General features: G+C 73.5%; 51 protein-coding genes, 1 tRNA gene and 1 other RNA gene (1 of these 53 only partly in view). 24 read left to right on the forward strand and 29 right to left on the reverse strand.

Translation table 11 applies throughout. The features are described from left to right. Positions 1 to 367, forward strand: a 367-nt coding sequence (locus tag ACFFJG_RS15590; RefSeq protein ID WP_378519704.1) for a nicotinate-nucleotide--dimethylbenzimidazole phosphoribosyltransferase, incomplete at its 5' end; no start/stop codon positions are given. Further along, the gene (locus tag ACFFJG_RS15595) at positions 364 to 1,143 is read left to right on the forward strand and encodes an adenosylcobinamide-GDP ribazoletransferase (protein ID WP_378519705.1); all 780 of its coding nucleotides are present in this window, start codon (positions 364 to 366) and stop codon (positions 1,141 to 1,143) included. The genes ACFFJG_RS15590 and ACFFJG_RS15595, both read left to right, overlap by 4 nt. Here the strand turns inward: ACFFJG_RS15595 and ACFFJG_RS15600 are convergent. Beyond that, positions 1,140 to 1,994 (reverse strand): SDR family NAD(P)-dependent oxidoreductase, encoded by an 855-nt coding sequence (locus ACFFJG_RS15600; RefSeq protein WP_378519706.1) that lies wholly within the window; start codon positions 1,992 to 1,994, stop codon positions 1,140 to 1,142. The genes ACFFJG_RS15595 and ACFFJG_RS15600 overlap by 4 nt on opposite strands. 58 nt (positions 1,995 to 2,052) lie before the next feature. Here ACFFJG_RS15600 and ACFFJG_RS15605 point away from each other — a divergent pair, with 58 nt between their 5' ends. Beyond that, a complete protein-coding gene (locus ACFFJG_RS15605; protein ID WP_378519707.1) occupies positions 2,053 to 2,580 on the forward strand; it encodes a bifunctional adenosylcobinamide kinase/adenosylcobinamide-phosphate guanylyltransferase in 528 nt (175 codons plus the stop codon). Positions 2,581 to 2,747: 167 nt separating this feature from the next. On the opposite strand, the gene ACFFJG_RS15610 is transcribed toward ACFFJG_RS15605, so the two are convergent. Further along, positions 2,748 to 3,251 (reverse strand): P-loop nucleotide/nucleoside kinase family protein, encoded by a 504-nt coding sequence (locus ACFFJG_RS15610; protein WP_378519708.1) that lies wholly within the window; start codon positions 3,249 to 3,251, stop codon positions 2,748 to 2,750. Positions 3,252 to 3,497: 246 nt separating this feature from the next. Between ACFFJG_RS15610 and ACFFJG_RS15615 the strand changes: the two genes are divergently transcribed. Beyond that, positions 3,498 to 4,226 (forward strand): maleylpyruvate isomerase family mycothiol-dependent enzyme, encoded by a 729-nt coding sequence (locus ACFFJG_RS15615; RefSeq protein WP_378519709.1) that lies wholly within the window; start codon positions 3,498 to 3,500, stop codon positions 4,224 to 4,226. Positions 4,227 to 4,275: 49 nt separating this feature from the next. Next, entirely contained in the window at positions 4,276 to 5,187 is a 912-nt protein-coding gene (locus ACFFJG_RS15620) for a glutaminase (protein ID WP_378519710.1), read from the forward strand. On the opposite strand, the gene hrpB is transcribed toward ACFFJG_RS15620, so the two are convergent. Both hrpB and budC read right to left on the reverse strand, forming a co-directional pair. Then, positions 5,184 to 7,694: an ATP-dependent helicase HrpB gene (gene hrpB / locus ACFFJG_RS15625; protein ID WP_378519711.1), complete on the reverse strand. Its 2,511-nt coding sequence runs from the start codon at positions 7,692 to 7,694 to the stop codon at positions 5,184 to 5,186. The genes ACFFJG_RS15620 and hrpB overlap by 4 nt on opposite strands. Before the next feature lie 29 nt (positions 7,695 to 7,723). Continuing rightward, complete coding sequence (budC, locus tag ACFFJG_RS15630; protein WP_378519712.1) at positions 7,724 to 8,494, reverse strand: meso-2,3-butanediol dehydrogenase; 771 nt, start codon at positions 8,492 to 8,494, stop codon at positions 7,724 to 7,726. A gap of 269 nt (positions 8,495 to 8,763) precedes the next feature. On the opposite strand from budC, the gene ACFFJG_RS15635 reads away from it, so the two are divergent. From ACFFJG_RS15635 to ACFFJG_RS15645, 3 genes are all read left to right on the forward strand, one after another. Beyond that, positions 8,764 to 12,858, forward strand: coding sequence for a hypothetical protein (locus tag ACFFJG_RS15635; RefSeq protein WP_378519713.1), 4,095 nt, complete (start codon positions 8,764 to 8,766; stop codon positions 12,856 to 12,858). A 67-nt stretch (positions 12,859 to 12,925) separates the two neighbouring features. Continuing rightward, a complete protein-coding gene (locus tag ACFFJG_RS15640) occupies positions 12,926 to 14,419 on the forward strand; it encodes an ABC transporter substrate-binding protein/permease (protein ID WP_378519714.1) in 1,494 nt (497 codons plus the stop codon). After that, the gene (locus ACFFJG_RS15645) at positions 14,416 to 15,183 is read left to right on the forward strand and encodes an amino acid ABC transporter ATP-binding protein (protein ID WP_378519715.1); all 768 of its coding nucleotides are present in this window, start codon (positions 14,416 to 14,418) and stop codon (positions 15,181 to 15,183) included. The genes ACFFJG_RS15640 and ACFFJG_RS15645 overlap by 4 nt, the downstream gene beginning before the upstream one ends. 124 nt (positions 15,184 to 15,307) lie before the next feature. Here ACFFJG_RS15645 and ACFFJG_RS15650 read toward each other — a convergent pair whose 3' ends face one another. Genes ACFFJG_RS15650 through ACFFJG_RS15675 form a run of 6 tightly spaced genes read right to left on the reverse strand, consistent with a single transcriptional unit; the run spans position 15,308 to position 22,720 of the window. Continuing rightward, on the reverse strand, positions 15,308 to 16,036 hold the full coding sequence (locus ACFFJG_RS15650; protein WP_378519716.1) for a hypothetical protein: 729 nt from the start codon (positions 16,034 to 16,036) through the stop codon (positions 15,308 to 15,310). A gap of 38 nt (positions 16,037 to 16,074) precedes the next feature. Next, positions 16,075 to 16,722: a SatD family protein gene (locus ACFFJG_RS15655; protein ID WP_378519717.1), complete on the reverse strand. Its 648-nt coding sequence runs from the start codon at positions 16,720 to 16,722 to the stop codon at positions 16,075 to 16,077. 43 nt (positions 16,723 to 16,765) lie between these two features. Continuing rightward, on the reverse strand, positions 16,766 to 19,744 hold the full coding sequence (locus ACFFJG_RS15660; protein ID WP_378519718.1) for a bifunctional [glutamine synthetase] adenylyltransferase/[glutamine synthetase]-adenylyl-L-tyrosine phosphorylase: 2,979 nt from the start codon (positions 19,742 to 19,744) through the stop codon (positions 16,766 to 16,768). Next, a complete protein-coding gene (locus ACFFJG_RS15665; RefSeq protein ID WP_378519719.1) occupies positions 19,741 to 20,493 on the reverse strand; it encodes a type 1 glutamine amidotransferase in 753 nt (250 codons plus the stop codon). Before ACFFJG_RS15665 ends, ACFFJG_RS15660 begins: the two co-directional genes overlap by 4 nt. Further along, the gene (locus ACFFJG_RS15670) at positions 20,490 to 21,356 is read right to left on the reverse strand and encodes a hypothetical protein (protein WP_378519720.1); all 867 of its coding nucleotides are present in this window, start codon (positions 21,354 to 21,356) and stop codon (positions 20,490 to 20,492) included. The genes ACFFJG_RS15665 and ACFFJG_RS15670 overlap by 4 nt, the downstream gene beginning before the upstream one ends. 17 nt (positions 21,357 to 21,373) lie before the next feature. Next, the gene (locus ACFFJG_RS15675; RefSeq protein ID WP_378519721.1) at positions 21,374 to 22,720 is read right to left on the reverse strand and encodes a glutamine synthetase family protein; all 1,347 of its coding nucleotides are present in this window, start codon (positions 22,718 to 22,720) and stop codon (positions 21,374 to 21,376) included. Between the two features lie 158 nt (positions 22,721 to 22,878). Between ACFFJG_RS15675 and ACFFJG_RS15680 the strand changes: the two genes are divergently transcribed. Both ACFFJG_RS15680 and ACFFJG_RS15685 read left to right on the forward strand, forming a co-directional pair. Beyond that, a complete protein-coding gene (locus ACFFJG_RS15680) occupies positions 22,879 to 24,237 on the forward strand; it encodes a M20 family metallopeptidase (protein ID WP_378519722.1) in 1,359 nt (452 codons plus the stop codon). Beyond that, a complete protein-coding gene (locus tag ACFFJG_RS15685; protein WP_378519723.1) occupies positions 24,234 to 25,850 on the forward strand; it encodes an AbgT family transporter in 1,617 nt (538 codons plus the stop codon). Before ACFFJG_RS15680 ends, ACFFJG_RS15685 begins: the two co-directional genes overlap by 4 nt. Positions 25,851 to 25,913: 63 nt before the next feature. Here ACFFJG_RS15685 and ACFFJG_RS15690 read toward each other — a convergent pair whose 3' ends face one another. The 3 genes from ACFFJG_RS15690 to ACFFJG_RS15700 all read right to left on the reverse strand — a co-directional run bounded on the left by ACFFJG_RS15690 (position 25,914) and on the right by ACFFJG_RS15700 (position 27,740). Beyond that, positions 25,914 to 26,525: a hypothetical protein gene (locus ACFFJG_RS15690; RefSeq protein WP_378519724.1), complete on the reverse strand. Its 612-nt coding sequence runs from the start codon at positions 26,523 to 26,525 to the stop codon at positions 25,914 to 25,916. 83 nt (positions 26,526 to 26,608) lie between these two features. Further along, on the reverse strand, positions 26,609 to 27,226 hold the full coding sequence (locus ACFFJG_RS15695) for a hypothetical protein (RefSeq protein ID WP_378519725.1): 618 nt from the start codon (positions 27,224 to 27,226) through the stop codon (positions 26,609 to 26,611). An 82-nt stretch (positions 27,227 to 27,308) separates the two neighbouring features. Then, a complete protein-coding gene (locus ACFFJG_RS15700; RefSeq protein ID WP_378519726.1) occupies positions 27,309 to 27,740 on the reverse strand; it encodes a hypothetical protein in 432 nt (143 codons plus the stop codon). Positions 27,741 to 27,841: 101 nt separating this feature from the next. Between ACFFJG_RS15700 and ACFFJG_RS15705 the strand changes: the two genes are divergently transcribed. Together ACFFJG_RS15705 and ACFFJG_RS15710 are read left to right on the forward strand one after the other, a co-directional pair. Then, the gene (locus ACFFJG_RS15705) at positions 27,842 to 28,558 is read left to right on the forward strand and encodes a response regulator transcription factor (RefSeq protein WP_378519727.1); all 717 of its coding nucleotides are present in this window, start codon (positions 27,842 to 27,844) and stop codon (positions 28,556 to 28,558) included. Position 28,559: 1 nt separating this feature from the next. Next, complete coding sequence (locus ACFFJG_RS15710) at positions 28,560 to 29,861, forward strand: sensor histidine kinase (RefSeq protein ID WP_378519728.1); 1,302 nt, start codon at positions 28,560 to 28,562, stop codon at positions 29,859 to 29,861. Positions 29,862 to 29,889: 28 nt separating this feature from the next. Here ACFFJG_RS15710 and ACFFJG_RS15715 read toward each other — a convergent pair whose 3' ends face one another. The 3 genes from ACFFJG_RS15715 to ACFFJG_RS15725 all read right to left on the reverse strand — a co-directional run bounded on the left by ACFFJG_RS15715 (position 29,890) and on the right by ACFFJG_RS15725 (position 32,998). After that, positions 29,890 to 30,267 carry a hypothetical protein gene (locus tag ACFFJG_RS15715; protein WP_378519729.1) on the reverse strand — a complete coding sequence of 126 codons (378 nt, stop codon included), beginning with the start codon at positions 30,265 to 30,267 and terminating at the stop codon, positions 29,890 to 29,892. Between the two features lie 52 nt (positions 30,268 to 30,319). Then, the gene (locus tag ACFFJG_RS15720) at positions 30,320 to 30,703 is read right to left on the reverse strand and encodes a hypothetical protein (protein WP_378519730.1); all 384 of its coding nucleotides are present in this window, start codon (positions 30,701 to 30,703) and stop codon (positions 30,320 to 30,322) included. Positions 30,704 to 30,955: 252 nt separating this feature from the next. Beyond that, positions 30,956 to 32,998, reverse strand: coding sequence for an NAD(+) synthase (locus ACFFJG_RS15725; RefSeq protein ID WP_378519731.1), 2,043 nt, complete (start codon positions 32,996 to 32,998; stop codon positions 30,956 to 30,958). 135 nt (positions 32,999 to 33,133) lie between these two features. Here ACFFJG_RS15725 and ACFFJG_RS15730 point away from each other — a divergent pair, with 135 nt between their 5' ends. From ACFFJG_RS15730 to panB, 3 genes are all read left to right on the forward strand, one after another. Further along, positions 33,134 to 34,024 carry a GNAT family N-acetyltransferase gene (locus ACFFJG_RS15730; protein WP_378519733.1) on the forward strand — a complete coding sequence of 297 codons (891 nt, stop codon included), beginning with the start codon at positions 33,134 to 33,136 and terminating at the stop codon, positions 34,022 to 34,024. 10 nt (positions 34,025 to 34,034) lie between these two features. After that, positions 34,035 to 35,213, forward strand: a complete 1,179-nt coding sequence (locus ACFFJG_RS15735; protein ID WP_378519734.1) for a PQQ-dependent sugar dehydrogenase — start codon at positions 34,035 to 34,037, stop codon at positions 35,211 to 35,213. A 112-nt stretch (positions 35,214 to 35,325) separates the two neighbouring features. Continuing rightward, positions 35,326 to 36,201: a 3-methyl-2-oxobutanoate hydroxymethyltransferase gene (panB, locus tag ACFFJG_RS15740; RefSeq protein ID WP_378519735.1), complete on the forward strand. Its 876-nt coding sequence runs from the start codon at positions 35,326 to 35,328 to the stop codon at positions 36,199 to 36,201. Between the two features lie 44 nt (positions 36,202 to 36,245). On the opposite strand, the gene ACFFJG_RS15745 is transcribed toward panB, so the two are convergent. After that, positions 36,246 to 36,470, reverse strand: a complete 225-nt coding sequence (locus ACFFJG_RS15745) for a hypothetical protein (RefSeq protein WP_378519736.1) — start codon at positions 36,468 to 36,470, stop codon at positions 36,246 to 36,248. Here ACFFJG_RS15745 and map point away from each other — a divergent pair. From map to ACFFJG_RS15775, 6 genes are all read left to right on the forward strand, one after another. After that, positions 36,469 to 37,341: a type I methionyl aminopeptidase gene (map, locus tag ACFFJG_RS15750; RefSeq protein WP_378519737.1), complete on the forward strand. Its 873-nt coding sequence runs from the start codon at positions 36,469 to 36,471 to the stop codon at positions 37,339 to 37,341. The genes ACFFJG_RS15745 and map overlap by 2 nt on opposite strands. Before the next feature lie 22 nt (positions 37,342 to 37,363). After that, an RNA gene (gene rnpB, locus ACFFJG_RS15755) (RNase P RNA component class A) lies at positions 37,364 to 37,731 on the forward strand. A 166-nt stretch (positions 37,732 to 37,897) separates the two neighbouring features. Beyond that, positions 37,898 to 38,959, forward strand: a complete 1,062-nt coding sequence (locus tag ACFFJG_RS15760) for a hypothetical protein (protein WP_378519738.1) — start codon at positions 37,898 to 37,900, stop codon at positions 38,957 to 38,959. Positions 38,960 to 39,575: 616 nt separating this feature from the next. Beyond that, positions 39,576 to 40,679: a glycosyltransferase family 2 protein gene (locus ACFFJG_RS15765; protein ID WP_378519739.1), complete on the forward strand. Its 1,104-nt coding sequence runs from the start codon at positions 39,576 to 39,578 to the stop codon at positions 40,677 to 40,679. After that, a complete protein-coding gene (locus ACFFJG_RS15770) occupies positions 40,680 to 40,823 on the forward strand; it encodes a hypothetical protein (RefSeq protein WP_378519740.1) in 144 nt (47 codons plus the stop codon). A gap of 3 nt (positions 40,824 to 40,826) precedes the next feature. Next, the gene (locus tag ACFFJG_RS15775) at positions 40,827 to 41,489 is read left to right on the forward strand and encodes a sortase (protein ID WP_378519741.1); all 663 of its coding nucleotides are present in this window, start codon (positions 40,827 to 40,829) and stop codon (positions 41,487 to 41,489) included. On the opposite strand, the gene ACFFJG_RS15780 is transcribed toward ACFFJG_RS15775, so the two are convergent. Further along, positions 41,463 to 42,482 carry a glycoside hydrolase family 26 protein gene (locus ACFFJG_RS15780; RefSeq protein ID WP_378519742.1) on the reverse strand — a complete coding sequence of 340 codons (1,020 nt, stop codon included), beginning with the start codon at positions 42,480 to 42,482 and terminating at the stop codon, positions 41,463 to 41,465. The two genes, ACFFJG_RS15775 and ACFFJG_RS15780, sit on opposite strands and share 27 nt — an antisense overlap. Positions 42,483 to 42,614: 132 nt before the next feature. Between ACFFJG_RS15780 and ACFFJG_RS15785 the strand changes: the two genes are divergently transcribed. Both ACFFJG_RS15785 and ACFFJG_RS15790 read left to right on the forward strand, forming a co-directional pair. Then, complete coding sequence (locus ACFFJG_RS15785) at positions 42,615 to 43,826, forward strand: FAD-dependent oxidoreductase (RefSeq protein ID WP_378519743.1); 1,212 nt, start codon at positions 42,615 to 42,617, stop codon at positions 43,824 to 43,826. A gap of 158 nt (positions 43,827 to 43,984) precedes the next feature. Continuing rightward, on the forward strand, positions 43,985 to 44,362 hold the full coding sequence (locus tag ACFFJG_RS15790; RefSeq protein ID WP_378519744.1) for a sigma factor: 378 nt from the start codon (positions 43,985 to 43,987) through the stop codon (positions 44,360 to 44,362). Between the two features lie 4 nt (positions 44,363 to 44,366). Here the strand turns inward: ACFFJG_RS15790 and ACFFJG_RS15795 are convergent, their stop codons facing one another. The 4 genes from ACFFJG_RS15795 to ACFFJG_RS15810 form a co-directional block, all read right to left on the reverse strand. After that, positions 44,367 to 45,218: a serine/threonine-protein kinase gene (locus tag ACFFJG_RS15795; RefSeq protein WP_378519745.1), complete on the reverse strand. Its 852-nt coding sequence runs from the start codon at positions 45,216 to 45,218 to the stop codon at positions 44,367 to 44,369. Beyond that, positions 45,215 to 47,032, reverse strand: coding sequence for an ABC transporter ATP-binding protein (locus ACFFJG_RS15800; RefSeq protein WP_378519746.1), 1,818 nt, complete (start codon positions 47,030 to 47,032; stop codon positions 45,215 to 45,217). The genes ACFFJG_RS15795 and ACFFJG_RS15800 overlap by 4 nt, the downstream gene beginning before the upstream one ends. An 81-nt stretch (positions 47,033 to 47,113) precedes the next feature. Beyond that, a complete protein-coding gene (locus tag ACFFJG_RS15805) occupies positions 47,114 to 47,248 on the reverse strand; it encodes a hypothetical protein (protein WP_378519747.1) in 135 nt (44 codons plus the stop codon). A 146-nt stretch (positions 47,249 to 47,394) separates the two neighbouring features. Beyond that, entirely contained in the window at positions 47,395 to 48,852 is a 1,458-nt protein-coding gene (locus ACFFJG_RS15810) for an RNB domain-containing ribonuclease (protein ID WP_378519748.1), read from the reverse strand. A 51-nt stretch (positions 48,853 to 48,903) separates the two neighbouring features. Between ACFFJG_RS15810 and yaaA the strand changes: the two genes are divergently transcribed. Then, positions 48,904 to 49,683, forward strand: a complete 780-nt coding sequence (gene yaaA / locus ACFFJG_RS15815) for a peroxide stress protein YaaA (protein ID WP_378519749.1) — start codon at positions 48,904 to 48,906, stop codon at positions 49,681 to 49,683. 247 nt (positions 49,684 to 49,930) lie between these two features. On the opposite strand, the gene ACFFJG_RS15820 is transcribed toward yaaA, so the two are convergent. From ACFFJG_RS15820 to ACFFJG_RS15850, 7 genes are all read right to left on the reverse strand, one after another. Further along, entirely contained in the window at positions 49,931 to 51,022 is a 1,092-nt protein-coding gene (locus ACFFJG_RS15820; protein WP_378519750.1) for an FUSC family protein, read from the reverse strand. Positions 51,023 to 51,033: 11 nt separating this feature from the next. After that, positions 51,034 to 51,774 carry a zinc ribbon domain-containing protein gene (locus tag ACFFJG_RS15825; protein WP_378519751.1) on the reverse strand — a complete coding sequence of 247 codons (741 nt, stop codon included), beginning with the start codon at positions 51,772 to 51,774 and terminating at the stop codon, positions 51,034 to 51,036. 16 nt (positions 51,775 to 51,790) lie between these two features. After that, positions 51,791 to 52,597 (reverse strand): Nif3-like dinuclear metal center hexameric protein, encoded by an 807-nt coding sequence (locus ACFFJG_RS15830; protein WP_378519752.1) that lies wholly within the window; start codon positions 52,595 to 52,597, stop codon positions 51,791 to 51,793. A gap of 10 nt (positions 52,598 to 52,607) precedes the next feature. Next, positions 52,608 to 54,140, reverse strand: coding sequence for an AMP-binding protein (locus ACFFJG_RS15835; protein WP_378519753.1), 1,533 nt, complete (start codon positions 54,138 to 54,140; stop codon positions 52,608 to 52,610). A gap of 97 nt (positions 54,141 to 54,237) precedes the next feature. After that, positions 54,238 to 54,309 (reverse strand) — tRNA-Val (locus tag ACFFJG_RS15840). Positions 54,310 to 54,541: 232 nt separating this feature from the next. Continuing rightward, positions 54,542 to 55,015 carry a peroxiredoxin gene (locus ACFFJG_RS15845; RefSeq protein WP_378519754.1) on the reverse strand — a complete coding sequence of 158 codons (474 nt, stop codon included), beginning with the start codon at positions 55,013 to 55,015 and terminating at the stop codon, positions 54,542 to 54,544. Further along, positions 55,012 to 56,346, reverse strand: the 3' portion of a protein-coding gene (locus ACFFJG_RS15850; RefSeq protein WP_378519755.1) for an AMP-binding protein. Its footprint extends 339 nt past the window's final position; the window shows 1,335 of its 1,674 coding nt (coding positions 340-1,674); its start codon lies off the right edge, out of view — the gene reads right to left on this strand; the stop codon is at positions 55,012 to 55,014. The genes ACFFJG_RS15845 and ACFFJG_RS15850 overlap by 4 nt, the downstream gene beginning before the upstream one ends.

Here is a 56,346-nt window from a genome sequence, read left to right on the forward strand (position 1 = left end):
CCGGGCGCCCGACCCCGTCGAGGCGCTCGCCGCGCTCGGCAGCGCCGACCTCGCCGTCGCCGTCGGCCTCCTCGCGGAGTCCGCACGCCTCGGGGTGCCGGTGCTGCTCGACGGCCTGATGTCCGTCTCGTGTGCGCTGGTCGCCGAGGCGCTCGCCCCGGGCGCGAGCGCGTGGTGGGTGGCCGGGCACCGGTCCACCGAACCGGCCCAGGCCCACGCGCTGAAGTCGCTCGGCCTCGAGCCGCTGCTCGACCTCGGGATGCGGCTCGGCGAGGGCTCGGGCGCGGTCGCCGCGCTCCCCGTCCTCCGCTCCGGCGTCGCGGTCCTGCGTGACGTCGCGCTGCTCTCGGAGATCCTCCCCCAGTGAGCTCCCCCGGCTCGACGCTGCGCGACGCGTGGCTGCTCGCCACCGGCACGCTCACCGCCGTGCGGGTGCCGCCCCCGGGCCGCGTGGACCGGTCGGTCGCCGGCCTGGCGATGCTGCTCGCCCCGCTGGCCGTCGTCCCGCTCGCCGCGGCGACCGCCCTCGTGGTGGTGCTCGGCGACCTGGTCGACCTGCCGCCGCTCGCTACGGCGTACGTCGTCCTGCTCGCCCTCGCCCTCGGCACCCGCGCCTTCCACTGGGACGGCCTCGCCGACACCGCCGACGGCCTGACCGCGTCGTACTCGCGGGAGCGCTCGCTCGAGGTGATGCGCACCGGGCCCGTCGGGCCCGCCGGCGTCGTCGCCGTGGTGCTCGTGGCGGGGCTGCAGGCAGCCGGGCTGACCGCGGTCGTGCGCCACGAGCACGGCTGGTGGGCAGTCGCGCTGCTCGTCTGCGTCTCCCGGGTCGGCCTCCCGCTCGCCTGCGTCCGGGGCGTGCCGGCCGCACGGTCCGACGGTCTGGGGGCCACCCACATCGGCGCGGTGCCGGTGGTCGGTGCCGTCGCGGTCCTGCTCGTCGCGCTGGTCCTGGCGGGCCTCGCGGGTCACGCCCTCGGCTCGGTCGTGGCGGGCGTTGTCGGCCTCGTGCTCGCCGTCGCGGCGGTCGTCGCCCTGCTCGTCCGCTGCTCGCGCCGTCTCGGCGGGATCACCGGCGACGTCCTCGGCGCGACCGTCGAGGTCGGGCTCGCCGTCCTGCTGCTCGCCGCCGCGACCGCCTAGCCCGCCGAGCCCGGCTCCGCCACCTGCCGGTGCACCGCGGCCTTCAGGCGGTCGGGCATGACCTTGGCGGCCGCCTCCTGCACCTTGGTGGTGAGCCCGCCGCCGACGACGCGGGCCCTGCCGGCCATCAGCGCGTCGAAACCCTGGCGGGCGACCTGGGCGGGGTCGTCCTTCTTCGAGGTCCCCACCTTGGTGTCCTCCGCCATGTCGGCACGCTCGAAGAAATCGGTGTCGGTGGGCCCGGGCATCAGGGACGTGAGCGTCACGCCGGTGTCCTTCAGCTCGTCCTGGAGCGCCTCGGTGAAGGATTGCAGGAACGACTTGGACGCGTTGTAGACCGCCTGGAACGAGCCGGGCATCGTCGAGGCGATCGACGACGTGACCAGCACGCGGCCCTCGTCGCGGGCCACCATGTCGCGCAGGACGAGCTTGGCCAGGCGCACGGTCGAGGTGACGTTGAGGGCGATGATCGAGAGCTCGTCGGCGAGGTCCGTGTCGACGAACGCGCCGCCCTGCCCGTGGCCCGCGTTGAGCGCGATGGCCGCGATCGGCCGACCGTCCGCGCTGATGGCGGAGTAGAGGTCGTCGACGCCCTCGGCCGTGCGGAGGTCGACCTGCACCGGTGTCACGTCGGTCCCGCCCTCGGCCCGGAGGACCGCGGCGGCGACGGCGATCTCGGCGTCCTCGGCGGCGACGACGACGTCGAAGTCGTGCTGGACGAACTGCCGCGCCAGCTCCAGGCCGATGCCGCTGGAGGCGCCCGTGACGACGGCGAGGGGGCGGCCCTCCCGTGCGGAGCCGGGCGACGGCACGGCGGTGGGCTCGGACGTGGACGCAGGCTGCTCGGTCATGCCGACCCGTACCCCTGCCCCCGCGTCCGATTCCCCGGGCTCTGCGAGGATGCGCGCCATGCGGATCCTGGTGACCGGCGGCGTACGGTCCGGCAAGTCCACCCACGCCGAGGGTCTCGTGGGCACCGCGCCGGCGACCTACGTCGCGGCCGGCCCCTCGCCGGACGCCGAGGCCGACCCCGACTGGACCGCCCGCGTCGCCGCCCACCGCGCCCGCCGGCCGGAGGCCTGGGCGACCGTCGAGACGCAGGACCTCGGCCCGGTCCTGCGCGACGCCGAGTCGCCCGTGCTCGTCGACTGCCTCGGCACCTGGCTCACCGCGGTCGTCGACGCCGCCGACGCCTGGGAGCGCGACTCCGACGAGGTGCTCGCCCTCGTGCTGGCCCGCACCGACGAGGTGGTCGAGGCACTCGCCGCCACCACCTCCGACGTCGTGCTGGTGACCAACGAGGTCGGCCTCGGCGTGGTGCCCGAGCACCGCTCGGGCCGGCTCTTTCGCGACCTCCTCGGCACGGTCAACCAGCGCGTCGCCGCCGCCTGCGACGAGGTGCACCTCGTCGTCGCCGGACGCGTGCTGCGGCTATGAAGACCTGGCATGCCCCGTGCCGCCACCCAGCGCCGGCCGACGTCCGTCCCGACACACGCTGTGCCGCAACACAGCACCGGCCGGCGTCCGTCCCGACACACGCTGTGCCGCAACACAGCACCGGCCGGCGTCCGTCCTGACACGTCCCGTGACGTGACACAGCCCCGTCACTCGACCAGCATTGCCCGGATCGCCGCGGCCACGGCGGGCACGTCGACGGGACCGCTCGTGTCCACCTCCAGCAGCGGCCCGAGGCCGAGAGGCGCCACCTCGCTCCCCCAGAGCTCGTCGTCCTCGCGCAGCAGGTCGAGGTGCCGGGGGTCGCGGACCCGCCCGCGGTAGCGCTCACGCGCCACCTCAAGAGTGACGCGGCACCGCACCTCGACGACAGGACCCGGCAGCACTGCGACCAGCGGCCGCGCGTACTCGAACCAGGTGCTGTCGACGACCGCGCCCGGGCACTGCGCGGCCGCGGCCAGGAGCGCGTGGACCGCGGCCCGCCCCAGCCGCCTCGACGACTCGACGTCACCGGGCGGACCCAGCGCGTCCATCAACGCCTCCTTGACCAGGTCCTTGGCCAGGTGCGGCACTCCGAGCTCGACCGCGAGGGCGCGCGACAGCGTGGTCTTGCCCGACCCCGGCCAGCCGCCCACGAGCACGTGTCCCCGCACGCGGCCAGCGTGCCACGGCGGGAGCGACGGCCCCTCACGCGCAGGCCGAGGGCGATGCGCTGCGGCTCGTCACCGCGGCCCCTGTGGACGGCTCGTGGCCCACGTCGAGCCGCTCACCTAGGGTCGTCGCGTGATCGTCGAGGGCGTGGATCCACGCGACACCCGGTGGGAGGTCGACCGACCGGTCTGCAGCGTCTGCTTATGGCACCAGCCGCACGCCGCCGCGAGCCGAGACGAGGTGTCCGCGTGACGGGCGCGCACGACTGGGTCGACCTGCTCCGCACCCACACCCGGCGCTTCACCGAGCTGCTCGCCGACGCCGACCCGGACGCACCGGTCGAGCACTGCCCCGGCTGGACCGTGCGCGACCTCGCCGTGCACCTCGGCGGCGTGCACCAATGGGTGGTGCACGCGGTGGTCGCGGGCGACCCGAGCCTGACGCCCGAGCCGCCGAGGGAAAACGACGACGTCGCCGGCTGGTACGCCCGTCAGGCGAGGGCGCTGGTGGGGCTGCTGGCCGCCACCCCGCCCGACGCGTTCGCCTGGACCCTCGACCGCGACGACCGCACGGCCGGCTTCTGGCGGCGGCGGCAGGTGCACGAGGTCGTCGTCCACACCTGGGATCTCGAGCACGCCACCGGCACCACCTCGTCGATCGATCCCGCGCTCGCGTGGGACGGCGTCCGGGAGGTCACCGACGTGCTGCTGCCGCGCCAGGTCCGGCTCGGGCGTGCCCGTCCCCCGCGCCGCACGCTGCACCTCGTCGCGACCGACGTCGCCAACGGCGGCCCCGTCGTCCTCGAGGACCGCGCCCGCCCGGCGACCGAGGCGGCCGACCCCGAGCTCGACGCCCCGGTCGAGGTGCGCGGCCGCGCCGAGGACGTCCTGCTCCTGCTCTGGCACCGCACCGACCCCGACACGCTGGGGGTCGACCCGCGCGCCGTCGAGGTGCTGGCGCAGGCGCTGGTGCCCTGACCCGGACTCCCGCCGCGGCACCGGGTCCGCGCTGCGCGAGGATGGCGGGATGAGGATCGAGGACGCGCTGCTGCGCGCGCAGCAGGCCGCCGAGCCGGAGGTCGGCCGCGGCCAGCTGGCGACGTACATCCCGAGCCTGGCCTCGGTCGACCCCGGCCAGTTCGGGATGGCGATCGCGTCGTGCGACGGCAGCGTGCACGTCGTCGGCGACGCCGACGTGCGGTTCTCCGTGCAGAGCATCACCAAGGTCTTCACGCTCGCGCAGGTCGTCGCCGCCGAGGGCGAGCAGATCTGGACGCGCGTGGGCCGCGAGCCGTCGGGCAACCCGTTCAACTCCTTCCTCCAGCTCGACCAGGAGGCCGGGCGTCCGCGCAACCCGTTCATCAACGCCGGCGCCCTCGTCGTCACCGACCGGCTCCAGTCCCTCACCGGCGACGCCAGCGGCGCGCTGCGCGACCTGATGAGGCGCGAGAGCGGGAGCGACGACGTCGACATCGACGCAGCCGTGGCGCGCTCCGAGCTCGAGGCCGGGCACCGCACGTTCGCCATGGCGCACCTGCTCGCCAGCTACGGCAACCTCGAGCATCCCGTCGACGAGGTGATCGGGCAGTACGTCGCGCAGTGCTCGCTGGCGATGAGCTGTCGCGAGCTCGCGCTGGCCGGGCTCTTCCTCGCCCGCGACGGCGTGCTGTCCGACGGCACCCAGCTGCTCAGCCCGCGCGAGACCAAGCGCATCAACGCGGTGATGCTCACCTGCGGCACGTACGACTCGGCCGGCGAGTTCGCCTACCGCGTCGGCCTGCCCGCCAAGAGCGGGGTCGGCGGGGGCATCCTGGCCGTCATCCCCGACCGGGGCGTGGCCTGCGTGTGGAGCCCGGCGCTCGGGTCGTCGGGGTCGTCGGCGGCCGGCCTCGCCGCGCTCGACGCGTTCACGACGTACTCCGACTGGACGGTCTTCTAGCCTCTGCGCGGCCGGTTCGTCCGGGCCGTCGGCTCGGCGGTGCGCGGGTCCTCCGGCCACGCGTGCTTGGGGTAGCGGCCCCGGAGGTCGGCCCGCACGCCCGGGTAGCCGTTGTCCCAGAAGGACTCCAGGTCAGCGGTGACGGCGGCCGGGCGCCGGGCGGGCGAGAGCAGGTGCAGCAGGAGCGGGACCCGGCCGCCGGCCAGCGCCGGCGCCGTGGTCCAGCCGAAGACCTCCTGCAGCCGCACGGCGAGCACGGGCTGGTCCTGGGCGTAGTCGATCCGCACGACCGACCCGCTGGGCACCTGCACCCGCTCGGGGGCCAGCTCGTCGAGCCGCGCCGCCTCCTGCCACGGCACCATCGCCCGCAGAGCGGCCGTCACGTCGATGCGGCGGAGGTCGTGCGCTGAGCGGACCCGCGCCAGCTGCGGGCCAAGCCACACGTCGAGGTCCTGCGTCAGTGCCTCGTCGCTCACGTCGGGCCACGGATCCCCGAGCGCGCGGTGCAGGAACTCGAGGCGGGCCCGCAGCGCCGTGGCGGCCTCCGTCCAGGAGAGGAGCGCGATCCCCTCCCGCGCGACCGCCTCGGCGATCGCGTCGGCCACCGCCTGCGCCGGCGGGTCGCCGATCGGGACCGAGCCGAGCTCGATCGCGCCCAGCGACGTACGCCGGCGCGCGACCACCCGACCGTCGGTCCAGGTGACCTCGTCGACCTCCGTCCACCTCGACCCAGCCGCCTCCAGCGCGAGCTCCTCGGTGAGCGGGGCCGCCGCGCGGATCCGGGCTTCGCGCTGCCCGGGGCGTCGCTCCGCGTCGCCGACCGCGAGCCACTCCAGCCCCGCCAGCGGTCCCGGGTCGCGGGGGTCGAGCGCGGCGCCGGTCCCCGACGCCATCAGGTAGCTCGACGTGCCGCCGCGCTTGCGGGCGATCCGGTCCGGGTGCGCGAGAGCGACCACCAGACCGACCGCGACGTCGTCGGTGAGGTCGTTGGGGCCGGCCGCGCTCCCCTGCTTCGCGACGACCTCCTCCAGCCGGTCGACCTGCCTGCGCCACCCGGCGGCCCGCTGGTCGTGCCGCAGCGACCGGAGGGCGGCGACGAGGTCACCGCCGGGAGCGCGTACGTCCTCGCTCAGCATCGCGACGACCTCCGCGGCGCGCCTCGCCCCGACGAGGCCGGCCCCGTCGAGGAGGGCGCGCGCCAGCCGGGGGTCGACCGGGGCGTCGGCGATCTGCCGGCCCCGCGCGGTCGCCGTCCCGTCCTCGGTCGTCGCGCCGAGCCCCACCAGCACCTCCGTGGCCGCCGACAGCGCGTGCGCCGGCGGCTGGTCGAGCAGCGCCAGGTCGCGGACCTCGCTGCCCCAGCAGGCCGCCTCCAGGGCGAAGGCCGTCAGGTCGGCGGTGGCGATCTCGGGCTCCGGGTGGGCGGCCAGGTGGGCGTGCTCCGCCTCCGACCAGCACCGCAGCACGGTCCCAGGACCCAGCCGCCCAGCCCGTCCGGCCCGCTGCTCGGCTGCTGCTCGGCTCACCGCGACCGTGACCAGCGACGCGAGACCGCGGCGGTGGTCGGTGCGCGGCTCGCGGGAGAACCCGGCGTCCACCACCACCCGCACCCCCGGCACGGTCAGCGAAGACTCGGCGACCGCGGTCGAGACGATCACCCGACGGCGCCGCCCCTCGGTGAGCGCCCGGTCCTGCTCGGCGGCGGACAGGCGCCCGTGCAGGGCGTGCACGGCGGCGTCCACGCCGGCCAGGCGGCGTACGGTCGCCTCGACCTCCGCGACACCGGGCACGAAGACCAGGACGTCCCCCTCGTGGGCGGTCAGGGCCCGACGCACCGTCGCCGAGAGGTGGTCGTGGAACGCCGGGGTAATCCCCCGCTCGTCCGTGCGGCGCGCGCCCGCCGGCAGCGGGCACCACACCGTCTCGACCGGGTGGAGCGCACCCGGGATCGTGACCACCGGAGCGCCTGCCGGATCGAGCAGCGCGGCCGTCCGCCCGGCCTCGATGGTGGCCGACATCGCCACCAGGGACAGGTCGTCGCGCAGGGTGGCCCGGACGTCGACGAGCAGCGCGAGGGTCAGGTCGGCGTCGAGGTGGCGCTCGTGCACCTCGTCGAGCACGACGGCCCCGACCCCGGCCAGCTCCGGGTCGTGCTGGACCCGCCGCAGCAGCAGGCCGGTCGTGACGAACTCGACGCGCGTACGCCGCCCGCTGCGCCGCTCGCCGCGCACGGAGTACCCGACCGTCTCGCCGACCGGTTCGCCCAGCAGCTGCGCGAGCCGACGGGCGGCGGCGCGTACGGCGATCCGGCTGGGCTGCGTGACCACGACCCGCCCGTCGACGATCCCCGCGACCGCCGGCGGGACCAGGGTCGTCTTGCCGGTGCCCGGTGGCGCCTGGACCACCGCGACCTGGTGCTGTCGGACGGCTTCGACGACCTCGCCCAGCCCCGCCGTGACCGGGAGGTCCGGTGGCGCGGCGAGCAGGTCGATCAGCGGGTCGGGCACCGGTGCAGTGTGCCCGACATCAGACAGGGTCAGTGCGCCTGACCCGTGCTCGCCGACGTGCCGCCGTCGACGGCCAGCCAGGCGCCCGTGATGTAGGCGGCGTCCGGGCTCGCCAGGAACAGCACCGCCGGCGCGATGTCGTCGGGCCGCCCGGGACGGCCCAGGGCGATCCTGTTGGTGGCCGCGGCCAGGGCCTCGTCGTCCTCCTCCACGGCTCGGGTCAGGTCGGTGATCGTGAGGGCAGGAGCCACGGCGTTGATCCGGACTCCGCGCGGGCCGTAGTCGAGGGCGAGCGACTGCACGAAGTTCATGATCGCGGCCTTCGTGGCGTTGTAGGCCGCCTGCGACCAGTCACCGCGCATCCCCGATACCGAGCCGACGACCACGAGGTTGCCGCCCGAGCGCTCCAGCTCCGGCAGCGCATGGCGGGCGACGTGGACGAATCCGTCGATGTTGGTCGCACGGATCGCCTGCCAGTCCTCGAGAGCGAGCTCGTCGAAGGCGCCGTTCGTGTACGCCGCGGCGTTGTTGACGACGACGTCCAGCGACCCGAAGCGCTCCACCGCGGCTCGCACCATGGCGGCCGCCGAGGCGTCGTCGGCCACGTCGGCCTCGACGGCGAGCGTGCGGTCGGCGGGGTGCCCGGCCAGGACCTCGTCGAGCTTCTCCCGGCGGCGGCCGCTGACGACGACGTTCGCCCCGTTGGCGAGGAAGGCCTCGGCGATCGCGCGGCCGATGCCGGTGCCGCCGCCGGTGACGAGGACGGTGCGACCCTGGAAGTCGTAGGTGTTGGAGGTCATGTCGTGCTCAACCCCGTCGGTGCCTCGGGACTTCCCGCTCACGAGGACTACGACGTTCGGCTGCGGAGGGTGGCACCCACGCCCTAGCGTTGCCTCCCGGACGAGCACCGTCCTTCCTGCGTCGTGACGCGGCCATGCGGCCCGGTCGAGCGCCCGGTCGAGCGTGACTGGGTCGTGTGCGCAGGTGCGATGTGTAGAGGACATGGGGTGTCGTCGTGGGTGTGATCACGAGTCGAGTGGGGCGCAAGCCTGTCCTGCGACGTGGCGGGATGACCGGCCGCGCGCGACTGGTCGCGCGCGTCGTGCTGACGGCATCGCTGCTGGCGGGTCTTGTCGCCGTGATGACGCCGACCTCCGCGTCGGCTGTCCAGCAGGGCGCCCAAGTCCTGCTCGCCGATGCCGGGCAGGCCACGGTGTGGGGGTCGAACGACCGCGGACAGGCGACGCCGCCGGCCGAGCTGACCGGGAAGAGCGTGATCGCTGTCGCGGGTGGGACCTACCACTCCCTCGCGCTGACCTCCGACGGCCGCGTCACCGCGTGGGGGAACAGTGGGCAGGGCCAGGACGTCGTACCGGCCAGCCTGGACGACACGACCGTCACCGCGGTCGCCGCCGGGTTCGCCCACTCCCTCGCGCTGACCTCCGATGGCCGCGTCGTCGCCTGGGGCGACAACAGCGTCGGTCAGACCACGGTGCCGGCCAGCCTGAGCGGCAAGACGGTCACGTCCGTCTCCGCCGGGTACTACCACTCCCTGGCCCTCACCTCCGACGGGCAGGTCACCGCCTGGGGCGACAACGGCGTAGGGCAGACCACGGTGCCGGCCAGCCTGAGCGGCAAGACGGTCACGGCCATCGCCGCCGGGCCCTTCGACGCGCTGGCCCTGACCTCCGACGGACAGGTCACCGCCTGGGGCTACAACGACGGCGGTCAGACCACGGTGCCGGCGAGCCTGAGCGGCAAGACGGTCACGGCCATCGCCGCCGGCGTCGACCACTCCCTGGCCCTCACCTCCGACGGACAGGTCACCGCCTGGGGCGACAACACCTTCGATCAGACCACGGTGCCGGCGAGCCTGAGCGGCACGACGGTCACGGCCATCGCCGCCGGCGACTTCCACTCCCTGGCCCTCACCTCCGACGGGCAGGTCACCGCGTGGGGCGACAACAACGACGCCCAGAGCACCGTGCCGGCCAGCCTTGCGGGCACGAGGGTCACCGCCATCGCTGCCGGCGGCTATCACTCGCTCGCGATCACCGCGGCGCTCACCGCCGAGCAGGTGCCGGTCGTGTCCGGAGTGGCCCAGGCCGGGGGGACTCTGACCGCCATCGCCGGCAGCTACAACGCCGCCCCGGACAGCCTCAGCTACCAGTGGCGCACCGGGTCGACGGTGGTCGGCGCGAACAGCCCGATCTACCGGCCCACGCCCGCCGACCTCGGCAAGACCCTCACCGTGACGGTCACCGCCAGGAAGGCCGGGTTCGCCGACTCCGTGACCACCTCGGCCACGACCGGCGCAGTGACTGCCGGAGGCCGTGTGACGGCCTGGGGCAGCAACTTCACCGGTGAGAGCACGGTGCCGACGACGTTGGTGCGCAAGACCGTGAGCGCGATCGCTGCCGGGTTCAACCACACCCTGGTCCTCGCCCGGGACGGCAAGGTCACCGCCTGGGGCGCCGGCATCCAGGGGACGGTCCCGACCGGCGTGGCCGCCGCGCAGGTCAGTGCCATCGCCGCCGGGACCAACCACAACCTCGCCTTGACCGCGACCGGGCGGGTCCTGGCCTGGGGCAACAACAGCAACGGGCAGACCGCCGTACCTGCCAGCCTCGACGGTCGGTCCGTGATCGCGATCGCCGCCGGCAACGCCCACTCCCTCGCCCTCACCAGCGACGGGCAGGTCACCGCCTGGGGCAGCAACAGCGATGGCCAGTCGACCGTCCCGGTCGCCCTGAGCGGGAAGCTCGTGATCGCGATCGCGGCCGGCTCCAACCACAGCCTCGCGCTCACCTCGGACGGGCAGGTCGTGGCCTGGGGCAGCAACACCCGGGGCCAGAGCACCGTGCCTGCCACGCTGAGCGGGAAGACCGTCATCGCGATCGCCGGCGGGACCAGCCACTCGGTCGCCCTGACCGCCGACGGCAAGGTCACTGCCTGGGGCGGTGACACCACGTTCAACCAGGCCGTCGTCGCGGCCAGCCTGGCCACGAAGACCGTCGTCGCCATCGCCACGGGCGCAGGGTCCGACCACACCCTGGCCCTGACCAGCGACCGGCAGGTCGTCGGGTGGGGCAGCAACGCCAACGGTGCCCGCACGATCCCGACCGCACTCAACGGTCAGCCCACCACCGCCATCGCCGCCGGCGGCAGCCACTCCCTCGCCCTCACCGCCGCCGTGATCGCCGACCAGGCGCCCTCGATCAGCGGCACTCCTGCGGTGGGATCCACGCTCTCGGCCGTCATCGGCGACTACAACGTCGACCCCGACTCCGTCGACCTGCAGTGGTACGCCGACGACGTCGCGATCGCGAACGCCGTCCACCTCGACTTCACCCCCACCAACGCGGAGCGCGGCACGACCATCACCCTCCGCGTGACCGCGACCAGGAGCGGCCACGCCGACTCCGCCGAGACCTCCCAGGGCGTCGGACCCGTCACGCCGGGCTCGTTCGCCACCGGCCCGGATGCTCGGATCACCGGCACCCCGGTCGTGGACGGCACCCTGACCGCCTCCCCCGGACCGACCCAACTGGGGAGCACCACCCCGGCCGCGGAGTCGTTCACCTACACCTGGGCCGCCGACGGCGACACCATCGCCGGCGCCACCAACCGCACCCTCACCCTGACCCCCGCGATGGTCGGTTCGACGATCACGGTCACCGTCACCGCGGTCCGCGACGGGTACACCGACGCCACCAGCACCTCCCCCGCGACCGGCGCGGTCGCCACGACGACGTTCACCACCGGCCCGGACGCCCAGATCACCGGCACCCCCGTCGTCGGTGGCACCCTGACCGCCTCCCCCGGACCGGCGCAGCTGGGGTCCACGACCCCGGCCGCCGACTCCTTCACCTACGCGTGGAGCGCCGACGGCACCGCGATCACCGGCGCCACGGACCGCACCCTCGACCTCGCCCCCGCCCTCGTCGGCACGACGATCACGGTCACCGTGACCGCGGTCCGCGACGGCTACGCCGACGCCTCCAGCACCTCCGCACCCACCGGCGCGGTGGCCGGGGCGACGTTCACGACGGCGCCGACGGTGTCCCTCACCGGCACCGCGGTGGTGGACGGCGTGCTGACGGCAGCGGTCTCCCCGTCGACGCCGGCCGCGAGCACCTACTCCTACGCCTGGTTCGCCGACGGCAGCCCGATCAGCGGTGCTGCTGCGGACGAGCTGGCCCTGACCCCGGACCTGGCCGGCACGCAGATCACCGTCGAGGTGACGGCGTCCCGCGAGGGCTACCTCGACGCCACGGGCGTGTCCCCGGCCAGTGCACCCGTCGTCCGGGGGTCGTTCGCCACGCCTCCTGCGGTGGCGATCAGCGGCACGGCCCAGGTCGGTCAGGTGCTCACCGCGACGACCGGACCCACCACCCCGGCCGCCGCGACGTACCGGTTCGCCTGGTTCGCGGACGACGCCCCGGTCGCCGCCGCCGACGGGGCGACGTTGCTGCTCACCCCCGCGCTCCGCGGGCACCGCATCAGCGTGGTGGTGACCGCCACGAGGCCCGGCTACGTCGACGCGGCGACCCGCTCGGCCAGCACGGCGGCCGTGGTCACCGACCAGGCCCCCTCGGTGCAGCTGACGATCACTGTGCCGGCCGGCGCTCGCGAGGCGGCCGTGACCCCTGAGGGCCTGCCCGCCATCAGGCGCGGCCGGACGGCCACGGTCAGCTGGAGCAGCCAGGGAGGTGCGTCCCTCAGCGCCACCGGCGCGCTGCAGGAGCTCCTGGACGACACCTACGGCACCTCTCCCGTCCCGGCGAGCGGGTCTGTCCGGGTCAAGCTCGACCGCACCGGGCTGCACACCTTCCGGATGATCGCGGCCAACGAGCTCGGCTCCACCAGCGCGAGCGCCTCGGTTGTCGCCGTGAGGCCGCCCGCACGCCTGACGCTCCAGGCGCCGACGCGCGCGAAGGCGGGTACGACGATCACCCTCCGGGTGAGCGGGCTCGCGTTCGGCGAGCGCTACGTGATCACCCTCGACGGACAGCGTGTGGCCCGCACCAACGCTCGCACCGACGCCAGCACCCTCGTGCGTCGGATCACTCTGCCGAGGTCGCTCGAGCCGGGCAAGGTCCGCATCACGGTCACGGGACGCTCCACCCAGCGCACCGGCACGGCGACCGTCCGCATCCGGTAGGGGGCGGACCCGCCCACCAACGGTGGACGGCCGACTGATCGACCGCGGCACCGACTAGCGTGCCTCCATGCAGCAGTTGCGGCGCGCACTCGCCCTCGTGGTCCTCGGCTGGCTCGTCGCGACCGTGGCCCTCACCGGGAGCGCGGCGTCGGCCGAGTCCGCGGCCAGCCCGGCGGAGGCGCGCACGGTCCGCGTCGGCACGGAGGGGACGTACCCGCCCTTCACGTTCCACGACCCCGACACGGGCGACCTCACCGGCTTCGACATCGAGGTGATCCGTGCGGTGGCCGACGAGGCCGGGTGGGACCTGGAGTTCGTCGAGGCACCCTTCGACTCGATCTTCCCGGCGCTCGACGCCGGCCGGGTCGACGTGATCGCCAACCAGATCACCATCAATCCCGACCGCGAGGCGCGCTACCTCTTCTCGACGCCCTACACCTACTCCCGCGGCGTGATCGTCACCGCCGCCGGCAACGAGGACGTGAAGACGCTCGACGACATCGACGGCCTGGTCGCCGCCGAGTCGGAGACGAGCAACTGGGCGCAGGTCGCCCGCGACGCCGGCGCCGAGATCCGCGTGGTCGACCAGTTCGCCCAGGCGGCCGAGCTGCTCGTGCAGGGGCGCGTCGACGTCGTCGTCAACGACAACATCGCGGTCCTCGACTACCTCGCGTCCAGCGGGTCGGACGAGATCGAGATCGTCGGCGAGGCCGGCGACGAGGTCAGCAAGCAGGCCCTGACCTTCCGCCAGGACAGCCCGGCGCTGCAGCAGGAGGCGGACGACGCGCTCGCCACGCTCACCGAGGACGGCACGCTCGCGAAGATCTCGGAGAAGTACTTCGGCGCGGACGTGACGGTCGAGGACGCCGCGAAGGTCACCGACGTGAAGGGCTCCGACACGCGCTCCACGACCGAGATCGTCCAGGACTCCGCGTGGCCGATGCTCAGGGCGCTGCTGATCTACACGATCCCGCTGACCGCGGCCAGCTTCGCGATCGGACTCGTCCTCGCGCTGGTGACGGCGCTCGCCCGGATGTCGTCGAACCGGCTGGTGCAGCTTCCCGCCCGCATCTACATCTCCGCCATCCGCGGCACCCCTCTGCTCGTGCAGCTGTTCATCACCTTCTACGGCCTCGGGCAGGTCGGGCTCAAGCTCTCGCCGGTCTCGGCGGCGATCCTCGCGCTCAGCCTCAACGTCGGCGGCTACGCCGCGGAGATCATCCGCGGCTCTATCCTGTCCGTCCCCCGCGGGCAGTACGAGGCGGCCACCACGATCGGCATGCGCTACCCGCAGCTGATGCGTCGCATCGTGCTGCCGCAGGCCGCGCGGATCGCCGTGCCTCCGCTGTCCAACACGCTGCTGTCCCTCATCAAGGACACGGCGCTGACGTCGATCATCCTCGTGCCCGAGCTGCTCAGGCAGGCGACGAACGCCGCCTCGTCGAGCAGTCAGTTCATGCCGCTCTACCTCTTCGCGGCGCTCTACTACTGGGTCGTCTGCTTCCTCGTCTCGCAAGCACAAGGACCGCTGGAGAAGCGGCTCGGGAGGTATGCCGCATGAGCACCACGCCACTGATCGAGGTCCGCGGCCTGCGCAAGGCCTTCGGTGACACCGAGGTGCTCCGCGGCGTCGACCTCACCGCCGACAACGGGACCGCCACCGCGATCATCGGTCCGTCGGGGTCGGGCAAGACGACCGTCCTGCGCTCGCTGAACGTCCTCGAGGTGCCGGATGCCGGGGTCGTACGCATCGCCGACGCCAGCGTCGACTTCGGCGCCTCCGTCGATCGATCCACCCGGCGCCGTGAGGTCGAGGCGCTGCGCTCGCACAGCGGCATGGTCTTCCAGTCCCACAACCTCTTCCCGCACAAGACCGTCCTGCAGAACCTCCTCGAGGGGCCGGTCCAGGTGCAGGGCCGCGACGTCGAGGAGGCCACCGTCGACGCCCGCCGCCTGCTCGAGCAGGTCGGCCTCGCCGGCCGTGAGGACCAGTACCCCTCGCAGCTCTCCGGCGGCCAGCAGCAGCGCGTCGGCATCGCCCGCGCGCTCGCCCTCAACCCGGAGGTGGTCCTGCTCGATGAACCCACCTCAGCGCTCGACCCCGAGCTGGTCGGTGAGGTCCTGGCCGTCATCCGTGACCTCGCGACCTCAGGCTGGACGCTCGTGATCGTCACCCACGAGATCCGCTTCGCCCGCGACGTCGCCGACCAGGTCCTCTTCCTCGACGGCGGCGTCATCGCCGAGCAGGGTGGGTCCGAGGTGCTCTCCGACCCGCAGCAGGAGCGTACGAAGCAGTTCTTGCGGCGGGTGCTCGAGCCGGGGTGAGCGACCAGGCCCTCAGGTTCCGTGACGCGGTTGGCGTGCACATGCCGTTCGTGCGGAGCCGGCAGAGGGACCGTTGGCTCAGCGTCTTCGGCCTAGCCCTCTAGCGGCGGACTGGCCCCACTCCTCAAGCCAGCAGCACGTACGACCCCAGCGCCACGAGCCAGGACACGAACGAGCCGAGCAGGAAGTACTCGGTCATCTGGTGGATCCGCTGCTGGTCCCGGCGGGAGGACAGCTCAGGGAAGCGCAGCAACCCCTTGGCCGCCACCACGATCGACGCCGCCGTCACCTGACCCCCGAGCGCCAGAGCCAGGATGAAGACCCGCTCCAGCGGGCCGAGGAGGCGCCCGCCCTTGAGCCGGGTCCGGGGCATTGCACCGTCGGCGGCGGGGTTGATCGTGCCGGTCGACTTCAGCACGAGCCGGACCAGCACGTTGCCGGTGGAGAGCTGGATGCCGAAGGCGCCGAGGACCAGGAGGAAGCGGTCGGGCGTCACCCCGGACAGCGCCGGCAGCGACACCGAGTCGAGCCACCGGCCGAGCGGCCCGGCGGAGACAGGGGCAAGCCCCGAGCACGCCACGGCCAGGCCCAGCGCCAGCACGAACAGCGTCAGCGGCAGCCACGCCGGCCCGGGGTGGCCGAAGCCCCACGTGACGGTGAGGTCCCAGAGCACCACGACGCCCGAGATGAGAAGGAGCGCGACGACGTCACGCCCCGACCCGAGCCCGGCGAGCAGCCCGACGCTCAGCGCCACCACTCCCCCGACGCAGCCCGGCAGCACCGGCGTACGGCGCACCGAGTGGGTCAGGTCGGTCACCGCAAAGCCGATCAGCAGGATCGCCAGCCAGCTCATCGCACCTTCTCCTCAGTCGTCATCCCGCTCACGAACTCTCACAGCCCGCGCAGCAGCTCGTCGGCCGCGAGCAGGACGCCCATGCCGTCCCCCCGCACCCGTTGCGAGACCGCCGAAGGGCTGATGCCCAGCTCGTCAGCGATCTCCTGCTGCTGCCTCCCCCTCAGCAGACCATCCAGCACCGACATCGAGCGCGGCGACAGGCCGGAGACGACCTGGTCGCGCATCATCAGCGCCGCGTTGACCAGCTCCGGGGCGGGGCCGGTCTCCCCCTCGGCGGCGGCGTACGCCGTGCGCACCGCCCGCAGCGCCGCCCTGCGCTCGTAGTCCTTCGCCGCCTCCACCGCGGTGCGTGCCGCCCACCACCCGGGGCCGTCCTCGACCCTGGGCTCCTCCTCGAGCACGGTCACCTGCCCCCATCCGATGCCTTGGCGGACGTCGACCTCGGGCAGCAGCGCCAGCCGGATCCGGAGCGTGGCAGCGACGGCGTCGCCGAGGGAGGCGAAGATGCCCTGGAACTCGTCGCCCACGCCGATGCGCAGCGGCACAGGAGGCGCGTACGCCTCGTTGATCGCGTCGACCGCGCGGGCGAACCGGGCGTGTACCGCGGCGCGGTCGGAGCTGCGTCGGGAGCCGACCAGGTCGCCGATGACGGTGACTGAAGGAGAAGGCTTCATCTCGCTCATCTGAAGATCATACCTTCTTTCGAGCCAGATGAACCTCTGGGCTTCACTCCCAGAAGACGCGCTCGACAACCGCGTGCGCGCGCCGCGTGGTGCGGAGGTAGTCGTTGACCATCTGGTCGGAGGCCCCCTGGGGGTAGCCCAGGATCTGCGCGACCGCGGCGCGCTCGCGTGCGTCGCGCGGCAGCTGGTCGGCGGGCTTGCCACGCACCAGCGTGACGGCGTTGCGGATCCGCGAGACGAGCCGCCACGCCTCGGCGAGGGTGCGGGCGTCGTCGTCGCCCACCAGCCCGGCCTGAGCGGCGGCCTCCAAGGCAGGGAGGGTCTGCGGCGTCCGGAGGCCCTCGACCCTCCCGGCGTGCCGCATCTGGAGCAGCTGGACGGTCCACTCGACGTCGGCCAGTCCCCCGCGCCCGAGCTTGAGGTGGGTCTGCCGGTCGGCGCCGCGCGGCAGCCGCTCGTCGTCGACGCGGGCCTTGATCCGCCGCACCTCCACCACGTCTGCCTCGCTGATCCCGTCGGCCGGGAAGCGCAGCGGGTCGATGAGCTCGGTGAACCGCCGCCGCAGCTCGGCGTCGCCGGCGACCGGGTCGGCGCGCAGCAGCGCCTGGAACTCCCACACGTGCGACCACTTCTCGTAGTACGCCGCGTAGGAGGAGACCGTGCGCACCATCGGGCCGTTCTTGCCCTCGGGTCGGAGGTCGGGGTCGACCTCGAGCGGCGGGTCGCTCGCGGGCAGCGACAGGAGGCGCCGCAGCTCGGCGACCACGGCGGTGGCGTACGACGACGCGACCTGCGCGTCGGCGCCCTCGACCGGGTCGTGCACGAACATCACGTCGGCATCCGAGCCGTAGGACAGCTCGAAGCCGCCGTAGCGACCCATCGCGATGACCGCGATCGTGCTCGGCGCGGCCACCAGCCCGCGCTGGCGGCGGACGGCCTCCGACGCGATGTCGAGGGTGGCCTGGAGCGTGGCGTCGGTGAGCCGGCTCAGGCCCTGCCCGACGAGTGCGACGTCGGTGCCGGCGACGAGCTCGCCGGTGGCGATGCGCAGCAGCTCGCGGCGGCGTACGGCCCGCACCGCACCCACCGCGGCCTCGGCGGAGTCGGCCCGCTCGACCAGCGCGCGCATCTCCTCCAGCGCCGCCTCGGCGCTGAGCGGCACCAGCGACTCGCCGAGCATCCGCACGCCCTGCGGCTCCCGCTCGAGCAGGTCGGTGGCGTAGCGCGAGGTGCCGAGGACGTGCGCCAGCCGCTGGGCCACCTCGCCCTCGTCGCGCAGCATCGTGAGGTACCACGGCGAGCGACCCAGGCTCTCGCTGATCCTGCGGAAGCCGAACAGCCCGGCGTCGGGGTCGGGTGCGTCGGCGAACCACTCCAGCAGCACCGGCAGCAGGGTCCGCTGGATGTCGGAGGTGCGCGAGACCCCGCTGGTCAGCGCCTCGAGGTGGCGCAGGGCCGCCTTCGGGTCCGCGTACCCCAGCGCGGCCAGGCGCGCCTCGGCCGCCTCCAGCGACAGCCGCGCCTCCGAGCCGGCCAGCCGGGCGACCGCGCCGAGGAGCGGGCGGTAGAACAGCTTCTCGTGGAGCCGGCGCACCTCGCGCCGGTGGTGGCGCCACAGCCGGTCGAGCTGCGCCACCGGCTCCGACATCAGCCCGAGCGAGCGGCCGAGGCGACGCAGCGACGGCTCGTCCTCCGGCAGCACGTGCGTGCGGCGCAGCTGGTGGAGCTGGACGCGGTGCTCGAGGGTGCGCAGGAACGTGTAGGCCTCGTGGAGCTTCTCGCCGTCGTCGCGACCGACGTAGCCGCCGTCGGTGAGCCGGGCGAGCGCGCTCAGCGTCGCGCCCTCACGCAGGGAGGCGTCGGCGCGGCCGTGGACGAGCTGCAGCAGCTGGACGGCGAACTCGACGTCGCGCAGCCCGCCCGAGCCCAGCTTGATCTGCCGCTCCGCCTCCTGCGCCGGGATGTGGTCGACGACCCGGCGTCGCATGGCCTGCACGTCGGCGACGAAGCCGTCGCGCTCGGCGGCCGCCCACACCATCGGCTCGATCATCTCGACGTAGGCCTGGCCCAGCGCGGCGTCGCCCGCCACCGGGCGGGCCTTGAGCAGCGCCTGGAACTCCCAGGTCTTGGCCCACTTCTCGTAGTAGCCGCGGTGGCTGGCCAGGGTGCGCACCAGCGGGCCCTGGCTGCCCTCGGGACGAAGGTTCGCGTCCACCGGCCAGATCGAGCCCTCGCGGGTCGGGTCGGAGCAGACCCGCATCAGGTGCGAGGCCAGCTGGGTGGCCACGCGCAGCGCCACCGCCTCCTCGGCGCCCCCGGCCGCCTCGTGGACGAACACCACGTCGACGTCGGAGACGTAGTTGAGCTCGTGGCCGCCGCACTTGCCCATGGCGATCACCGCGAGCCGCGCGGCCTGCGCCTGCTCGCCGACGCGCGCGCGGGCGACCGCCAGCGCCGCCTCGAGCGTGGCACCGGCGAGGTCGGAGAGCTCGGCGGCCGCGTCGTCGACCCCGACGTGGTGCGCCAGGTCGCGCGCGGCCAGGCGCAGCAGCACCCGGCGGTACTCCACGCGGAGCGCGTCGACGGCCTCCGCGTCGGGGACGCCGGCGACCGGCTCGGCCTCGGCGGGGTCCGCCCCGACGGACCGCAGCATCGCCTCGCGCACGGCGTACGCCGCGGGGCGGGTGCTGCCGAGGGTGGGGTCGGTGAGCTCGCGCCAGTGGCCGGGGTGGCGCACCAGGTGCTGGGCGAGCGCCGCGCTGGCGCCGAGCACGCAGCACAGCCGCATGGCGGTGCCCTCGTCGTCGGCGACCTCCGCCAGCATCGACCGACCGGCGCCCTCCTCATCGGCGTCGAGCGCCTCGACCAGCCGCAGCAGCGCCGCCAGCGCGGCGTCCGGGTCCGCGGTCGCGGCCAGGACGTCGGTGAGGGGAAGACCCGCATCACCCAGCTGTTCGATGCCGCGGGCGGCTGCCGCACCGTCCACGAAGCCCTTGCGCACGAAGGCGCCGCTCGACGTCATCGCGCCACCCCCGGCATTCCGCCGACCCGTGCACCGACCCGCGCCCCGGCCAGCGCGGCGAAGCGGCGGACCAGCGGGCGCCACTGCGACGCGAGGTCCTCCGACGCGTCCCTGACCCTGGCCAGCACGGTCTCCTCGTCGAGCCCGAGGGCGACGAGGTCGTCACGGTCGTCGGCGGCCCACCCCGCGACGACGTCGGCGTCGACCTCGGGGTGCGCCTGGACGCCCCACGCCGACGGGGCGAGACGGGCGACCTGCACCTCCCCGCCCGGCGTGCGGGCCAGCACCACGCCGCCGTCCGGGACGGCGGTCACGACGTCGTTGTTCCAGTGGATCGCGTGCTCCTCGCCGGTGTGCGCACCGAAGAGCGGGTCGCCGGCGGCGTCCGCGCTCCAGCCCACGGGCTGCACGCCGACGGTCTGGCCGCGCGGGTTGCGCGCCACCTCGCCGCCGAGCGCCACGGCCATCACCTGGTGGCCGAGGCAGATCCCCAGGGCCGGCACCGACGCCGCGACCGCGTCGACGACGAGCTCCTTGAGCGCGGGCAGCCACGGCGCCCGGTCGTGGTCGTGGGCACCCATGTCGCCGCCCAGCACCAGCAGGGCGTCGTACGCCGTCGTGGCGGGCAGGGCGTCACCGGCGTAGGGCCGGCACATCACGAGCGTGCAGCCGGCCTCCTCCAGCCACCGGCCCACGAGGTGGGGCGGGCAGGACGCCTGGTGCTCGACGACGAGGACGCGCGGGCTCACCGCATCACGCTCCCCCACGTCGAGTCCTGCCACAGCGCCGTCAGCCCGAACCCGGTGCCCGCGGCCAGGGACCAGGCTGCGAGGTCGCCCCGGCGCCGCCACGCGGCCACGCCGGTCGCGACGAGCCCGGCACCGAGCAGGAGCCACGGCGTCCCCCACTCCCACGGGCTCTCGTCCTCCTCCCAGCGGTAGAGCGCACCACCGTCGAGCAGTGCCGACGCGCCGGCGAGGAGGTACGGCAGGCCCAGCACGCCGACGACGACGAGCACCCAGCGGAGCACCCCGCGTAGGGACGCCCACCGGCCGGCGGTCGCGCCGAGCGCGACCAGCAGGACGGCGACGGCGAACCCGAGCAGGTAGCCGAGCGCGGAGTCGACGCGCCAGTCCCAGTAGGACGCGCCGTGCCAGCAGGTCCAGGCGAGGAACACCCCGGCCGCGACGAGCGCAAGGCCGGGAAGCCCCACCGGACGTGCGGTGTCCGACGGCCCGGAGGGCGTCACCGCGACGAGCAGCGCGGCCACCGCGGCCGCGGCGGTCAGCCCGACGTACCACCCCCCGACCACCCCGTCGGGGAACCCGCTGAAGGCGACCGCGCCCACCGCGAGCCCGGCGGCGCCGACGAGCATCCCGGCCCGGTGGAGGGCGGTCGCGCGCAGGCCGGCTACGACCAGCAGGAGGCCGAGCGGCACCGCGACCCCGGCGGCGTACGCTAGCGGCACCACCCAGCCGGGCACCGCCATCGGCTCGAGCGTCGGCTCCGTACGCTCCTGCCAGGCGTCGGCGGCGACGGCGAGCCAGACCGGCGTCTCGACGACGAGCACCCACGCCACGGCCCACGAGAACCAGTCGCGCAGCACCGTCATCGCCGGGTCGTGGTCTCTCAGAGCACCGGCAGCATGCGGTCGCGCTCGAAGGAGGAGACCTGGGCGCGGTACTCCTCCCACTCGGCGCGCTTGTTGCGCAGGAAGTAGTCGAAGACGTGCTCGCCGAGCGTCTCGGCGAGCAGCTCGGAGTCCTCGGCGATCCCGATCGCGTCCGAGAGGCTGCGCGGCAGCGGGGTGATGCCGAGGGCGCGGCGCTCCCGCTCGGTCAGCGACCACACGTCGTCCTCGGCCTCGCGGGGCAGCTCGTAGCCCTCCTCGATGCCCTTCATGCCGGCCGCGAGGACGACCGCGAAGGCGAGGTAGGGGTTGCAGGCCGGGTCGATGGTGCGCAGCTCGACGCGGGTGGACTGGCCCTTGTTGGGCTTGTACATCGGCACGCGCACCATGGCCGAGCGGTTGTTGTGGCCCCAGCACACGCCCGACGGGGCCTCGCCGCCGCCGAGCAGCCGCTTGTAGGAGTTCACGAACTGGTTGGTCACCACGCTGATCTCGCTGGCGTGGCGCAGGATCCCGGCGATGAACTGCCGTCCGGTCCTGGACAGCTGGTACTCCGCGCCGGCCTCGAAGAAGGCGTTGCGGTCGCCCTCGAAGAGCGAGACGTGGGTGTGCATCCCGGAGCCCGGGTGGGTCGTGTAGGGCTTGGGCATGAAGGAGGCCCAGATGCCGTGGCCGAGCGCGACCTCACGGATGACGGTGCGGAACGACATGATGTTGTCGGCCGTGGTCAGCGCGTCGGCGTAGCGCAGGTCGATCTCCTGCTGCCCGGGACCGCCCTCGTGGTGGCTGAACTCCACCGAGATGCCCATCGCCTCGAGCATGGTGATCGCCTCGCGGCGGAAGTCGGCGCCGCGCGACTGCGCGGTGTGGTCGAAGAAGCCGCTGCGGTCGACCGGCTGCGGCTCCTCGCCAGCACCCGGCATGTCCTTGAAGAGGTAGAACTCGATCTCGGGGTGGGTGTAGAAGGTGAACCCCCTGTCGGCCGCGCGGCTCAGCGTGCGCTTGAGCACGTGGCGCGGGTCGGCGTAGGACGGGCTGCCGTCGGGCATCCGGATGTCACAGAACATGCGCGCGGTGGCCGGCCAGCCGTCGTCACCGGTGCGCCACGGGAGGATCTGGAACGTCGAGGCGTCGGGGTGGGCGAGCATGTCGGACTCGTAGACGCGGGCGAAGCCCTCGATCGCCGAGCCGTCGAAGCCGATGCCCTCGTCGAAGGCGTTCTCCAGCTCGGCGGGAGCCACGCTCACGCTCTTGAGGAAGCCCAGCACGTCGGTGAACCACAGCCGCACGAACCGGACGTCACGCTCCTCGAGCGCCCGCAGCACGAAGTCCTCTTGCTTGCCCATGGGCCCAGCCTAGGGGCAGCGTCGCCCCCGCCCGCGCAACCGCCTGAGGTGTGGGCGGCCGCCCCCTCGCGGGGCCAGTGGCACCCGTCACGGTGTTAGCGTCCCCGGATCAGCCGCCCGACTCGGGCCCGCCACCACGGGAAGAGGGAAGCTGCACGATGAACGACCCCCACGCACACCTGCCGGACCTCTCGTCACCCACCACCCCCGACGGGTTCCTGCTCGCCCACCTCGCCGAGGAGACCCGGCGCCGGGCTCGCACCGCACGGGCCCCGGAGGCCACCACGGCCGGCGCCGACCGCGACCTGCTCGACGCCCTGCAGTCCGCCGTCGACGACCTGGCCCCGACCCTCCTCGCGGCCAGCCACGACCTGTCCGAGCACCCGGAGGTCTCCTTCGAGGAGCACCGCTCGGCCGCCGCCCTCGCCGACCTCGTCGAGGCCCGCGGGATTGACGTCGTGCGCGGCGCCCACGGGCTCGCGACCGGCCTGCGCGCCGAGGTCGGGGACCCCGACGGACCCACCATCGCGGTGCTCTCGGAGTACGACGCGCTGCCGGGCATCGGCCACGGGTGCGGCCACAACGTCATCGCCACCGCAGGACTGGGCGCCTTCCTGGCCCTCGCCTCCCTCGGCGACCGGCTGCCGGGCCGCGTCGTCTGGCTCGGCACGCCGGCGGAGGAAGGAGGCGGCGGCAAGGAGCTGATGGCCGCGCAGGGCGCCTTCGACGGCGTCGACGCGGCGCTGATGGTGCACCCCTTCACCTACGACATCGCCGACCCGCTCTTCCTGGGCCGCCGCCAGCTGCGCGCGACCTTCACGGGCGTGACCTCGCACGCCTCGGCGCAGCCGTTCATGGGTCGCAACGCCCTCGACGCCGTCAACCTGATGTACACCGGCGTCGGCCTGCACCGCCAGCAGATGCCGGCCACCGACCGCGTCCACGGCGTCGTGACCGCCGGCGGCGAGCGGCCCAACGTCATCCCCGAGCACGCCGAGATGCTCTTCTACCTGCGCAGCGAGCTGCCCGAGAGCCTCGCCGTGCTCAGCGGGCGCCTGGCCGACATCGCCCGCGGTGCCGCCCTCATGACGGGGTGCGGCGTCGAGCTCACCTGGGACGAGGCGCCGCCCTACCTCCCGGTGCGGGGCAACGGTCCGCTGGCCGGCGCCTGGACCTCGCGCTACGGCGAGCGGGGCCGTACGGTCCTGCCGCCCGACGTCGTCCCGCGGATGTTCGCCGGGTCCACCGACTTCGGCAACGTGTCCTACCGGATGCCCGGCGTGCACGCGATGGTCAAGATCACCGACGCCGACCTGTCCCTGCACACGCGCGAGTTCGCCGACGCCGCGGTGACCGAGGAGGCCGACCGGGTCGTCGTCGACGCGGCATGGGCGCTCGCCGCGGTGAGCGCCGACTGGCTCAGCGACCCCGAGCTCCGCCGGGCCGCCGCCGAGGACTTCGAGGCGGCCGGGGGCGCGGTCGACGTCCCGTCCTACTTCGGCGAGGACCACGCATGAGCCGCCCGGAGGCCACGGGGGCGACCACGCGCACCGACCGCGCCCTCGCCGCAGTCGAGCGCGTCGGCAACCGGCTGCCCGACCCGTTCCTGCTGTTCCTCGGGCTGTTCCTCCTCGTCGGGCTGGTCTCGACCGGGCTCCAGCTGCTCGGCACGTCGGTCACGATCCCCGGCGCCGACGAGGAGACGGCCGTGCGCGGCCTCTTCACCGGGGAGGGCCTGTCCTGGCTGACGGTGAACCTCGGGGCGAACTTCATCGGCTTCCCGCCGCTGGTCACGGTCGTGACCATCCTGCTCGCCGTCACGCTCGCGGAGCGCACGGGCCTGCTGGCCGCGGCCATCCGGGCCAGCCTCGGCGCTGCCCCCCGGTGGCTGCTGCCCTACGCCGTCGGCTTAGTCGGGGTCAACGCCTCGGTGATGGCCGACGCCGCCTTCATCGTCGTGCCGCCCCTGGCGGCGATGGTCTTCAAGGCGGCCGGGCGCCACCCGGTCGCCGGGCTCGTCGGCGGCTTCGCGGCGGTCGGCGCCGGCTACTCCACGTCGATGCTGGTGACCAGCCTCGACGCGCTCTTCTCCGGCATCACCAACTCGGTGACCGGCGGCCTGCCCGACCCGGGCGCGACGGTGACGCCGGTGTCGAACCTGTGGTTCAACATCGCCTCAGCGATCGTGCTGGCGCTCGTCGCCGGACTCGTGGTCGACCGGCTCGTCGAGCCCCGGCTGGTGCGCGAAGGAGCTCCGGTCGACATGGTCGACGCCGGCGAGGACACCTCGCTCGACGCCGCCACCGACGCCGACGAGGACGTCGCGCCGGCCCTGCGCGCCGCACCGACGGACCTCTCCCCCGAGCTCGAGCCGGCGGAACGACGCGGGCTGCGCGCTGCCGGCATCGTGTTCGTCCTCCTGGCGGCGGTCATCCTCGCCGCGGTGCTGCCGGGCGGCTCGCCGTGGCGCAACGACGACGGCAACTTCCTCCCGGAGTCGGCGCTGCTCGACTCGACGGTGTTCATCGTGTTCGTGCTGTTCCTGGGCCCGGCGCTGGCCTACGGCTTCGTGAGCGGGTCGTTGCGACAGGCTGCCGACGTGCCGAAGGTGATGGGCCTGGGCATCAAGGACATGGCCGCCTTCATCGTCCTGGCGTTCATGCTCGGGCAGTTCATCGCGCTCTTCAACTGGAGCAACGTCGGCTCCGCGCTCGCGGTCGCCGGCGCGGACGGGCTCGAGTCGATCGGCCTGACGGGCTACCCCGCGATCATCGGCTTCATCCTGCTCGCCTCGGTGCTCAACCTGTTCATCGTGAGCGGGTCGTCGATGTGGACGCTGATGGGTGCCGTGTTCGTCCCCCTCTTCGCCCTGCTGGGCTACGAGCCCGGGTTCGTGCAGGCGGCGTTCCGCGTCGGCGACTCCGCGACGCAGGTCATCACGCCGATGAACCCCTACATCTGGATCTTCCTCGTGATGGTCAAGCGCTACGAGCCCGAGGCCGGCCTCGGCACGGTCATCTCCAGGATGCTGCCGTTCGTGGTGCCGTTCTGGATCTCGTGGGTCGCGGTGCTGACCGTCTTCTACCTCACCGGGGCAGACGTCGGCCCCGGCGTCGGCATCCGTCTCTGACCCTGCTCGTGCGGGTCGGGACGGACGCCGACCACCGGGGCTGCAGCGTCCTCGCGACGGGGCTCAGTGGCAGATGTTGACGTCCTGCGAGCCCAGGACGCCGTCCACGACCTCGCGCATCGGCTTGAGCCACAGCTGGGTCTCGGGGACGAAGGCGATGCTGCCCGGCACGCGGCCGGCGACGCCGTCGACCTCGACCTGCTCGACGACGAGGGGCACGGTGACGTTGCGACGGCGCACGCCTTCCCAGCACGCGGACGCCTTCTTCCGCGTCACGGCCTGCTCGAGGGTCACCGGGTCGCCCTGCAGCATCCCGTTGTAGCGCCACGCGACGTTGGTGACGTAGCCGGTCTGCCCCTCCCACGGGGCGCGGACGTTGACTGACATCCCCCAGGTCTTGCTGGTGGCGATCGTGAAGCGGACCTCGCCGCCCCTGACCTTCTTCCGCTTCGACGACCAGACCTTCACGTCGGTGTGCTGCGTGCGCAGTGCGTTGACGAGCTGGATCTCGCAGCCATCGCAGTCGTCGACGGTGAAGGTCAGGGTCGTACGGGCGACCGCAGCGCGCGCGTCGGCCGCCCGGTCGGCGGTGGCGGCCGTCGCGGGCGGCGCGACGAGGGCGAGGAGGGCGGTGCCGGCGACTGCGCCGGGGGTGATGGCGGTGCGGAGGGACATGGTGGCTACTTGTCTGTGCGAAGGGTTGTCACCATCAGGATGCCGTTGCGGCCGTTCGGGTTGCATCAGGATTCCGGCGGGCCTCAGCCAGCTGCCGGCGGCTCGCAGAAGTCGATGTCCTGCCCGCCCATCACGCCGCCCCAGACCTGGCGCATCGGCGCGAGCCAGTCCTGCGTCTCGTGCACCCAGGCCAGGGTGCCGGGCACCCGCCCGGGTCCGACCCCGACCACGCGGACCTTCCGGGTGCGCAGCTCCAGGTCGTACGACGACGCGCTGGTGCCGGCCCAGCAGGCGCTCGCACGGTGCTTGCCGCGCGCCTCGCGCTTGGAGACGACGGCGCCGGCGCTCGTGCCGGCGTAGCGCATCGCGACGACGGTGACGTAGCCCAGGCGGCGCTCCCAGGGCGCGCGCAGGCTCATCGACAGGCCCGCAGTGCGCTCGGTGGGCACGCGGAAGGTGGCCACGCCGTCGACGACCTCGGTCGGCTCCGACTGCCACACGTCCTCGTAGTCCGCCGTCAGGGCGGACTGCGCGGTGATCGTGCAGCCGTCGCACCCGGGCGCGTGGACCGTGAGCGTGGTCCGCGGCGCCGCGCGGTGGGTGACGGCGTCGGCGGTGGGGCCGGCGAGCGCCGGGGCGGCGGCGGACGCGGGCAGGAGGAGGGTGGCGAGCAGTGCTCCCGAGAGCAGGCGTGAGGTCATGGCGGTGTCTTCCTGTGAGGGGTTCTCACAGGAGGGGACGCGACTCGCGCCGGTCGCGTTGCGCAGCGCCTGCGTGAGCCGCTCAGTCGTCGCCGAGGGTGTTGCGCTCGAGCTCGGAGACCGTGGGACGGCCCTGGTTGCAGAAGACCTCGAGGTCGACCGAGCTGCGGCCGTTGCTGAACACCGCGTCCACGTCGTCGTCGGGACCCTTCTCCCAGCTGATGACGCGCCACCCGGCGTCGCGGTCGGGACGGGCGGCGATGCCGTACGCCCAGGCGCGACGGCACTCCACCACGAACCCGCCGTACTCCCCCGTGATCTCGTCGCGCACCGCCGGCACGTCGGTCGACGGCGGCTGCGTCGGTGGCGCCGACAGGTCCTCGGCCACCTCGTCGCCGACCGGGCCCCGGTCGCGGATCGTGGCGCCGACGGTGGACACGGCGAGCACGCCGAGCACGACCGCGACCGCAGTGGTCGCGGCCCACAGCCCGACGAGCAGCATCCGACGCCTCACCGGGCCATCGTGCCGCGTCCGACCTCAGCGCGAGGCCAGGCGGAGGTTAAGGGACGGCTAAGGCCGGCTGCGTGAGCGGCGCCGACCGGTAGGTTCGCCGCGTGGCGGAGGTGCTGATCATCGAGGACGACGACCGGATCCGGCCGTTGCTGGTCAAGGGCCTGCGCGAGTGCGGGCACACCGTCACCTCCGCGCCCACCGGCATGGCCGGCCTCCAGCTGGCCGTCGACTCCTCCCCCGACCTCGTCGTGCTCGACCTGGGCCTCCCCGACGTGGACGGCACGCAGGTGCTCTCGATGCTGCGCGGGGTGAGCACGGTGCCGGTCATCATCGCCAGTGCGCGCGACGACGACCCCTCGCTCGTCGGGGCGCTCGACGCCGGCGCCGACGACTACGTGGTCAAGCCGTTCACGTCCGCGCAGCTCGACGCCCGGGTGCGCGCGGTGCTGCGCCGCGTCGATGCGGGCCGGCAGCGCCCGGCCTCCGTCACGGTGGGCGGGCTCGTCGTCGACGTCACCGGTCGCCGGGTCCACCTCGACGGCCAGGAGGTCGACCTCACCCCGCGCGAGTTCGACCTGCTCGTCCACCTCGCGGAGCGGCCGGGCGAGGTCGTCACCAAGCGCGACCTGCTGGTCGAGGTGTGGCGCCAGCCGTGGGGCGGCTCCGACAAGACCGTCGACGTGCACCTGTCGTGGCTGCGTCGCAAGCTCGGCGAGACCGCCGCCGAGCCGCGCTACCTCACCACGGTGCGCGGGGTCGGCGTCCGCCTCGCCGCCCCGGAGGCCTCGGACGCGGGCCCCGCCGACCGGGACGGCTGAGGTGCGCCGCAGCCTGCTCGTCACCGCGGGGGCCGCGATCTCGATGGTGCTGCTCGCGATGCTGGTGCCGATGGCGATCCTGGTGCGCAGCTATGCCCTCGAGGACCGTCTGGCCCGGGCGGCGCTGGAGGTGCAGGCCGTCGAGACGGTGGTCTCGCGCTACGACGACCGCGGCTCGGTGTCGGTCTATCTCGACCGCCTCAACGCCGGTGACTCCCCGACCCGCATCACCGTGCTCTACCCGTCGGGTGCCGACGTCGGTCCCGACCAGGGCGAGGACGCGCGCGTGCTCGACGCCCGCAACACCGGGCGCGCCCGCGTCGACGACGTACCAGGCGGCTCGCAGATCCTGGTCCCGGTCTCGCGGGGCGGGTCCTCGGCGCTCCCGTCGCAGACCCCGGTGATCCGCGTGGTCGTCGAGGAGCCGGGCGTCACCTCGACGGTCGGCCTCGCGTGGGGCCTGCTGGCGCTGCTCGGCCTCACGCTCCTGGCGGGCTCGCTGGTGGTGGTCGACCGGCTCGGGCGCTCGTTCGTGCAGCCCATCCGCCGCCTGGCCGAGCACACCCAGACCCTCGGCTCCGGCGCGAGCATCACCCCGGTGCCCGAGGAGTCCGGCCCGCCGGAGGTGCGCGAGCTCGGGGCCGCCATCGGCCGCCTCGTCGGCCGCATCGAGCTGCTGCTCGCGCGCGAGCGGGAGAACGTCGCCGACCTGTCCCACCGCCTCCGCACTCCCGTCACCGCGCTGCGGCTGAGGGTCGAGTCCGTGCCCGACCCCGACCTGCGCGAGCGGCTCGGCTCCGACCTCGACGCCCTCCAGGCGACCGTCGACGGCATCGTGCGGGAGGCCCGCCGCTCCGAGCGCGAGGGGCTCGACCCGCGCACCGACGCCATCGCCGTGCTCGCCGGCCGCGTACGCCACTGGGCGCCTCTTGCGGAGGACCTGGGGCGGCCGTGGTCGACCGACCTGGCCACCTCGGGCCCGCTGCTGCGGGCGAGCGCGGCCGACCTCGAGGCGCTGGTCGACGTGCTGCTCGACAACGTCTTCTCCCACACCCCCGACGACGCACCCGTCCGCGTCACGCTCAGCGCCACCGACGCGGCGGTCGACCTGGTCGTCGACGACGCCGGCCCCGGGCTGCCGGCCGACGTGGACGTCACCGGCCGCGGCGCCAGCGGCGCCGGCTCGACCGGGCTGGGCCTCTCCATCGCGGCGCGCACGGCGCACGACTCGGGCGGCGAGCTGGTCGTGGGGCCCTCGGACATGGGAGGAGCCCGGGTCGCCGTCACGTTGCGGACGGACTGACCCGGGCTCCTGGCCCGTGGGCCGAGGCTCAGCGCACGGTGAGCGAGGTCGAGCAGGCAGTGCCTCCGACGGGCTTCACGGTGAGCTTGAAGGTGTCCTTGCCCGCGGTGTCGCGGCGGAAGGCGTCGAGGTCGAGCTCGCCCTCGTCGTCGGCGCGCAGGGTGCGCGACGCGGCGACCGCGCCGTCGTGGCGCAGGACGACCTTCCACTCGCTGCCGGCGCGAGCGCCCTCGAGGTCGGCGTCGACGTCCCAGCCGCCGCGCTCGCGGTCGACGTTGAGCTCGTAGGTCGCGCCGGCACAGGTGCCGCGGCGCTCCACGTCGGCGCTGGCCGGCGACGCGACAGCGACGGCGGCGCCGCCGGCGGTGGCGATCAGGGCGGTGGTGGCGATGAGCGTCTTCTTCATGGGGTTCTCCTCGGTCGTGCGGGTGGGGTGATGGTGTGGTGGGTCGCGCGCGTCAGGAGCCGAGCGTGGCGGTGCAGGGCTCGCCCTCGGCGGGCGTGAAGGTGACGGCGTACGTCGCGTCGCCGGGCGCGCCGGAGGCGAACGCGTCGACGTCGATCTCGCCGTCCTCGTCGGTCGTGCGGGTGCCGGCCAGGAGCGCGGTGTCGCCGCGCATCAGCTCGACCTCCCACGCCTCGCCCGGGCCGGACGACTGGAGCTCGGCGCTGACCTCGGTCCCGCCGTCCTCCTCCTCCGCGCTCAGCTCCCAGGTCGCGCCGCCGCAGGTGCCGCGCTCGGCGGCCTGCGTCTCGGCCGTGGCGTCCACGGCCCACCAGGCGCCCAGACCGACCACGACCGCGGCCGCTGCGCCTGCACCGATGACTGCCTTCTTCTGCACGGGTTTCCTCCTCGTCTCCGTGACGCCGTCCGACGTCATGCGACGAGGTTCGTACGACCGCGGCTAACCGCGCTCCAGCCCGTGGCTAAGGGCGCGCTAAGACAGACCTCCCGCCCGGGCGGTGGCCCAGCCACGTTTCGGAGCCAAGAAAGGTGGCTGGGCCACCGGTGCCGGACCGAGCGGTGGTCCAGCCACCTTTCGCAGGCTGGGAATGTGGCTGGGCCACCGCTCCAGCGACAAAGGGTGGCCGCCTCAGGCGGTCGGGACGTCCCGCTCGATCTCGGCGAGCCAGGCGGTGCCGCGGGCGTCGCTGGGCATCCGCCAGTCGCCGCGGGGGCTCATCGTGCCGATGGCGCTCACCTTCGGACCGTTGGGCAGCGCGGAACGCTTGAACTGGTTGGCGAAGAAGCGCTTGACGAAGACCTCCAGCCACCGGCGCACGTCCTCGAGCGAGTACGCCACGCGCGCGTCGTCGGGGAAGCCCGGCGGCCACTCGCCGGCCTCGAGGTCCTTCCACGCGTGCCAGGCCAGGAAGGCGATCCGGCGCGGTCGCATGCCGAGGCGCACGACGTGGGCGAGGGTGAAGTCCTGGAGGTTGTAGGGGCCGACGGAGTCCTCCGTGGCCTGCGGCTTGACGCCCTCCTCGATGGGGATCAGCTCGGGCGTGATCTCCTGGCGCAGGATGTCGCCGAGCACGTCGCCGACCTCCGGCTCGAACTCGCCGTGCGAGATCACCCAGCGGATCAGGTGCTGCACGAGCGTCTTCGGCACGCCCGCGTTGACGGTGTAGTGCGACATCTGGTCGCCGACGCCGTAGGTGCACCAGCCGAGCGCCAGCTCGGACAGGTCGCCGGTGCCGACGACGATGCCGCCGCGCTGGTTGGCGAGGCGGAAGAGGTAGTCGTAGCGCAGCCCGGCCTGGACGTTCTCGAACGTCACGTCGTAGACCTTCTCGCCGCGACCGAACGGGTGCCCCATGTCCTTGAGCATCTGCTCGGCGGCCGGGCGGATGTCGAGCTCCTCGAACGTGACGCCGAGCGCCTGCGAGAGCCGGGTGGCGTACGACTTGCTGGCCTCGCCCGTCGCGAAGCCCGGCATCGTGAAGGCGAGCACGTCGCTGCGCGGGCGACCGAGCCGGTCCATCGCCTTGCACGCCACGATCAGCGCGTGGGTGGAGTCGAGTCCCCCGCTGACGCCGATGACAGCCTTGGGGGTGCCGATGGAGGCGAGCCGCCGCTCCAGGCCGGAGACCTGGATGTTGTAGGCCTCGTAGCAGTCGAGCTCGAGCCGCTCCGGGTCGTCGGGCACGAACGGGAAGCGGTCGACCTTGCGGAGCAGGCCGATGTCGCCGGCCGGCGGCTCGAGCTCCCACCCCACGGTGCGGAAGCGCTGCACCCGCTCGTGGTGCGTACGCCGGTTGTCGTCGAACGTGCCCTGCCGCAGCCGCTCCTGACGCAGCCGGTCGAGGTCGACGTCGACGACCGTGCGGCGCGGGCCGTCGGGGAACCGCTCGCCCTCGCCGAGCAGGTCGCCGGCCTCGTAGACCAGCGTCTGGCCGTCCCAGCTGAGGTCGGTGGTGGACTCGCCCTGCCCGGCGGCGGCGTAGACGTAGGCCGCAGAGCAGCGCGCGCTGGCGCTGCGCACCAGCAGCCGGCGGTCCTCCGCGCGCGCCACCGTGATCGGCGAGCCGCTGAGGTTGGCCAGCACGGTCGCTCCGGCGAGCGCGGCTTCGGCGCTCGGCGGCACCGGCACCCACATGTCCTCGCAGACCTCGACGTGCAGGTCGAGGCCGGGGACGTCGAGGCAGCGGAAGAGCAGGTCGGGCCCGAACCGCACGTCGTGGCCGGCCACGGTGATCCACTCGAGCTCGCGGTCGTCGCCGGGCGCGAACCAGCGGCGCTCGTAGAACTCGCGGTAGTTCGGCAGGTACGACTTCGGTGCGACGCCCAGGACCGTGCCGCGGTGGATGACGACTGCGCAGTTGTGCACCCGGTTGCCCTGCACCAGCGGCGCGCCGATCACCAGCACGCTCATCAGGTCGGCGCTGGCGGCGACGATCTCCGCGATCGCCTCCTCGACGCTCGCGAGCAGGGTGTCCTGCAGGAAGAGGTCGTCGACGGAGTAGCCGGTCAGGCACAGCTCGGGGAAGACGGCGACGGCGACGTGCTCGTCGTGGCAGGCCCGCGCCTGCTCGAGCACCGCGGCCGCGTTGGCCGCCGGGTCGGCCAGGTGCACCGGGAGCGTGATGGCCGCGACCCGCGCGAAGCCCTGGGCGTAGGCGGAGTAGAAGTCCACGGCGCCACTCTAGGGAAGCGGCCGCCGGTGCCACCGCCCACGCGGGGGTAGTCCAGTGGCAGAACGTCGTCCGGCGGGCCCTCCGACGACGCAATCTCACTGGACTACCCCGGCAGGGGCCGTCAGGGTGCACCCATGGCCCTGGAGATCACCCGCTGCGCGAGCGACGCCGACTACGAGGCGTGGCGCTCGGTGCGCATCGCCGTGCTCCCCTACGAGCGCTGCGACCCCGTCGAGGAGCTGCGCCGGCAGGACGAGCGGGAGACCCGGCTGATGCTCCTGGCGTACGACGACGGGGTGCTGGCGGGCTCCGGGCTCGCCGACCGCTCGGACTCCGCCGGCACCGGGTCGGTGGCCCCGCGGGTGCTGCCCGGCTTCCGCCGCCGCCGGATCGGCACCGCCCTGCTGCACGAGCTCGCCGCGCACCTCGAGGCCCACGACCTGCTGCGGGTCCGGGCGACCGTCGACGACGACGACTCGCTGGCGTTCGCCCACTGCCAGGGCTTCCAGGACACCGACCACGAGGTCGAGCAGACCCGCCCGGTCGACGACGTGCCGTCCCCACCGGAGCTGCCCGACGACGTCGAGGTGGTTCTCGCCGCGGATCGTCCGGGGCTGTGGGAGGCGTCGTACGAGGTCTTCGGGCGGCAGGCGACCGAGGACTTCGCGCTGTCGACCGCCCTCGACGTCACGCCCGAGCGGTGGGCCACCTCCTGGCTCGGCGACCCGATGTTCCTCGCCGTCCACGACGGCGAGGTCGTCGGCTGCGCCGGTCTCGTCCTCGACACCGACGTCCCCGACCGCGCGGAGAACGCGCTGACCGCCGTGCGCCGCGACTGGCGCGGGCGCGGCCTGGCGGTCCACCTCAAGCTGCGCACCCTGAAGTGGGCCTCCGAGCACGGGATCGCGGAGGTCTACACCTGGACCCAGGACGGCAACGAGGCGATGCGTACGCTCAACACCCGGCTCGGTTACGCCACCACCCGCCGCAGCACGATGGTGGCGCGCCACCTGCCGCTCGACTAGCGTCGCCGGGGTGCGCCACCACCTCCGCACCACCTCGCTGTCCCTGGCCCTCGCGGCCCTCGTCGCCGGCCTGCTGACAGGGCTGTCGCCCAGCACGGCCGGCACCCACCCAGCCGCTGACCGTGGAGCCGGCCCGGCCGCCGACCGCGCCGCGCAGGTGCCCCGGCTGCGGGTCCGCACCGTCGTACGCCGCCTGCAGCACCCCTGGGACGTGCAGCAGGCGCCGGGCGGGCGCCTGCTCGTCACCGAGCGCGACCGGGCCCGCGTCAGCGTCGTGCGCCACGGCAAGCGACGCACCCTCGCCGACCTCGCGGGCCAGGTGTGGGTCTCGGGCGAGACCGGGCTGATGTCGCTGGCACTCGACCCGGCCTCCCGCACGGTCTGGGCGTGCCACGGCTCGAGCGTCGGGGGCAACCACGTGCAGGTCACCCGCTGGCGCGCCGACCCCCGCTGGAAGCGTCTCTCCCATCCGCGCACGGTGCTCACCGGCCTGCCCTCCTCCTCCGGACGCCACGGCGGCTGCCGGCTGCTCCTCGACCGCGACTCCGACGCGCTCGTCGTCGGCACCGGCGACGCCGCGGTCGGCACCAACCCGCGCGACCTCGACTCCCTCGGCGGCAAGACGCTGCGCGTGCACCGGTTCACCGGCGAGCCGATGGCCGACAACCCGTTCGCCGACGCCACGACCGCCCGCCGCTTCGTGTGGACCTACGGCCACCGCAACGTCCAGGGCCTCGCGCAGCGCGACGACGGCACGCTGTGGTCGGTCGAGCAGGGCAGCTACCGCGACGACGAGGTCAACCTGCTCGTCCCCGGCGGCGACTACGGCTGGAACCCGGTCCCGGGCTACGACGAGTCCGTGCCGATGACCGACCAGTCGCTGCCCGGCGAGCAGCAGGACGCCCGCTGGTCGTCCGGCGACCCGACCCTGGCCACGTCCGGTGGCGCATGGGTGCACGGCCGGCAGTGGGGCGCCCTCGACGGCACGCTGGCCGTCGCCGCGCTCAAGGCCTCGCGGGTCGTGTTCCTGCGCTTCGACGACCAGGGCACCCTGCAGTGGGTGCGCAGCCCGAAGGCGCTCCAGCAGCTCGGCCGGCTGCGCTCGGTCACCTCGGCGCGCAGCGGCGACCTGCTCGTCACCACCGACAACGGCACCGACGACCGCGTGCTGCGCGTGACGCCCCGCTGACTGGCCGGGGCCCGTGTGAGGGGCGACACAGGCGCCTACCCGCGGGTTGCGCACTAGCCTGATCGTGGTCCGTGGACTCCAGCAGGGAGCTGCGAGATGACGAGAGGCACCGATGTCCGAGCTGTCCGACAAGCCTGCCCCGGCCGAGGAGACCGCCCCCTACGGCTCCGGTCCCAGCGCCCCGGCGGCGCCCGTGAAGCGGGTCCGCACCCACCACCTCCGCGAGATGAAGGAGCGGGGCGAGAAGATCACGATGCTGACGGCGTACGACATGTACACCGCGGCGACGTTCGACGAGGCGGGCATCGACCTGCTGCTCGTCGGTGACTCCGCCTCCAACAACGTCTTCGGCAACGAGACCTCGCTGCCCGTCACCGTCGACGAGCTGCTTCCCCTGACGCGCGCCGTCGCGCGGTCGACGAAGCGCGCGATGGTCGTCGGCGACCTGCCGTTCGGCAGCTACCAGGCCTCGCCCGAGCAGGGCTACCTCACCGCCGTGCGGTTCATGAAGGAGGCCGGCGCCCACTGCGTCAAGCTCGAGGGCGGCGCCGAGATGGCGCCCGTCATCGAGCGCTGCACGCGCGGCGGCATCCCGGTGATGGCCCACATCGGCTTCACCCCGCAGTCCGAGCACACGCTGGGCGGCTACCGGGTGCAGGGCCGCGGCGAGACGAGCGACCGGATCGTCGCCGACGCGCGCGCGGTGCAGGAGGCCGGCGCGTTCGCGGTGGTGATGGAGATGGTGCCCGGTGACGTCGCCGAGCGGATCAGCAAGGAGCTGACCATCCCGACCATCGGCATCGGCGCGGGCGCCGGCTGCGACGGCCAGGTGCTGGTCTGGCAGGACGCTTTCGGGCTGCGCACCGGCCGGATGGCGCGCTTCGTCAAGCAGTACGCCGACGTACACCAGGTGCTGCTCGACGCTGCGCGTGCCTACGCCGACGACGTGCGCGGCGGCACGTTCCCTGGCGCCGAGCACACCTTCTGACGCACGCGCCCTGACGCACCCCTGATCCAGGCGCGCCCGACGGCTCAGCTGTCGGGCGTGCCGTCGACCATCCCGTTGCCGGAGGCGGGACCGTTGTCGTTCCAGTCGGGGTCGTTGTCCCACTGCTCGTTGCGCTGCTGCACCTTCTCCAGCGCGTGCGAGGCCTCCTCGGCGGTGGCGTAGGGGCCGAGGCGGTCGGCGTTCTTGCAGCCGTCGCGCCCCTCGACCGCGTGGTGGGTCAGGCAGAACCAGTATTCGTTCTCGCTCATGGCCCGAAACTACACTCGCGCCGTGCCTGCCGTAGCCCCCGCCGCCGTCTCGCCGCGCCGCGCGGTCCCCGCCTCCATCGCCCGCCCGGAGTACGTCGACCAGCCGGCGCCCGAGCGGTTCCGGGGCGAGGAGGTCAAGGACGCCGAGACGATCGAGCGGATGCGCGTGGCGGGCCGGCTCGCCGCGCAGGCCCGCGAGCTGGTCGGTCGCCACGTCGTGCCCGGCGTGACCACCGACGAGCTCGACCGCATCGGCCACGAGTTCCTCTGCGACCACGGCGCCTACCCCTCCACGCTCGGCTACCGCGGCTTCCCGAAGTCGCTGTGCTCGAGCGTCAACGAGGTGATCTGCCACGGCATCCCCGACGCGCGGGTGGTCGAGGACGGCGACATCGTCAACATCGACATCACCGCCTTCATCGGCGGCGTGCACGGCGACACCAACGCGACCTTCCTGGCCGGCGACGTCGACGAGGAGTCGCGCCTGCTCGTCGAGCGCACGAAGGAGTCGCTCGACCGGGCCATCAAGGCCGTCAAGCCCGGCCGGCGGGTCAACGTCATCGGCCGCGTGATCGAGGCCTACGCCAAGCGGTTCGGCTACGGCGTCGTGCGCGACTTCACCGGCCACGGGATCGGCACGGCGTTCCACTCCGGGCTGATCATCCCCCACTACGACGACCCGCGCTACGACGACGAGATCCGCGTCGGGATGACCTTCACCATCGAGCCGATGCTCAACCTCGGCACCCCCGACTACGACATGTGGGACGACGGCTGGACCGTCGTGACCAAGGACCGTCGCCGCTCCGCGCAGTTCGAGCACACCCTGCTCGTCACCGAGACCGGCGCCGAGGTGCTGACGAACCCCTGAGCCGCCTAGACTCCCCCGCGAGTGGGTCGGCCGGGCGGCCGCGGCGCCGTGCGCGAGCACGGGGTCGAGGAAGGTCCGGGCTCCACAGGGCAGGGTGGTGGCCAACAGCCACCCGGGGAAACCCGCGGGATCAGTGCCACAGAGAACAGACCGCCTCCCGGCGTGCCGGGCGGTAAGGGTGAAACGGTGGTGCAAGAGACCACCAGTGCGCCGGGCGACCGGCGCAGCTAGGCAAACCCCACCCGGAGCAAGATCAGACAGGATGCGTCCGAGGGCTGCCCGCCCGAGCATCCGGGTAGATCGCACCAGGCGGCCGGCAACGGTCGTCGCAGATGGATGGTCGCCCCTGCTTCGGCAGGACAGAACCCGGCCTACAGGCCGGCCCGCTCCCAATCACGCCTGTTCTGAGAAGCGCAACCGTCACTCCTCCTCAGTCCGTTTAGAGTCCGCACGGGGCAACTCCCAGCGCGGGCTCGGAGGGCCGCGAAGGCGGCCAACTCGAGGTGGCGGCGCGATGAGTAGGCGACGCGCACGAATTGCGACGGAGACCTCTTTGATGCCCCGCGAGCTGCTCGAACCACGCAATCTGTCAGTGCGCAAACAGTGGTATGGCTTCTTCGGATTCGACACGTTCCCCGCCCGGAACGCCCACCTGGTTCGGGCTCGGAACGAGCATGGCGTGGAACGCGCTACGCCCCCTCGGGAACTTCTTGCAGATATAACCGAACCTGCCCCGATGCCCCCACCGCCAGCGATCGCGTACGACGAATCCCCTGACGAGCCGGTCGGAGCAAAGTACGGTCGCCGTGGCGACACCCTCGCCCATTGGTCGTTCGTATCGAAGAGGAAGTCCGTGCATCAACAACTCAATCGCATTGCCTGTGCTGCCGCCCTAGTCGGCGCTCTAGTTGTGGCAGCACCACCAGCGCATGCCGCTGGAACAGCGATAAGTCACACAGCGCTGTCCGTCACGACATCCCCCGGTGCAACCTGTGTCACCATCCCTGTCACCTGGTACGTGACCGTCCCGGCTTCTACCGACTACTGGGTCATTGAGGCCGACGTGTTGAACTCAGCCGGCATCTCCGTCGATGACGTCTTCGAGCTTGAGGAGCCGCCCATCACCCAGACCTCAAGCACGCTGTCATTCTGTGGACTGGCCGGGCCCGGCAGCTACACCTTCCGTCTCTACGGACAGTTGCGAGCAGAGTTCGACGCCGGCAGCACTCTCCTAGACGAGACATTCACCGTCACGGTTCCCACGACGCCGCCCCCGCCCCCGCCGCCTCCGCCAGCCACGTACGCGACCACGGTCAAGCTTGAGAAGAACGTGTGGTTCAAGCGGAGCGAGTACGCGCGATTCGGGGGAACGGTCGAGATCGAGTACTTGTGCTCGACTACGTACTGCAGCGGCCCCGAACGAAAAGTGCTTGTCCAAGGCCTTTCCAAGGGCAGGTGGCGCACTTTCTACACGCGAGGCGGCATCTCTTCCTTGGTCTATGTGAAGGTCCGCGTGCCTTACAAGTACAGCAAGATCCGCGCTGCGGTTGAGGCAGTGACGGCGGGCGACAACTACAGCGCCGATGTCTCTCGGACCCTCGCCGTCCCTCGAAGATGAGACTTTGAAGCTCAGTCGGGTTCACGAGGACCATCTCGAGACCGGGGGCGCCGCATCAGACGTGGTCCCTGCGAGCCGGCTGCAGGACCAAGGCCTAAAGAGCTCCTCGTGTAAAGGGTCGCCTCGGAGCGCAGGGCGGGTAGCAGGGCAGGCACGTCGAAGTGAGCGGCCGCCATTCCGAGAGGAACGCAGGTGGGCGTGCTCTGATGGGCTTCTCGTGCCTCGGAATACAGAGAGCCACGCCGCTGAACGAGTGGCGTGGCTCTTTGTAGAGCCGCCCGTACCGGCATTTCGGGGCGCTGAGTCCGCAGAAAGTCCAGCACGCTCACAGCCAGTCACTGGCAAGCACTAGTCACCCAGCCGTTCCCGCAGGTCAGCGGCGAATAGCCACCAACAGTCACCGCTGGACCGCAGGCGGGGCCCGTTCCCGACCTACAGGCCGGCCCACTCCCCCGCCACCGGTCCCGACTGGCCCGCGCAACGACGCGGTCGCCCCCGGGGTTACGGGGCGTGCCGTCTGCATCTCGGCAAGACTTTCTCAACACTATCTAGATCGATTCAAGATAGGTGCGCCAGCCTTGGGAAGGCGCTATACGTCTGCCAACAGTGGACCATCGTGGGGAACACGACGATGGTCCGGCCCGAGCCGGACACGACAGGCACGCGCGCGCTCGGCCGACTGGTGGCGCTGCTGCCGGCACACGACGAGGAGGCGCTGCTCGGCGCCGCCATCAGCTCGCTGCGCGCACAGAGCAGCCCGCCCGACCACGTCGTGGTGGTGGCCGACAACTGCACCGACGACACCGCCGGGGTGGCGAGCGCGCACGACGCGATGGTGCTCGTGCCGGTGGACAACGTCCACAAGAAGGCCGGCGCTCTCAACCAGGCGCTGGAGCAGCTGCTGCCCGAGCTCGAGGACGACGACCTCGTCCTGGTGATGGACGCCGACTGCACGCTCGACCCGGAGTTCCTCGCCACCGCCCGGCACCACCTGCTCGACCCCCGTCTCGGCGGGGTCGGCGGCGTCTTCCGCGGCGGCCCCGGCGGTGGGCTGGTCGGGACGTTCCAGCGCAACGAGTACGCCCGCTACGCCCGCGACGTACGCCGCCTGCGCGGGCGCGCGCTCGTGCTGACCGGCACCGCGTCGGTCTTCCCCGTCGCGGTGCTCCGCGAGGTCAAGGCCGCCCGCAGCGACGGCAGGCTCCCGGACAGCACCGGCGCCGGCCTGGTCTACGACACCTCGGTCCTCACTGAGGACAACGAGCTCTCGCTCGCCCTGATGCACCTCGGCCACCGCATCCTCGCCCCCGCCGCGTGCACCCTCGAGACCGAGGTGATGACCACGTGGCGCGCGCTCGGCGACCAGCGCCTGCGCTGGAAGCGCGGCGCACTGGAGAACCTCCTCGACTACGGCTGGACGCCGGTCACCCGGCCCTACTGGGGCCGCCAGCTGATGAGCCTGCTCGGCGTCATCGCGACCGTGCTCTACGTCGGCAGCCTGCTCGTCGGCCTCGCCGTCGGCCTCACGCTGCACCCCTTCTGGCTGGCGCTGTCCGGCGTGTTCGTCGTCGAGCGCGTCGTCACCGTCCGCGCCCGCGGCTGGCGCCAGATGCTGCTCGCCGCCCCCCTCGTCGTCGAGATGGTCTTCGACGTGTACCTCCAGCTCGTCCAGGCCCGGGCGTTCGCCCAGGCCCTCCTCCGTACCGAAAGGAACTGGTAGATGTACAACAACTCCGTCCTCCCCGCGACCGGCCTCGCCGCCACCGGCATGGCCTTCGAGGGCCTGTGGTGGTTCCTGGCCGCCTTCGCGCTGCTGGCCGCCGCCCTGGCGGTCGGGCGGATCATCCCCAAGCGCGAGGGCTGAGCCGTGCGGCGCGTCGCGATCTCGACCGTGGTGGTCCTGGTGCTCGGTGCCGTCGGGCTCGCCGCCTGGCCGTTCGTGCAGCAGTGGCGCACGGGCGCCGAGACCGCGAGCGCGCAGGCCGACCTGCGTCGTGCCCTCGACCGGCAGGACGTCCCCGCGGCCGCCACGCGGCGGGACCCCCACCCCGTCGCCTCCCCCGCGGCGACCGGGCAGCCGGTCGCCGAGATGACCGTCCCGCGCTTCGGCGCGGACTGGTCGTGGGTGGTCGTCGAGGGCACCGACCTCGACCAGCTGGCGCTGGGCCCGGGCCACTACACCGGCACCCCGCTGCCGGGCGCGCGCGGCAACGTCGCCGTCGCCGGTCACCGCGCCGGCCACGGCGACCCGTTCATCGACTTCGACCGGCTCCGCGTCGGCGACGAGGTGCACCTGCGTCAGGGCCGCACCACGTGGACCTACGCGCTGACCACCGCGCCCGAGATCATCCCCGTCACCGCCGACTGGGTGCTCGACCCGCTGCCGGGCCGCCAGCTCACGCTCACCACCTGCTGGCCGCGCTACGGCTCGTCGAAGCGGATGTACGTGCGGGCCGAGCTCGTCGACGTCAGCACCGGCTCGCCGACCGGCGCCGGCTCGGCGTCAGAGGCCCTCGCGCAGGGCTCGTAGCGAGCCGGGGGAAGAGTCCACGCGCCAGTCGCGCTCCTTGTCGGCCTGGAACCACACCAGCGCCTCGATCCGCGGGAACCGGCGGGTCGCGAGGGCGTCGCGCACCCACTGCGCCTTGCTCCGGCTGCTGTCGGCCGGGGCGCCGTCGTCCTTGCGCGGCTCCTTCGAGCCCACCTCGCACACCCACACCGGCGCGGTGGGGTGCAGGCGGGTGAGCCGGTCGTACTGCGGGCCGAAGATGCGCTCGAAGCCCTGCCAGCGTCCCCACGTCGTGTCGCTGCCCCAGTTGAAGCCGTCGAGGCCGAGCACGTCGACGTACCTGCGGCCGGGCCAGATGCGCCGGACGTCGGTGGTCTCGGCGTAGACGTCGGTGGTGGGGTTGAAGACCCACTTCACGTTGTCGGCGCCGCGGGCGCGGAAGTAGGTGACGACGTGGCGCCACGCCTTCTTGAACTCGGCGTAGGACCCGCCGTGCTCGCGCGGCGCGGCACCGGGGCGCGTCGGCTGGAAGGTCTGCCAGTCGCCGTTCATCTCCGGCCACGGACGGACGTACACGTCGTAGGGGTAGGCCCGGGCGGCTGCGACGAGGGTGTCGAGGTACGCGTCGTGCTCGCCGTTGCTCCACGAGGCGAAGCGCGTCGGGCCCATGTCCCACGACAGCAGCACCCGGCGGCGGCCGCCGTCGGCGAAGGCGAGCTCGGTCGGACCGGGGAAGACGTCGCCGTAGCCCCAGTAGTAGGAGGCGATGCCGGCGTCGTGGCCGACCAGGTCCTCGAACCCGTCGAGCAGCGCCGGGTCGTGGGTCATCCCGTCGACGTACGCACCGAACGTGACGCGGTCGCCGAGCTTGCGCGCTGCGGGCTCGGCCCCCGGCTGGCGGCCCGGCGCGAGGCCGGACGCCGACAGCGGGAGGACGCCGAGCAGGAGGAGGACCACGAGCCCCACCTTGACGAACCGGCGCAAGCGCGCGGTCGGCGACCCGGGAGCCGGCATGGTCTCGTCCTCGGAAATTGAGTGAACAATTGACAGGACGCTGACCGTAGATCGCGCCACGGGACCCCCGCAGGAGAATCGGGGAATCACCTGGGGCGCCCGCTGTTCGGACCGGGGCGCCACACTGGCGGCATGGACACCCGACCCCGACCGCGCGTGCTCGTCACCGGCGCGAGCGTCGCCGGACCCGCCGCGGCGTACTGGCTCGACCGCACCGGCTGGGACGTCACGGTCCTCGAGCGGGCCGACGGGCCGCGCGCCGGTGGGCAGAACGTCGACGTGCGGGGGCTGGCCCGCGAGGTGCTGGAGCGGATGCAGCTGCTCGACGCGGTGCGCGACGCCGGCACGGGAGAGGTCGGCACGCGCTTCGTCGACGCGGACGGTGGCACGGTCTCGGAGTTCCCCACCGACGACGAGACCGGCGACGGCCCCACCGCCGAGCTCGAGATCCTGCGCGGGGAGCTGGCTCGCGTCCTGCGCGAGGCGTGCAGCGAGGGCATCACCTGGCGCTACGGCGACCACGTCGTCGAGGTCGAGCAGGACGACGCGTCGGCGACCGTGACGCTGGCCGGCGGGCGCGTCGAGCAGTACGACCTCGTCGTCGTGGCGGAGGGACCGTGGTCCCACACCCGAGGCCTCGTCATGACGGGGGACGACGAGCCGGAGCTCGAGCGGCTCGGCATGTACTGCGCCTGGGCGACCATCCCGCGGACCGAGGACGACGACCGGTGGTGGCGCTGGATGAGCGTGCCGGGGTCGCGCTCGGTCAACCTGCGCCCCGACAACACTGGGACGACGCGGGCGATGCTCAACTTCATGACCGACGACACCGGTCTGCGCGACCTGTCGCCCGACGAGCTGCGCGCCGAGCTGGCCGAGCGCTTCTCCGACGTCGGCTGGGAGGCGCCCCGCATCCTGGCCGCCCTCGGCGACGCCGACGACCTCTACCTCGACGACCTCACCCAGGTCAGGTGCCCAACCTGGAGCAGGGGTCGGGTGGTGCTGCTGGGCGACGCTGCGTGGTGCGTGACGCCCATCGGGGGGTTCGGCACGTCGCTCGCCCTCATCGGGGCCTACGTCCTGGCCGCCGAGCTCGCGCGTGCGGAGTCGGTCGACGGAGGGCTCGCGTCCTACGAGGAGTGGTTGCGCCCGCTCGTCGACGACGTGCAGGACCTCCCGCCCGGGACGCCCCGCCTTGCCAACCCGCGGTCGCGGCTCGGCGTCGCCCTCTTCAACGCCGGCACCCGACTGGCCGCGGCAGGTCCCGTCCGCGCCCTGGCCTCGAGGTTCACGTCCAGCACCTCGACCGACCGCGAGCTGCCCCCGCTGGTCGTCCCCTCCTGACGCTGCGGGGGCAGGCAGCACCTCCCACCCCGGGGTGCGGGACGCGCTCACCCGGAGGGATGGGATCGCGTGTGCGGGGTCGTCGGGCTGGCTAGCGTCGACGTCATCGCCGCCCCGACCCCCCGTCGCGGGCACCTCCCTTGACCCTGGAGACCCCGGTGACGCTGACCTCCTCCCGCCCCGTCGTCGTTCCCGACGAGCCGAGGGACCGGGTCGGGCCGTTGCTCGCCCGGGTGGCCAGGGGTGACCACGAGGCGTTCGCCGCGCTCTACGACGCGACGGCGCCGACCGTGTTCGGTCTCGCGCTCAACGTGGTCGGGGACGAGGGGCTGGCCTGCGAGGTCGCGCGGCGGACCTACGCCGAGGTCTGGCGCGACGCACCGGCCCACTCCCGCGCCCAGGTCTCCGCCGCCGCGTGGATCGTGGCGACCGCCCACCGCCTCGCGGTCGCGCACGTGCGCACCCACGGCACGTCGGTGCCGGTCGGTCCCTCCCACGCCCCGCTGCTCGCGGACCTGCGCACCGACGTCGCCTGAGGGCTCACGCCCCGGCCCACTCCCCCAGCCGCTCGTGCACCTCGCGCACGGCCGGACGGCGCGTGGGGTCGGGGTCCAGGCACGCGTCCACGAGGTCGGCGAATCCGTGCGGCAGCAGGGGGCGCAGCTCCGACACCGACGGCGCGCGCCTGGTGAGCTGGAGGACGTCGCCCCGGGCGAAGGCCGCCCGCTCCGCTGCGTCGCGCGGCGCGAACGCCCGTACGCCGGTGGCGGCCTCGTGGAGCGTCACCCCCAGGCCCCAGGTGTCGGACGCCGCCGAGACCACCTCGCCGGTGCCCTGCTCGGGCGAGAGGTACTCCTGGGTGCCGAGGCCGCGCCGGACCCGGCCCGGCGGGCGGGCGATGCTGAGGTCGAGGAGGGTGGCGGTCCCGGCGTGGGCCATCACGTTGGCCGGCCGGACGTCGAGGTGCACGTAGCCGCGACCGTGGAGGTAGTGCAGGGCCGAGGCCAGCTGCTGCCCGAGGTGGCACAGGTCGGCGAGCGGCAGGCGGCGCGGCAGCACGGCGACCATCTCCTCCAGCGTCATCCCGACGTGGGTCTCGAGCACGACGACGGGTGCGGCCGCGCCCTCCACGGTCTCGAACGCGCGCGCGAGGTGGGGGTGCGCGAGCTCGCGCAGCAGCCAGCCCTCCTGCAGCAGCCGGTGGCGCACCCGGGACACCTCGACCCGGTCCGGTCGCACGGTCTTGGCCACGCAGCTGCACATCCGTTCGTGCGACCAGACCTCGTAGACGTCGAGCGCCGACCCGCGCGAGAGCAGCTCGACGACCTCGTAGCCCGGCGCGATCAGGTCGCCCTCGGCGAGGACGGGCAGCTCGACGGTCAGGTCGATCATCCGACACCCACCGGGGTCGGCGTGGGGAGCCCGTCGGGCTCGCGTCCGGCCTCGGCCCGCTGGGCCCGCCACAGCCCGGCGTAGGTCCCGCCCGCTGCGACGAGGTCGTCGTGGGAGCCGCGCTCGACCACCCGTCCGGCGTCCATCACCAGGATGGTGGTGGCGTCGCGGACGGTGTCGAGGTCGTGCGAGACCACGACCGTGGTGCGACCGGCCATCAGGTGGCGCAGCGGCCCGGCCACCCGCTGCACCGAGAGCACGTCGAGACCGGTGGTCGGCTCGTCGAGCAGCAGCACCGGGGCGTCGCGCAGCAGCGCCCGCGCGATGGCCACGCGCTGGGCCTGGCCGCCCGAGAGCCGGCGGCCGCGCTCGCCCACCGGGGTGCCGTACCCCTGCGGCAGCGCGCTCACGAAGTCGTGCGCGTCGGCGGCGCGTGCGGCCCGCTCGACGTCGGCGTCCGAGGCGCCGGGGGTGCCGAAGACGATGTTGTCGCGGACCGACCCGTCCACCAGGAGCGTCTCCTGGAGCACCACCGCCACCTGGGCGCGGACCGAGGCGCGGGTGAGGTCGCGCAGGTCGTGGCCGTCGAGGCGGACGGTGCCGCTGTCGGGGTCGAGGCCCCGCATCAGCAGGGCGGCAAGGGTCGACTTGCCGGCGCCGCTGGCGCCGACGACCGCCACCACGTCGCCGGGGCGGGCGGTGAAGGAGACGCCCTGCACGGCCGGCACGCTCGCTCCGGCGTAGGTGTGGGTGACGCCCTCGAAGCGCAGCTCGGCGGGTCCGCGGTGCAGGTCGACGGCTCCCGGCCGGTCGGGCGGCAGGGTCGGCTCGTCCAGCAGCTCGACGACGCGCTCGGCGCCCGCGGCCGCGGAGAACGCCGTGGTGACGGCGCTGCCGAGCCCGCGCGCCGGGCTGTAGAGCCGGCTCAGGTAGGTGAGGAACGCCAGCAGCCCGCCGACGGTGAGCTCGCCTCGTGCCAGCAGCCAGGCGCCGGTGCCGATCACGACGAGCGCGCCGGCCAGCTCGATGAGGTCGAGGGTCGGGGCGTAGACCGAGCGCAGCCGCGCGGACGCCATCTCCGTGCGGTACTTCGCCTCCGCCTCGGCGGCGTACCGCTGGACCTCGCGCGCGCCCTGGTCGTAGGCCTGCACCAGCGGCAGCGTGCTCAGGGTCTGCTCCAGCGAGGCGTTGAGCGCGCCGGAGCGTCGCTGGCGCTCGCGCGAGAGCTCCTTGAGCCGACGCGCGAACCAGCGCGAGGTGACCCAGAACAGCGGGGTGACCACGAGCGCCACGCCGGCGAGGAGCGGCTGGATCAGCACGATCGCGACCGAGAAGAAGACCAGCTGGAGCACCTGGGACACCGCGCGGCTGGTGCCCGAGACGAGGAACGACTCGATCGCCGAGACGTCGCCGGAGACCCGGCTCATCACGTCGCCGAGCCGGTGCCGGCCGAGGAACTCCAGCGGCACCCGCTGGAGGTGGTCGAGGAGCGCGGTGCGCAGGTCGACGAGGAAGCGCTGGCTCAGCCACGTCGAGAGCATCCGGTCGGCGCCGTCGCAGACCGCCTGGACGAGCGTGAGCCCGACGTAGGACGCCGCGACCACCGGGAAGAGCCCGAAGTCGCGCGGCACGAGCACGTCGTCGACGACCACCTTGAACAGCCAGATCTCCACCGACAGCAGCGCCGGCGACAGCGCGGCGAGCAGCAGCGAGACGAGCATCCAGCCGCGGCGCGGGGCGGCGTAGGGCCAGAACCGGCGCAGCACCTCGCGCACCGGGAGCCCGGTGCGGGGTCGCGTGGCGGTGCGGGCCATGGGTGCTCCTGGGCTGGGGACGGCGACGGGGACGGGCGGGAGGTGGGGGTGGGGGGTCCCGCCCGTCCCCGGTGGACCGGGTCAGTGACCGGTGCGGGTGCTCGTGCTGGTGCCCGAGCCGGTGTGCGTGCCGGTGTGGGTGCCGGTCGAGGTGCTGGTGCTGCTGCCGTGACCACGGCGACGACGACGGTGCGTCGAGTAGGCGCTGAATCCCATGACTCCTCCTCTCGTCGGTCTCGGGCCGGTTCCGGGGGTTCCCGGAGGGGCCGGCCTGTGAGCACGACGCTAGGCGCGCGAGGGTGCGGGTCGGCAGATGTCCGTTGGTACTAGGACCCCCGGACACCTGCCGTACGACGACCTGCTCAGGCCAGGCGGAACTCCACCGAGCGCGAGGCCGGGTCGGCCTGCACCAGCTCGACCGACACCTCCTCGCCGAGCGGCAGCTCGCCCGTGCCGGAGACCGAGGCCTCCACGGCAGGGTCCTGGATCGTGATGTCGCCCTTCGAGGCGTCCTTCTCCTCCACGTCGACCACGACCGCGATGAAGCGCTCACCGACGCGACCGGACAGCAGCTCGGCCTCGCAGAGGTTGACCACCGCGTTCTCGTACTGGTTGGCGCGCCGGCCCGACTCGCGCATGGCGTCGGGCAGGTCGGGCATCGCCTCGAGCACCCACGACGGCACCTCCGTGCCGGCGCACAGCGCGACGCACACCTCGCCGGCGAACCGGTCGACCAGGCGGCGCAGCGGCGCCGTGACGTGGGCGTACTCCGAGGCCAGGGCGGAGTGCTCGGACTGCGCGGGCAGCTGGCCGTCGAAGGTGACGTAGGCCGCCCCGCGCAGCAGGCGCGTGCAGGCGACCACCATCGCGGCGTGGCTCGGGATCGACGGGTCGAGCGAGCGGATGAAGTCGGGGTAGAGCTGCTCGGCCGGCCAGTCGATGCCCAGCGCCCGGGCGGTGCGGTGCAGGCGCTGCACGTCGCGCGGGTCGGGCGGCGGGAGGGTGCGCAGGATGCCGACGCGGGCGTAGACCATCAGCGACGCGGCCGCCATGCCGGTGAGCAGCGAGATCTGCGCGTTCCACGCCTCGACCGGCAGCTGCTGGCGGAACTCCAGCACCCACCCGCCGCCGGTCTCGACGAGCTCCTGCTCGGGCAGCGGCAGCGACACCCCGCCGCGGGCGGCCTCGCGCTGCAGGCGCAGCTCCCCCACCTCGCGCAGCAGCCCGATCACCTCGGGCGCGCGGCCGGCGTCGAGGTCGGCCTGCACGGCGTCGTAGGCGAGCTTCGCGCGCGAGCGCACCCGGGCCCGCACCACCTCGACGTCGGTGCCCTCGCCGGTCGCGTCGACCTTGATCGTCCAGAGCAGTGCGGGTCGCACCTCGTCGGGCAGCAGCGACGCCGCGCCCTCGCTGAGCACCTTGGGGTGCAGCGGGATCTTCGAGTCGGCGCCGTAGAGCGTCTCGCCGCGACGGCGGGCCTCGACGTCGACGGGGTCGCCGGGCGAGACGAAGGCGGCGACGTCGGCGATGGCGTAGTGGACGACGTAGCCGCCGGGCACCTCGGGGTCGCGGGCGATGTGCATCGCCTGGTCGAGGTCGCGCGAGGACTCGGGGTCGAGGGTGACGAGCTCGATGTCGGTGCGGTCGAGCTCGGGCATCCGGGGGTGCGCGGCCGCCTGCTCCGCGGCCCGCTCCACCGCGTCGGGGAACGCCGGCGAGACCTTCATCTCGGCCTGGATGGCGGCGACGCCGTCGCGCATCTCCTGCGCGGAGACGCTGTCCTCGCTCGCCCGGACCCTGACCACACGGTTGCTCGGCATGTCCCGACCCTAGCCACCGACACCCGCTGGGGGCTGCCTACGCTTGCGCGCGTGCTCATCCTGCTGCCGCCCAGCGAGGGCAAGACCGCTCCCCGCCGCGGGAAGCCGCTCGACCTCGCTGCCCTCTCCTCGCCCGTCCTCACCCCGGCCCGGACCCGGCTGCTGGACGCGCTCGTGGCGCTGTGCCGCGACGACCCGGAGCAGGCTGCGACCGTGCTCGGCCTCGGGCCGGCCCAGCGCGACCTCGTCGCGCGCAACGCCGACCTGGTCGCGGCCCCCACCGCCCGCGCGGACGCGATCTACACCGGCGTCCTCTACGACGCGCTCGACCCCGCGACCCTGTCCCCCGCTGCGCGTCGCCGGGCGACCGCGCGGCTCGCGGTGACCAGCTCCCTCTTCGGCATCGTGCGACCCGGCGACCGGATCCCGGCGTACCGCCTCTCCGGCGACGCCGTCCTCCCCGGCGTCGGCTCGGTGGCCGGCGTGTGGCGCGAGGCCCTCGGCGGGGCCGTCACCGACGCAGTGCGCGGCGGCCTGCTCGTCGACCTGCGCTCCAGCACGTACGCCGCCTTCTGGCGCCCGCCGGCCGACCTCGCGCGCCGCGTCGCGACCGTGCGCGTCCTCCACGAGTCGGGTGGGAAGCGTAGCGTGGTGAGCCACTTCAACAAGGCGACCAAGGGCCGCCTCGTGCGCGCCCTCCTCGAGGACGGCGCCGACCCCCGCACGCCGACGGCGCTCGCCGACGCGCTGCGCCGGCTCGGCTGGACCGTCGAGGTCGGGGATCCGACGCCCAAGGGCACCCAGCTCGACGTGGTCGTGACCGAGGTCTAGCCCGCCGGCCACGCAGCGGCCCCGCCCGTCGACGAGCGGGGTCGAGCGGAGATGTCTCCGCTCGACGCACGCCATGGCGTGCGTCTAGCGTCAACGAGGGTGTCCTAGTCCGCCGAGCCCGACCCGTTCGACGCCGGCCCGTCCTCGGCGTACATCGTGGAAGATCCGCGTCACCTGGTGGCTCGGATGTTCCACGTTCCGCCCGAGATCCCCGGATATCCGGGGATTTTGCGGCCCGAGCGGCCCGTCAGCGCAGCGGGATGACGTCGGTCGCCTCGAGGGGGTCCATCCCGCAGAGCGCGAGGAGGTCGGCGACGATCGAGCGCACCTGGGCCAGGATCACCTCGGCCGACAGGTCGTCGCTGTGCTCGACGGTCGAGGTCGCCCGGCCGAGCTCGACCAGCGGGTCGACGAGGGCGGCGGCGCGGTGACCGTGCCCGAGCTCGTCGGCCACCCGGTCGGAGAGGTCGGCCAGGTCGGCGGTGAGGCGGGCGTACGACGCCGGCACCGGCTCCCGGCGGTACGCCGCGACGGCGGCCCGGCGCACGAGCACGCGGGTGTTGCGCAGGGCGATGTCGAGGGGCTCCACCAGCTCGGTCAGCTGGCGCAGCGGCTCGCCGTGGCGTCGACGGAACGGCGAGGACGCCACCACCGACAACCCCTCGTCCGCGGCGGCCCTCAGCTCGGTGATCAGGGCGTCGGTGGCGCGGGCGTCGCGCAGCACCTCCATGCCCAGCTCCACGTCGCCCTCGCGCATGCACTCGGCGGCCGCGCGCTGGAGCGAGGCCATCTTCCGCACCACGACGGCGGCCTGCTCGCGGGGCCGGCGCAGCGGCGCGCGCGGCACCACGGTCGCGGCGACCAGCGCCACCCCGCCGCCGATCAGGGCGTCGGTCCACCGCAGGAACGCGCCCCCGGCGGGCGGGGCGAGCGCCGAGACGACGATGCCCTGCACGGCGGCCTGGTTGACCAGCAGCGGCCCGGCGTCGACGAGCAGCATGATCAGCGACATCCCGACGGCGACGATGAGCGCGATCTGCCAGGCGCCGGAGCCGAGCAGGTGGGTCACCAGGTCGCCGAGGAAGACACCGACGGCGACGCCGATCGCGATCTCGAGGACCCGGCGGTGGCGCTGGCCGTAGGACGTGCCGAGCGAGACGACCGCGGCGATGGGCGCGAAGAACGGCAGCTGGTGACCGAGCACGTCGGCCGCCAGCCACCACGCGACGCCGGCGGCGACGGCGCACTGGCCGATCGCCCACCCCTTGCTCCGAAGCCGCGCGACCCGCGCCCGCATCGACAGCCGGCCACGCGCGGCGAAGTCCTCGGCGCGCAGCACGGAGCCTCCTCTCAGAGTCCCGACTCGTCGGTGCGCACCAGGATGCGCTGGCACTCCTCGCAGCGGACCACCTCGTCGGCCGGGGCCGACCGGATCCGCGACAGCTCGGCGGCGTCGAGGGTGAGCTGGCAGCCGCCGCACTGGCGGGCCCGCAGCAGCGCGGCGCCGATGACCTTCTGCTCGCGCAGCCGCTCGTAGAGCGCCATCAGGTCCTCGGGGATCCCCTCGGTGGCCGGGCCGCGCGCGGCGGTCACCTCGGCGATGGAGGCGTCGATCTCGACGCGCCGCTCGTCGCGGGAGGTGGTGAGCGCGGCGAGGCGGTCGTCGAGGTCGTCGGCGCGGATGGCGAGCCCGTCGAGCACCTGCTGGGCGTTCTCCAGGGCCTCCATGACCTCCAGCTCGGCGTCCTCGAGGGTGCCGATGCGGCGCTCGAGGGAGACGAGCTCGTGCTGCATCCGCTCGAGGTCCTTGGGGTTGGTGACCTGCCCGGCGTCCATCCGGGCGCGGTCGCGCTCGCGCCGCGCCTTGACCTGCTCGACCTCCTTGTCGGCCCGGACCTGGTCGACGGTGAGGTCGTCGACGACGATGCGCGCGTCACGCACCTGGTCGGTCAGCGCGGTGCGCTCCTGCTCCAGCGCCGAGATCTCGGCCAGCTCGGGCAGCGTCGAACGCTGGTGGCGCAGCTGCGCCAGACGGCGGTCGAGGTCGGCGACGTCGAGCAGCTGGAGCTGGTGGGTGGGGTCTGCCTTCAACGGCGCGCTCCTGGCTTCAGTGACGGAACTTCCACGGGTCGGTGCACAGCGTGCTGACCCGGGTGTCGACCCTATCCCCCATCGCCGCGCGCAGCCGAGCCTCCACCACCGGCAGCCAGGTCCACTCCGCCGCCCAGTGCGCCACGTCGACCAGCGCCGGCCCCCCGTGCTCGAGGAACTCCCCCGCCCGGTGGTGGCGCAGGTCGCTGGTGACGTACGCGTCGACGCCGCTGTCGACGAGCTCGTCGAGGAGGAAGTCGCCCGCGCCGCCGCACACCGCGACCCGCTGCACCAGGCGCTCGGGGTCTCCTGCGACACGTACGCCGTGGGCGGTGGCGGGCAGCGCTCCCGCGACCCGGGCGGCGAAGGCGTCGAGCGTCGTGGGCTCCACGGTGCCGATGCGGCCGGTGCCCGTCGCCGGCGCCCCGGCGGCCGGGCGGATCGGCTCGAGGTCGGCCAGGCCGAGGGCGAGGGCGAGCGACTCCGAGACGCCGCCGAGCGCCTGGTCGGCGTTGGTGTGTGCCGTGAGCAGCGCGCAGCCGCCGGACGTCAGGGTGTGGAGCGTGCGGCCCTTGGGCGTGGTCGCGGCCACCGAGCTCACGGGGGTCAGGAACAGCGGGTGGTGCACGACCAGCAGGTCGGCACCCCACCCCACGGCCTCCTGCGCCACCTCGAGCGTCGGGTCGACGGCGAGCACCACCCGGCGCACCTCGACGTCGGGGTCGCCCGCCACCAGCCCCACGGCGTCGTGGGAGTCGGCCGTGGCCGGCGGGTACCACTCGTGCAGCAGGTCGACGACCTCGGCGAGCGTGGGGGCGAACATGGGCCGAAGGCTAGTTGACCTGCCGCCCCTGGCCCTCCCAGTAGGGCTGCCGGAGCTTGAACTTCTGCAGCTTGCCGGTCGCGGTGCGGGCCAGCTCGTCGCGGAACTCCACCGACGTGGGCGCCTTGTAGCCGGCCGCCTTGTCCTTGCACCACGCGATGAGCTCGGCCTCGGTGGCGCTGGCACCGTCGGCCAGCACGACGAGGGCCTTGATCGTCTCGCCCCACTTCTCGCTCGGCACGCCGATGACGGCCACCTCGGCGACCGCCGGGTGGGAGAACAGCACGTCCTCGACCTCGATCGAGGAGACGTTCTCGCCGCCGGTGATGATCACGTCCTTCTTGCGGTCGGAGATGGTGAGGTAGCCGTCGTCGCCGATCACGCCGCCGTCGCCGGTGTGGAACCAGCCGTCGACCAGCGCCTTGCCGGTCTCGTCGGGGCGCTCCCAGTAGCCGGTGAGGATGACGTTGGAGCGCGCGAGCACCTCGCCGTGCTCGTCGGTGCGCAGCGTCACCCCGAGCGCCGGGGCTCCGGCGCGCACCAGCCTGGCGGCGCGGTCCTCCGGCGACAGGTCGTCCCACTCCGCGCGGGTGCGGTTGACGGTGAGCAGGGGCGAGGTCTCGGTGAGGCCGTAGATCTGCAGGAACTCCCACCCGAGCTCCTCCTGCACCCGCACGACGGTCCGGGTCGGCGGCGGCGCGCCCGCCATGATGATCCGCACCCGGTCCCGGCCCGGGATCTCGCCCTCCCACGACTGTGCGGCGTCTCGCACGGCGGACGCGACCGCCGGCGCCGCACACATCACGGTGACGCCGTGCTGCTCCACGCGGCGCAGGATCTCCGCGCCGTCGACCTTGCGCAGGACCACCTGCGGCACGCCGAGACCCGCCATCGTGAACGGCATGCCCCAGCCGTTGGCGTGGAACATCGGCAGCGTGTGGAGGTAGACGTCGCGGTCGCTCACGCCGGCGTGCAGGCCGAAGGTGAGCGCGTTGGTCCAGAGGTTGCGGTGGGTGAGCTGGACGCCCTTGGGCCGCGCGGTCGTGCCGGAGGTGTAGTTGATCGTGGCCGTGGCCTGCTCGTCGGCCTCCCAGGGGCGCGGCTCCGCACCGGGTGCGGCGTAGAGCGTGTCGTCGTCGCCGAGGACGAAGGTGTGCTCGACGTCGATGCCGCGGACGGTGTCGACGAGCTCGGGGTCGACGTAGAGCACCCGGGCACCGGAGTGGGCCACGATGTAGGCGATCTCGTCGGGACGCAGCCGGAAGTTGATCGGCACCAGCACCCGGCCCGACCCGCACACCCCCCAGAACGACGTCAGCAGCCGCGCGCTGTTGTGGGAGACGACCGCGACCCGGTCGCCGACGCCGATGCCGAGCTCGTCGAGCCGCGCGGCCTGCCGGCGGGCGAGCGCGTGGACCTCGGCGTAGGTGCGGGTCCCGAGGCCCTCGGCCGGCTGGTCGGGCTCGTCGACGAAGCCGGTGCGCTCGCCGTAGACGGTGCGGGCACGGTCGAGGAAGTCGTTGACGCTGAACGGGACGAACACGGTGGGGCTCCCTTCGCTGGTGGCGAGCCCCACTGTGGCATGCGTCACCCACACCGGCGAGGTCAGGCCGCCATGGGTCGACACGGGTGGACAGGGGTGCGTCGGGACGGTTTCGAACCGCCGACCGCTCGGGTGTAAACCGAGTGCTCTACCGCTGAGCTACCGACGCGCGCGGCACAGACTACGGGACGGCGCCGGGAGCCACGTCCCGGGCGGCGGTGCCGGACGCTCGCGGGGAGCGGGCCGCAGCCGGGGGACGAAATGGAGTTGAGCCGCTGACGTCTCGGGTCATCAGCGGCTCAACAGGTACAAGATTACACCGGTTGCCGGGGCTGTCCGAGGTTTCCCCGCATTGCCCCCGCGAGGTCTAGACCGGAGGGTGGAGCACGCCGCCGAGCGGCTCAGCCGAGCGCGGCCTGCAGCTCGCGGAGGTGCTCGTCGAGGTCGCGGCCGTCGGGGTTGGCGTTGTGCACCGACCAGCGCAGCCGGCCGTCGCGGTCGACGACGTAGGAGGAGCGGCGCGGCGCGCCCTTGGCGCTGTCGAAGACGTCGTAGGCGGTGGCGACCTCGCCGTGCGGCCAGAAGTCGGAGAGCAGCGGGAAGTGCAGGCCCTCGGCCTCGGCGAAGGACCGCAGCGCGTAGACCGGGTCGCACGAGAGCGCGAGGACCTCGGTGTCGAAGGTCAGGAACTCGTCGAGGCGGTCGCGCACGCCGGACAGCTCGCCGGTGCAGACCCCCGAGAAGGCGAACGGGAAGAACATCAGCACGACCGCCTTGCGGCCGCGGAACTCCGCGAGCCGGATGTCCTGGCCGAACTGGTCGCGCAACGTGAAGTCGGGCGCCTCCTCACCGAGGCACAGACCCTGACTGCTCACCCTTTGTCCTCACTGTCGTGCGTCGTGTCGTCGTCCCGCGCCGCTAGCTCGCGCTTGAGCACCTTGCCGGTCGCGTTGCGCGGCAGCTCGTCGAGGAAGACGATCTCGCGCGGCACCTTGAACCTGGCCAGCCGGGCCCTGACGTGCTCGCGGAGCTCGTCGGCCGAGACCTCCCCGCTGCGCACCACGAAGGCCCGCAGCCGCTGACCATAGTCGTCGTCCACGACACCGATGGCCGCGACCTCCTGCACGTGCTCGTGGGAGACCAGGCAGTCCTCGACCTCCTGGGGGAACACGTTCTCCCCGCCGGAGACGATCATGTCGTCGTCGCGACCGGCCACGTGCAGCCGGCCGTCGGCGTCGAACCACCCCACGTCGCCCGACGACATCAGCCCGTCGACGACCTCCTTCGACCCGCCGTGGGTGTAGCCCTCGAAGAGCAGCCCGTTGCCGACGAAGATCCGGCCGGTCTCCCCCGCGGGCACCTCGCGGCCGTGCTCGTCGAGGATCCGCACGACCGTGCCGTGGGGCGGGCGCCCCGCCGACGTGGGGTCCGCGCGCAGGTCCTCGGGCGTCGCGATCGAGGCGTACGCCACCTCGGTGGAGCCGTAGATGTTGTAGAGGTTCTCACCGAAGCGGTCCATCCACGCCTCCGCCAGCGTCGCCGGCAGGGCCGAGCCCGAGGACGCCACGACCTCGACGCGCGAGAGGTCGACCTGCTCCAGCACGTCGGGGTCGAGCGCGAGCATCCGCTGCAGCATCACCGGGATGACCACCAGCGACTGGCACCGCTGGTCCTGGGTGGTGCGCAGCGCGGCCTCGGGGTCGAAGGTGCGTCGCAGCACGACCGTGGAGCCGAGGAGCATCGCGAGCGCGAGGTGCGCGAAGCCCCAGGTGTGGAACAGCGGCGCGGCGATGTGGGTGCGCCAGCCGCTGCGCAGGGGCATCCGGGACAGCAGCGCCACGGCGGCGTCGATGCCGGCCTCCTTGCGGGGCGCGCCCTTGGGGGTGCCGGTGGTGCCCGAGGTGAGGATCACGACGCGCGCGTGCCTCGCGGGCGGCTGCAGGTCGCCCTCGTCGTGGGCGGTGACCAGGTGCTCGAGGGTCTCGGTCCCGCCCGCGTCGGTGTCGGTCCAGGCGAGCAGCCGCCGCTCGACGTCGGCGCCGGCCAGCAGCCCGGTGAACTCCTCGTCGTGCACGACCAGCCGGGGCGCCTCGCGGGCCAGGACGTCGACCAGCTGGGGGCCGGCGAACGCGGTGTTGAGGTAGAGCAGGTCGGCGCCGAGCTTGGCCACCGCGATCGAGGCGTCGACGAAGCCGCGGTGGTTGCG

The organism is Nocardioides zeicaulis (assembly GCF_042432345.1).
GTDB classification, from domain to species: Bacteria; Actinomycetota; Actinomycetes; order Propionibacteriales; family Nocardioidaceae; genus Nocardioides; species Nocardioides zeicaulis.

Excerpts from the sequence above, each read along its gene's own strand:
- ACFFJG_RS15795 (WP_378519745.1), bottom strand. The coding sequence starts at position 45,218 with ATGATCGACCTGACCGTCGAGCTGCCCGTCCTCGCCGAGGGCGACCTG.
- ACFFJG_RS15645 (WP_378519715.1), top strand. The coding sequence starts at position 14,416 with ATGAGCACCACGCCACTGATCGAGGTCCGCGGCCTGCGCAAGGCCTTC.
- ACFFJG_RS15810 (WP_378519748.1), bottom strand. The coding sequence starts at position 48,852 with ATGCCGAGCAACCGTGTGGTCAGGGTCCGGGCGAGCGAGGACAGCGTC.
- ACFFJG_RS15675 (WP_378519721.1), bottom strand. The coding sequence starts at position 22,720 with ATGGGCAAGCAAGAGGACTTCGTGCTGCGGGCGCTCGAGGAGCGTGAC.
- ACFFJG_RS15785 (WP_378519743.1), top strand. The coding sequence starts at position 42,615 with ATGGACACCCGACCCCGACCGCGCGTGCTCGTCACCGGCGCGAGCGTC.
- ACFFJG_RS15635 (WP_378519713.1), top strand. The coding sequence starts at position 8,764 with ATGACCGGCCGCGCGCGACTGGTCGCGCGCGTCGTGCTGACGGCATCG.
- ACFFJG_RS15680 (WP_378519722.1), top strand. The coding sequence starts at position 22,879 with ATGAACGACCCCCACGCACACCTGCCGGACCTCTCGTCACCCACCACC.
- ACFFJG_RS15695 (WP_378519725.1), bottom strand. The coding sequence starts at position 27,226 with ATGACCTCACGCCTGCTCTCGGGAGCACTGCTCGCCACCCTCCTCCTG.
- ACFFJG_RS15780 (WP_378519742.1), bottom strand. The coding sequence starts at position 42,482 with ATGCCGGCTCCCGGGTCGCCGACCGCGCGCTTGCGCCGGTTCGTCAAG.
- ACFFJG_RS15655 (WP_378519717.1), bottom strand. The coding sequence starts at position 16,722 with ATGAGCGAGATGAAGCCTTCTCCTTCAGTCACCGTCATCGGCGACCTG.
- ACFFJG_RS15730 (WP_378519733.1), top strand. The coding sequence starts at position 33,134 with ATGGCCCTGGAGATCACCCGCTGCGCGAGCGACGCCGACTACGAGGCG.
- map (WP_378519737.1), top strand. The coding sequence starts at position 36,469 with ATGGCCCGAAACTACACTCGCGCCGTGCCTGCCGTAGCCCCCGCCGCC.
- ACFFJG_RS15715 (WP_378519729.1), bottom strand. The coding sequence starts at position 30,267 with ATGAAGAAGACGCTCATCGCCACCACCGCCCTGATCGCCACCGCCGGC.
- ACFFJG_RS15760 (WP_378519738.1), top strand. The coding sequence starts at position 37,898 with ATGCCCCGCGAGCTGCTCGAACCACGCAATCTGTCAGTGCGCAAACAG.
- ACFFJG_RS15745 (WP_378519736.1), bottom strand. The coding sequence starts at position 36,470 with ATGAGCGAGAACGAATACTGGTTCTGCCTGACCCACCACGCGGTCGAG.
- ACFFJG_RS15670 (WP_378519720.1), bottom strand. The coding sequence starts at position 21,356 with ATGACGGTGCTGCGCGACTGGTTCTCGTGGGCCGTGGCGTGGGTGCTC.
- ACFFJG_RS15620 (WP_378519710.1), top strand. The coding sequence starts at position 4,276 with ATGAGGATCGAGGACGCGCTGCTGCGCGCGCAGCAGGCCGCCGAGCCG.
- ACFFJG_RS15830 (WP_378519752.1), bottom strand. The coding sequence starts at position 52,597 with ATGTTCGCCCCCACGCTCGCCGAGGTCGTCGACCTGCTGCACGAGTGG.
- panB (WP_378519735.1), top strand. The coding sequence starts at position 35,326 with ATGTCCGAGCTGTCCGACAAGCCTGCCCCGGCCGAGGAGACCGCCCCC.
- ACFFJG_RS15685 (WP_378519723.1), top strand. The coding sequence starts at position 24,234 with ATGAGCCGCCCGGAGGCCACGGGGGCGACCACGCGCACCGACCGCGCC.
- ACFFJG_RS15600 (WP_378519706.1), bottom strand. The coding sequence starts at position 1,994 with ATGACCGAGCAGCCTGCGTCCACGTCCGAGCCCACCGCCGTGCCGTCG.
- ACFFJG_RS15800 (WP_378519746.1), bottom strand. The coding sequence starts at position 47,032 with ATGGCCCGCACCGCCACGCGACCCCGCACCGGGCTCCCGGTGCGCGAG.
- ACFFJG_RS15770 (WP_378519740.1), top strand. The coding sequence starts at position 40,680 with ATGTACAACAACTCCGTCCTCCCCGCGACCGGCCTCGCCGCCACCGGC.
- ACFFJG_RS15640 (WP_378519714.1), top strand. The coding sequence starts at position 12,926 with ATGCAGCAGTTGCGGCGCGCACTCGCCCTCGTGGTCCTCGGCTGGCTC.
- ACFFJG_RS15605 (WP_378519707.1), top strand. The coding sequence starts at position 2,053 with ATGCGGATCCTGGTGACCGGCGGCGTACGGTCCGGCAAGTCCACCCAC.
- budC (WP_378519712.1), bottom strand. The coding sequence starts at position 8,494 with ATGACCTCCAACACCTACGACTTCCAGGGTCGCACCGTCCTCGTCACC.
- ACFFJG_RS15660 (WP_378519718.1), bottom strand. The coding sequence starts at position 19,744 with ATGACGTCGAGCGGCGCCTTCGTGCGCAAGGGCTTCGTGGACGGTGCG.
- ACFFJG_RS15805 (WP_378519747.1), bottom strand. The coding sequence starts at position 47,248 with ATGGGATTCAGCGCCTACTCGACGCACCGTCGTCGTCGCCGTGGTCAC.
- ACFFJG_RS15650 (WP_378519716.1), bottom strand. The coding sequence starts at position 16,036 with ATGAGCTGGCTGGCGATCCTGCTGATCGGCTTTGCGGTGACCGACCTG.
- ACFFJG_RS15690 (WP_378519724.1), bottom strand. The coding sequence starts at position 26,525 with ATGTCCCTCCGCACCGCCATCACCCCCGGCGCAGTCGCCGGCACCGCC.